64 protein-coding genes and 1 riboswitch (1 of these 65 running past the window's edge) are annotated in these 57,671 nt (G+C 36.5%); of the genes, 3 read left to right on the plus strand and 61 right to left on the minus strand.

All coding sequences use genetic code 11. The features are described from left to right. Window positions 1–13: 13 nt before the first annotated feature. From CWR48_RS08425 to prsW, 34 genes are all read right to left on the minus strand, one after another. Window positions 14–703 (minus strand): zinc metallopeptidase, encoded by a 690-nt coding sequence (locus CWR48_RS08425; protein ID WP_115772795.1) that lies wholly within the window; start codon window positions 701–703, stop codon window positions 14–16. Window positions 704–766: 63 nt separating this feature from the next. Continuing rightward, entirely contained in the window at window positions 767–1,033 is a 267-nt protein-coding gene (locus CWR48_RS08430) for a sporulation protein YpjB (RefSeq protein WP_245976768.1), read from the minus strand. A 66-nt stretch (window positions 1,034–1,099) separates the two neighbouring features. Beyond that, window positions 1,100–1,675 carry a lipoprotein heptaprenylglyceryl N-acetyltransferase LhaT gene (lhaT, locus tag CWR48_RS08435; RefSeq protein WP_115772796.1) on the minus strand — a complete coding sequence of 192 codons (576 nt, stop codon included), beginning with the start codon at window positions 1,673–1,675 and terminating at the stop codon, window positions 1,100–1,102. A gap of 144 nt (window positions 1,676–1,819) precedes the next feature. Continuing rightward, window positions 1,820–2,596, minus strand: a complete 777-nt coding sequence (locus CWR48_RS08440; RefSeq protein WP_115772797.1) for a menaquinol-cytochrome c reductase cytochrome b/c subunit — start codon at window positions 2,594–2,596, stop codon at window positions 1,820–1,822. Window positions 2,597–2,612: 16 nt separating this feature from the next. After that, the gene (gene qcrB, locus CWR48_RS08445) at window positions 2,613–3,287 is read right to left on the minus strand and encodes a menaquinol-cytochrome c reductase cytochrome b subunit (protein ID WP_115772798.1); all 675 of its coding nucleotides are present in this window, start codon (window positions 3,285–3,287) and stop codon (window positions 2,613–2,615) included. 6 nt (window positions 3,288–3,293) lie between these two features. Beyond that, on the minus strand, window positions 3,294–3,806 hold the full coding sequence (locus CWR48_RS08450; RefSeq protein ID WP_115772799.1) for a QcrA and Rieske domain-containing protein: 513 nt from the start codon (window positions 3,804–3,806) through the stop codon (window positions 3,294–3,296). Window positions 3,807–4,033: 227 nt separating this feature from the next. Beyond that, entirely contained in the window at window positions 4,034–4,480 is a 447-nt protein-coding gene (locus tag CWR48_RS08455; RefSeq protein ID WP_115772800.1) for a YpiF family protein, read from the minus strand. Between the two features lie 251 nt (window positions 4,481–4,731). After that, window positions 4,732–5,307, minus strand: coding sequence for a ReoY family proteolytic degradation factor (locus CWR48_RS08460; protein WP_115772801.1), 576 nt, complete (start codon window positions 5,305–5,307; stop codon window positions 4,732–4,734). A 42-nt stretch (window positions 5,308–5,349) separates the two neighbouring features. After that, window positions 5,350–6,612 carry a tetratricopeptide repeat protein gene (locus CWR48_RS08465; RefSeq protein ID WP_342772443.1) on the minus strand — a complete coding sequence of 421 codons (1,263 nt, stop codon included), beginning with the start codon at window positions 6,610–6,612 and terminating at the stop codon, window positions 5,350–5,352. 586 nt (window positions 6,613–7,198) lie between these two features. Continuing rightward, complete coding sequence (gene aroA, locus CWR48_RS08470) at window positions 7,199–8,488, minus strand: 3-phosphoshikimate 1-carboxyvinyltransferase (RefSeq protein WP_115772803.1); 1,290 nt, start codon at window positions 8,486–8,488, stop codon at window positions 7,199–7,201. Between the two features lie 91 nt (window positions 8,489–8,579). Continuing rightward, window positions 8,580–9,677: a prephenate dehydrogenase gene (locus tag CWR48_RS08475; RefSeq protein WP_115772804.1), complete on the minus strand. Its 1,098-nt coding sequence runs from the start codon at window positions 9,675–9,677 to the stop codon at window positions 8,580–8,582. Next, the gene (gene aroH, locus CWR48_RS08480) at window positions 9,674–10,048 is read right to left on the minus strand and encodes a chorismate mutase (RefSeq protein ID WP_115772805.1); all 375 of its coding nucleotides are present in this window, start codon (window positions 10,046–10,048) and stop codon (window positions 9,674–9,676) included. Before aroH ends, CWR48_RS08475 begins: the two co-directional genes overlap by 4 nt. Beyond that, on the minus strand, window positions 10,045–11,118 hold the full coding sequence (aroB, locus tag CWR48_RS08485) for a 3-dehydroquinate synthase (RefSeq protein ID WP_115772806.1): 1,074 nt from the start codon (window positions 11,116–11,118) through the stop codon (window positions 10,045–10,047). The genes aroH and aroB overlap by 4 nt, the downstream gene beginning before the upstream one ends. Next, window positions 11,118–12,287, minus strand: coding sequence for a chorismate synthase (aroC, locus tag CWR48_RS08490; RefSeq protein WP_115772807.1), 1,170 nt, complete (start codon window positions 12,285–12,287; stop codon window positions 11,118–11,120). The genes aroB and aroC overlap by 1 nt, the downstream gene beginning before the upstream one ends. Before the next feature lie 129 nt (window positions 12,288–12,416). Continuing rightward, window positions 12,417–13,190: a CheR family methyltransferase gene (locus tag CWR48_RS08495; protein ID WP_115772808.1), complete on the minus strand. Its 774-nt coding sequence runs from the start codon at window positions 13,188–13,190 to the stop codon at window positions 12,417–12,419. Between the two features lie 57 nt (window positions 13,191–13,247). After that, complete coding sequence (gene ndk / locus CWR48_RS08500) at window positions 13,248–13,694, minus strand: nucleoside-diphosphate kinase (RefSeq protein WP_115772809.1); 447 nt, start codon at window positions 13,692–13,694, stop codon at window positions 13,248–13,250. 76 nt (window positions 13,695–13,770) lie between these two features. Then, entirely contained in the window at window positions 13,771–14,742 is a 972-nt protein-coding gene (gene hepT, locus CWR48_RS08505; protein WP_115772810.1) for a heptaprenyl diphosphate synthase component II, read from the minus strand. Between the two features lie 82 nt (window positions 14,743–14,824). Further along, window positions 14,825–15,538, minus strand: coding sequence for a demethylmenaquinone methyltransferase (locus tag CWR48_RS08510; RefSeq protein WP_115772811.1), 714 nt, complete (start codon window positions 15,536–15,538; stop codon window positions 14,825–14,827). 3 nt (window positions 15,539–15,541) lie between these two features. Next, entirely contained in the window at window positions 15,542–16,336 is a 795-nt protein-coding gene (locus CWR48_RS08515) for a heptaprenyl diphosphate synthase component 1 (protein ID WP_170140727.1), read from the minus strand. 142 nt (window positions 16,337–16,478) lie between these two features. After that, window positions 16,479–16,703 (minus strand): trp RNA-binding attenuation protein MtrB, encoded by a 225-nt coding sequence (mtrB, locus tag CWR48_RS08520; RefSeq protein ID WP_115772813.1) that lies wholly within the window; start codon window positions 16,701–16,703, stop codon window positions 16,479–16,481. Window positions 16,704–16,862: 159 nt separating this feature from the next. Further along, window positions 16,863–17,135 carry an HU family DNA-binding protein gene (locus CWR48_RS08525; protein ID WP_114916642.1) on the minus strand — a complete coding sequence of 91 codons (273 nt, stop codon included), beginning with the start codon at window positions 17,133–17,135 and terminating at the stop codon, window positions 16,863–16,865. A gap of 664 nt (window positions 17,136–17,799) precedes the next feature. Further along, window positions 17,800–19,278 carry a stage IV sporulation protein A gene (gene spoIVA, locus CWR48_RS08530; protein WP_115772814.1) on the minus strand — a complete coding sequence of 493 codons (1,479 nt, stop codon included), beginning with the start codon at window positions 19,276–19,278 and terminating at the stop codon, window positions 17,800–17,802. Between the two features lie 309 nt (window positions 19,279–19,587). Next, window positions 19,588–20,310: a hypothetical protein gene (locus CWR48_RS08535; protein ID WP_115772815.1), complete on the minus strand. Its 723-nt coding sequence runs from the start codon at window positions 20,308–20,310 to the stop codon at window positions 19,588–19,590. Between the two features lie 21 nt (window positions 20,311–20,331). After that, a complete protein-coding gene (locus tag CWR48_RS08540; RefSeq protein ID WP_115772816.1) occupies window positions 20,332–20,529 on the minus strand; it encodes a DUF2768 domain-containing protein in 198 nt (65 codons plus the stop codon). 247 nt (window positions 20,530–20,776) lie between these two features. Beyond that, window positions 20,777–21,037, minus strand: coding sequence for a stage VI sporulation protein F (locus CWR48_RS08545; RefSeq protein ID WP_115772817.1), 261 nt, complete (start codon window positions 21,035–21,037; stop codon window positions 20,777–20,779). A 59-nt stretch (window positions 21,038–21,096) separates the two neighbouring features. Beyond that, window positions 21,097–22,134 (minus strand): NAD(P)H-dependent glycerol-3-phosphate dehydrogenase, encoded by a 1,038-nt coding sequence (locus tag CWR48_RS08550; RefSeq protein WP_115772818.1) that lies wholly within the window; start codon window positions 22,132–22,134, stop codon window positions 21,097–21,099. A 12-nt stretch (window positions 22,135–22,146) separates the two neighbouring features. After that, on the minus strand, window positions 22,147–23,457 hold the full coding sequence (gene der / locus CWR48_RS08555) for a ribosome biogenesis GTPase Der (protein ID WP_115772819.1): 1,311 nt from the start codon (window positions 23,455–23,457) through the stop codon (window positions 22,147–22,149). A 159-nt stretch (window positions 23,458–23,616) separates the two neighbouring features. Further along, a complete protein-coding gene (locus CWR48_RS08560) occupies window positions 23,617–24,225 on the minus strand; it encodes a YphA family membrane protein (RefSeq protein ID WP_147294878.1) in 609 nt (202 codons plus the stop codon). 98 nt (window positions 24,226–24,323) lie between these two features. Next, a complete protein-coding gene (gene rpsA, locus CWR48_RS08565; RefSeq protein ID WP_115772821.1) occupies window positions 24,324–25,457 on the minus strand; it encodes a 30S ribosomal protein S1 in 1,134 nt (377 codons plus the stop codon). A 126-nt stretch (window positions 25,458–25,583) separates the two neighbouring features. Beyond that, the gene (cmk, locus tag CWR48_RS08570) at window positions 25,584–26,267 is read right to left on the minus strand and encodes a (d)CMP kinase (RefSeq protein ID WP_115773068.1); all 684 of its coding nucleotides are present in this window, start codon (window positions 26,265–26,267) and stop codon (window positions 25,584–25,586) included. A gap of 147 nt (window positions 26,268–26,414) precedes the next feature. Further along, window positions 26,415–27,074: a flagellar brake protein gene (locus CWR48_RS08575; protein ID WP_115772822.1), complete on the minus strand. Its 660-nt coding sequence runs from the start codon at window positions 27,072–27,074 to the stop codon at window positions 26,415–26,417. A gap of 99 nt (window positions 27,075–27,173) precedes the next feature. Then, a complete protein-coding gene (gene ypeB / locus CWR48_RS08580; RefSeq protein ID WP_115772823.1) occupies window positions 27,174–28,526 on the minus strand; it encodes a germination protein YpeB in 1,353 nt (450 codons plus the stop codon). A 15-nt stretch (window positions 28,527–28,541) separates the two neighbouring features. Next, window positions 28,542–29,345, minus strand: a complete 804-nt coding sequence (gene sleB / locus CWR48_RS08585) for a spore cortex-lytic enzyme (RefSeq protein WP_245976777.1) — start codon at window positions 29,343–29,345, stop codon at window positions 28,542–28,544. A gap of 218 nt (window positions 29,346–29,563) precedes the next feature. Next, window positions 29,564–30,214 carry a glutamic-type intramembrane protease PrsW gene (gene prsW, locus CWR48_RS08590; RefSeq protein ID WP_115772825.1) on the minus strand — a complete coding sequence of 217 codons (651 nt, stop codon included), beginning with the start codon at window positions 30,212–30,214 and terminating at the stop codon, window positions 29,564–29,566. Window positions 30,215–30,296: 82 nt separating this feature from the next. Here prsW and CWR48_RS08595 point away from each other — a divergent pair, with 82 nt between their 5' ends. Further along, the gene (locus CWR48_RS08595; RefSeq protein WP_115772826.1) at window positions 30,297–31,268 is read left to right on the plus strand and encodes an asparaginase; all 972 of its coding nucleotides are present in this window, start codon (window positions 30,297–30,299) and stop codon (window positions 31,266–31,268) included. Window positions 31,269–31,462: 194 nt separating this feature from the next. Here CWR48_RS08595 and CWR48_RS08600 read toward each other — a convergent pair whose 3' ends face one another. The 6 genes from CWR48_RS08600 to CWR48_RS08625 all read right to left on the minus strand — a co-directional run bounded on the left by CWR48_RS08600 (window position 31,463) and on the right by CWR48_RS08625 (window position 37,720). Beyond that, a complete protein-coding gene (locus CWR48_RS08600) occupies window positions 31,463–32,743 on the minus strand; it encodes a Glu/Leu/Phe/Val family dehydrogenase (RefSeq protein ID WP_115772827.1) in 1,281 nt (426 codons plus the stop codon). A gap of 123 nt (window positions 32,744–32,866) precedes the next feature. Then, window positions 32,867–33,802 carry a D-alanine--D-alanine ligase gene (locus CWR48_RS08605; RefSeq protein WP_115773069.1) on the minus strand — a complete coding sequence of 312 codons (936 nt, stop codon included), beginning with the start codon at window positions 33,800–33,802 and terminating at the stop codon, window positions 32,867–32,869. A gap of 44 nt (window positions 33,803–33,846) precedes the next feature. Then, on the minus strand, window positions 33,847–34,425 hold the full coding sequence (locus CWR48_RS08610; RefSeq protein ID WP_115772828.1) for a genetic competence negative regulator: 579 nt from the start codon (window positions 34,423–34,425) through the stop codon (window positions 33,847–33,849). Between the two features lie 337 nt (window positions 34,426–34,762). Beyond that, window positions 34,763–35,047: a hypothetical protein gene (locus CWR48_RS08615; RefSeq protein ID WP_115772829.1), complete on the minus strand. Its 285-nt coding sequence runs from the start codon at window positions 35,045–35,047 to the stop codon at window positions 34,763–34,765. 62 nt (window positions 35,048–35,109) lie between these two features. Continuing rightward, the gene (locus CWR48_RS08620; RefSeq protein ID WP_115772830.1) at window positions 35,110–36,648 is read right to left on the minus strand and encodes a RecQ family ATP-dependent DNA helicase; all 1,539 of its coding nucleotides are present in this window, start codon (window positions 36,646–36,648) and stop codon (window positions 35,110–35,112) included. A gap of 10 nt (window positions 36,649–36,658) precedes the next feature. Continuing rightward, window positions 36,659–37,720, minus strand: coding sequence for a YpbB family protein (locus tag CWR48_RS08625; protein ID WP_115772831.1), 1,062 nt, complete (start codon window positions 37,718–37,720; stop codon window positions 36,659–36,661). Window positions 37,721–37,886: 166 nt separating this feature from the next. On the opposite strand from CWR48_RS08625, the gene CWR48_RS08630 reads away from it, so the two are divergent. Next, window positions 37,887–38,138, plus strand: a complete 252-nt coding sequence (locus CWR48_RS08630) for a ferredoxin (protein WP_115772832.1) — start codon at window positions 37,887–37,889, stop codon at window positions 38,136–38,138. Window positions 38,139–38,208: 70 nt separating this feature from the next. Here the strand turns inward: CWR48_RS08630 and CWR48_RS08635 are convergent, their stop codons facing one another. From CWR48_RS08635 to CWR48_RS08700, 14 genes are all read right to left on the minus strand, one after another. Continuing rightward, a complete protein-coding gene (locus CWR48_RS08635) occupies window positions 38,209–38,724 on the minus strand; it encodes an ECF transporter S component (protein ID WP_115772833.1) in 516 nt (171 codons plus the stop codon). 6 nt (window positions 38,725–38,730) lie between these two features. Beyond that, on the minus strand, window positions 38,731–39,159 hold the full coding sequence (locus CWR48_RS08640) for a DUF4430 domain-containing protein (protein WP_115772834.1): 429 nt from the start codon (window positions 39,157–39,159) through the stop codon (window positions 38,731–38,733). A gap of 205 nt (window positions 39,160–39,364) precedes the next feature. After that, window positions 39,365–39,545: riboswitch (cobalamin riboswitch) on the minus strand. 68 nt (window positions 39,546–39,613) lie between these two features. Next, window positions 39,614–41,404 carry an ATP-binding protein gene (locus tag CWR48_RS08645; protein WP_115772835.1) on the minus strand — a complete coding sequence of 597 codons (1,791 nt, stop codon included), beginning with the start codon at window positions 41,402–41,404 and terminating at the stop codon, window positions 39,614–39,616. Next, a complete protein-coding gene (locus CWR48_RS08650; protein ID WP_115772836.1) occupies window positions 41,404–42,120 on the minus strand; it encodes a response regulator transcription factor in 717 nt (238 codons plus the stop codon). The genes CWR48_RS08645 and CWR48_RS08650 overlap by 1 nt, the downstream gene beginning before the upstream one ends. A gap of 467 nt (window positions 42,121–42,587) precedes the next feature. Continuing rightward, window positions 42,588–43,772 (minus strand): c-type cytochrome biogenesis protein CcsB, encoded by a 1,185-nt coding sequence (gene ccsB, locus CWR48_RS08655; protein WP_170140737.1) that lies wholly within the window; start codon window positions 43,770–43,772, stop codon window positions 42,588–42,590. 45 nt (window positions 43,773–43,817) lie between these two features. Continuing rightward, window positions 43,818–45,464 carry a cytochrome c biogenesis protein ResB gene (resB, locus tag CWR48_RS08660; protein ID WP_115772838.1) on the minus strand — a complete coding sequence of 549 codons (1,647 nt, stop codon included), beginning with the start codon at window positions 45,462–45,464 and terminating at the stop codon, window positions 43,818–43,820. Between the two features lie 26 nt (window positions 45,465–45,490). Further along, window positions 45,491–46,063 carry a thiol-disulfide oxidoreductase ResA gene (gene resA / locus CWR48_RS08665; protein ID WP_115772839.1) on the minus strand — a complete coding sequence of 191 codons (573 nt, stop codon included), beginning with the start codon at window positions 46,061–46,063 and terminating at the stop codon, window positions 45,491–45,493. 58 nt (window positions 46,064–46,121) lie between these two features. Continuing rightward, window positions 46,122–46,862: a pseudouridine synthase gene (locus CWR48_RS08670; protein WP_115772840.1), complete on the minus strand. Its 741-nt coding sequence runs from the start codon at window positions 46,860–46,862 to the stop codon at window positions 46,122–46,124. A gap of 100 nt (window positions 46,863–46,962) precedes the next feature. Continuing rightward, window positions 46,963–47,493: a spore maturation protein gene (locus CWR48_RS08675; RefSeq protein WP_115772841.1), complete on the minus strand. Its 531-nt coding sequence runs from the start codon at window positions 47,491–47,493 to the stop codon at window positions 46,963–46,965. Beyond that, entirely contained in the window at window positions 47,493–48,080 is a 588-nt protein-coding gene (locus tag CWR48_RS08680) for a nucleoside recognition domain-containing protein (protein ID WP_115772842.1), read from the minus strand. Before CWR48_RS08680 ends, CWR48_RS08675 begins: the two co-directional genes overlap by 1 nt. After that, complete coding sequence (locus tag CWR48_RS08685; RefSeq protein WP_115772843.1) at window positions 48,074–49,159, minus strand: D-alanyl-D-alanine carboxypeptidase family protein; 1,086 nt, start codon at window positions 49,157–49,159, stop codon at window positions 48,074–48,076. Before CWR48_RS08685 ends, CWR48_RS08680 begins: the two co-directional genes overlap by 7 nt. A 141-nt stretch (window positions 49,160–49,300) precedes the next feature. Further along, window positions 49,301–50,164: a superoxide dismutase gene (locus tag CWR48_RS08690; protein WP_115772844.1), complete on the minus strand. Its 864-nt coding sequence runs from the start codon at window positions 50,162–50,164 to the stop codon at window positions 49,301–49,303. Between the two features lie 92 nt (window positions 50,165–50,256). After that, entirely contained in the window at window positions 50,257–50,862 is a 606-nt protein-coding gene (gene scpB, locus CWR48_RS08695) for an SMC-Scp complex subunit ScpB (protein WP_115772845.1), read from the minus strand. 2 nt (window positions 50,863–50,864) lie between these two features. Next, a complete protein-coding gene (locus CWR48_RS08700; RefSeq protein WP_115772846.1) occupies window positions 50,865–51,602 on the minus strand; it encodes a segregation/condensation protein A in 738 nt (245 codons plus the stop codon). A 147-nt stretch (window positions 51,603–51,749) separates the two neighbouring features. Between CWR48_RS08700 and CWR48_RS08705 the strand changes: the two genes are divergently transcribed. Further along, entirely contained in the window at window positions 51,750–51,848 is a 99-nt protein-coding gene (locus CWR48_RS08705) for a YjcZ family sporulation protein (protein ID WP_115772847.1), read from the plus strand. A 63-nt stretch (window positions 51,849–51,911) separates the two neighbouring features. On the opposite strand, the gene CWR48_RS08710 is transcribed toward CWR48_RS08705, so the two are convergent. From CWR48_RS08710 to CWR48_RS08740, 7 genes are all read right to left on the minus strand, one after another. Next, window positions 51,912–52,289, minus strand: a complete 378-nt coding sequence (locus CWR48_RS08710) for a GNAT family N-acetyltransferase (protein ID WP_115772848.1) — start codon at window positions 52,287–52,289, stop codon at window positions 51,912–51,914. A gap of 249 nt (window positions 52,290–52,538) precedes the next feature. Then, window positions 52,539–53,006, minus strand: coding sequence for a M50 family metallopeptidase (locus CWR48_RS08715; RefSeq protein ID WP_115772849.1), 468 nt, complete (start codon window positions 53,004–53,006; stop codon window positions 52,539–52,541). Window positions 53,007–53,043: 37 nt separating this feature from the next. Continuing rightward, the gene (locus CWR48_RS08720) at window positions 53,044–53,481 is read right to left on the minus strand and encodes a peptidylprolyl isomerase (protein WP_115772850.1); all 438 of its coding nucleotides are present in this window, start codon (window positions 53,479–53,481) and stop codon (window positions 53,044–53,046) included. A gap of 116 nt (window positions 53,482–53,597) precedes the next feature. Continuing rightward, window positions 53,598–54,905, minus strand: a complete 1,308-nt coding sequence (lysA, locus tag CWR48_RS08725) for a diaminopimelate decarboxylase (protein WP_115772851.1) — start codon at window positions 54,903–54,905, stop codon at window positions 53,598–53,600. Between the two features lie 279 nt (window positions 54,906–55,184). Then, entirely contained in the window at window positions 55,185–56,666 is a 1,482-nt protein-coding gene (locus tag CWR48_RS08730) for a spore germination protein (protein WP_115772852.1), read from the minus strand. Window positions 56,667–56,687: 21 nt separating this feature from the next. Next, window positions 56,688–57,116 carry a stage V sporulation protein AB gene (locus CWR48_RS08735; RefSeq protein ID WP_115772853.1) on the minus strand — a complete coding sequence of 143 codons (429 nt, stop codon included), beginning with the start codon at window positions 57,114–57,116 and terminating at the stop codon, window positions 56,688–56,690. Next, a protein-coding gene (locus CWR48_RS08740) for a stage V sporulation protein AA (RefSeq protein ID WP_115772854.1) crosses the window boundary here: on the minus strand, window positions 57,094–57,671 show its 3' portion. The gene runs 43 nt beyond the window's last position; 578 of the gene's 621 nt are visible here — the last part of the coding sequence; its start codon lies beyond the right edge, outside the window — the gene reads right to left on this strand; its stop codon occupies window positions 57,094–57,096. Before CWR48_RS08740 ends, CWR48_RS08735 begins: the two co-directional genes overlap by 23 nt.

Consider the following 57,671-nt stretch of genomic DNA (forward strand, 5'->3'; position numbering starts at 1 on the left):
AATGTCATCCCTTTTAATCATCATTTGATCCAACAAACATTAAGATAAATCGAACAAGTTCAGCTACTGCTGTTAATGCAGCTGCTACATATGTCATTGCTGCAGCATTTAAAACTTTTTTTGTTTCGCGCTCTTCGTTATTTCGAATCACACCGCTGGAAACTAATTGCCCCATTGCCCGATTAGAAGCATCGAATTCGACAGGTAATGTTACTAGCTGGAATAATACGGCAGCCGCCATAAAGATAATTCCTAGTAAAAACATTTGCGTCATTCCGAAAAGGAGACCAGCCAAGATAAAGACAAATGAAAGATTCGAACCAATATTTGCAACTGGTACTAGTGCACTTCTAAATCTTAGGAAAGCATACCCTTGCTGATCCTGGATTGCATGCCCTATTTCATGCGCTGCAACAGCAGAGGAAGCCATGGAACGACCATGGTAAATATCGCTTGAGAGACGCACAACTTTCTTTCTTGGATCATAATGGTCTGATAATAATCCTTTTGTTTCTTCAATATATACATCATATAGGCCATTATCATCAAGAATCCTCCGGGCTACTTCTGCACCAGTCATTTGTGAAGATGTTGCTTTTTTAGAGTACGTTTTATATGTGCTTTTCACTTTAGACTGTGCCCAAATTGGAATGATCATTAAAATCGCAATATAAATCAGATATCCGCCTAAACCACCAAACATGTACATTCCTCCATATAATTTTGAAAAGATTTATTAAGGTCAATTTTAGTCAAATTTCTGCTTTTAGTCAACCAATTTGTCGCCGCTTTGCTTTCTTTTTTGTTCTGCTTTATATTTTCTCCAACTTACGTACGATAATGTACTGATAATCGTTCCGCCGATAATTATCGTCGTATAAATAAATGCTGCCCACTCAGTGCTTTTTTCTGATACAGCGACGGTCTGTTCTGGATTTGCATCAACTGGAATGGCATGATTGAAGAAAATAACCATTATCACTATGAGTATGACGAGTGGTAAGAAAAGATTAAGCCATCTTCTATCTACCATAGAAATCACCTCACATAGTTCTTATTTTATTAATGTATGAGGGAGATTTCTCATTTATCACATGAACTAAACTTGTGGTTTATTCCGAACGGTTAGAAAATATGCAATAACAATAGATAAGATGCTCAACCAAAATGTAAAATAACCAATCTCATTCATATAATTTAAAAGCACGGAATAGATTGGCATCATTCCAAAGACATAATCAATCACCACATCATGCAATATCCAAATTGCGGCAACAACTATATGTCTCCGTTTTATTTTATAATGCGGAGCATACAGTAATCCTTGAATTGCCATTCCGGCATGCGACGCCATAAGCATATATCCCTGCCAGCTAAGCGAACCTTCGATAATTAATGTTAATAGGTTCATAACTACTGCCCATACACCATATTTAAATAATGTGGTGATTGCCAGGGCCTCTATGTACGGAACGTGTTTATCAAATAAAAAGAATAATAGAAACATGGTGAAAAAAAGGCTTGCGGTTGGACTATCTGGAACAAATGGGAGAAACATATCAGGGGTAATTGCCAATTGTCCCCCATACCATATATATCCATATATTGTCCCAAATAAATTAATGATGAATAAACAAAGTAAAAAACGTTTATCGAGTAGTATGTATCGGATCATCTTCGTAACCTACCTTAATTAAGTTTGCTCATGCGGGCCTTGAAAAAAAACACCTTCACCAATCGAGTGGCGAAGGTGTCTTTAAAATATCTAATTTATCCCGAATTAACTGGCTGTAAGCCCCCCACTTAATGAGGTCTCACTCTATTTAGCAGATTCATTTACTGTAATAATAAAGTCAACTAATTGATCTAGTTCTTCATCTGTCCCAGTAAATATTCCTGCTGGCATTGCGCCTGTTCCTTCTTTGGCAATTGTCGCAATTTCTTCTGCGCTATACTCTATTCCAACTAATGTTGGTGCTGCTGCAGATCCTTCTAATTCAGCACCGTGACAGGTCATACAGTTTGCTTCAAATGCAGCAAACCCTTCATGTTCCTTGTCGACGACAACCGAGCTTTCAGGAATTGGTTTATTCGCTTCTGCACGTTCTTGCCAATTAACATGTGATGCAGACGTGTATGTTAACCATACGATAGAAACCAATGCAAGCAACATCATACCCACAGCAACAGGACGTTGATGTGGTCTTCTTCCAGGACCATTGTCTAAGAATGGCGCTAAAAGAAGTGCCCCGAATGCTAGTCCAGGAAGTACAAGAATACCGAATAAAATAAAATCGCCACTGGCATATTTATATTTTAAAAGTTCATATAAGAACAGGAAGTACCAATCTGGCAATGGAATATAGGCTGCATCTGTAGGATCTGCCATCCCCTCTAATGGAGACGGATGTGCCAATGTTAATATCAAGAATCCAACTAAAAATACTGCACCTACTAACCATTCTTTTAATAAAAAGTTGGGCCAAAAAGCTTCTGTTCTACCAGGATATTCGGAATAGTCTTTCGGTATTTGTGATGTTTTCTCAGCGTTGATCCGAGAATCCCCAACAAATTTCATGTCTTTTCCTCTATGCATCGCTTTTCCCTCCTTTTTATAGTGGACCAGATATACCTTGTCTACGAATTAAGATAAAGTGTACTGCTAGTAGTGCAAATAATGCTGCTGGCAAGAAAAATACATGAATCGCAAAGAATCTAGTCAACGTTTGTGCACCAACAATCGATGCATCCCCTGCTAAGAGAGTCTTAAGTTCCGTACCTATGAATGGAACCTGCTCTGCAATTTCTAGACCAACCTGTGTTGCAAAATAGGCTTTATTATCCCATGGTAATAAATAACCTGTGAAACCTAAACCTAGCATTACGAAGAAGATTAATACCCCAACAATCCAGTTCAGTTCACGAGGTTTCTTATACGCCCCTTGGAAAAATACGCGTAAAGTATGTAATAATAACATAACGATAACAACACTTGCTCCCCAGTGATGCATGCCCCTAACGATTTGCCCGTGTGCAACTTCCGATTGTAAGTAATAAACAGACTTCCATGCGTTCTCAATATCTGGTACATAATACATTGTTAGGAACATTCCAGAAAGAATTTGAATTACTACCACGAAAAATGTTAAACCACCAAAACAATAGACAAATGCGGAAAAATTGTGGGCTGGATTAACATGTTCGGGTACTTCATGGTCTGCAATATCGCGCCAAATCGGCGTAATATCGATACGATCATCAATCCAATCATAAATTTTCTGTAGCATGAATAATTACGCCCCCTTTCTACTAATCGCATTTCCTAAAAACAAGATCCCATTTTCCACTTTTTGCTCATAAACAGCTAATGGTGCTAATGGAGGTGTGCCGGGTATATTCGTTCCATCCTTTTCATAGCGGCCACCATGACATGGACAGAAGAATTGATCAGGATATTGATCATTTCCTTCCCAAGATACAACGCAGCCCAGATGAGTACAAATCGGTGATAAAGCTACGATTTCATCGTTATCATCTTTGTACACCCATGCTGTTTTACTTGGTTTTGATTGATACCATCCGTCTACTTGTTCAATTGTCCAATCAACACGCTGCGGTTCTGTTGTAATATCATCAACAGAAATTCCTGCATTTGCATAATCACCAGCAGCTGTTTTCTTTAGAACTGGATCAATCGCCATGCGAATTGGAGAAACAAGTAATCCTGCTGCCATAAATCCACCTACGCCCATCAGTGAATAATTAAGAAACTGTCTCCGGGAAACCTGTTGTTTCTCTTTGCTCATGACTTTCCCCCCTCTTTACGTTAATCACGGATACTCAAATATTTCAGATTACTAGGACAATATCATGATAGCGCAATCTATTAATTCGGTCAATAAATATCCATTTTTTATACCTAATGTTTTGCCCCTACTGACCTGAAAAACCCCGTTACGAATAGGTTCTTTCATTTCGACTACTCTATTTAGCATTTCTTCGACTTAATTTTTGATAATGTTTGACTGCCTATCTACCAGTAAACCTGTATTAATTCAATTATTTGGTTTGTTTGATCACGGATCATCGCTTTCATTTCATTTGATTGCAGATTTCCTGATTTTACAGACGGCAACCAAAGCAAATGACCATGTACTTCTTTTTCGTTTTTCTTCCAATTTGCATCAAAGGTAAGTAGAAAAACATTGGTAAAGGGTTGTTCCTTTATATTCGCAATCCATGCATTTATGCGATTTATCTCTGATTGCGGGTCCACTGTTTTTAAATATGAATATGTAGGCATTAACATTACCCTGCCAGCTAATTCCTTCTCGATTTCGTTCGCAAATATGGTTAATACTTCGCTCTGAAATGCAAGCATTTCTAAGTCAATTTGAAACGGTATGATCGGTATGATAACCGTATCTATGTATTCCTTTGCATTTTGATATTGCTTTAAATCAGAACTTCTCCACTTCATGACATCGCTTCCTCCTTCTTTTCTAATAGCTGTTTTCGTAAATTTTGTTGCTTTTGGGCAGTTTTTTCAGAAAGGAAAACGCTAATTTGGTAAATTCATTTACCTATCCGCGTTTTCCTTTCTGAAATGTCACGCTAATGCGTGACAAGGCAAGCAACAGCTTGCCTAACTGCCTGAAAGCAAAGAGCAACAATCCTTGAGAAAAGAGCCTTTCTAATAAATAGTATCTCAATTAAGCAAAAAAAATCAACCTATTGCTTCTGCAATTTAGGTTGAATAAAGAAACCCTTCTCAAGCATGTGGAGCTGATTAGACAATGCGATGAATTTCTCCTGATTCATGTCATCGAGTGCCTGATCGATTTCTTTTCTTAAAGTATTTCGTTTATAATCAAAAACCGTTTTATCTAAAATTTGTTTGGCAAAGTCTTTTTCTTTTTTTGTTATAAAATAATCATCTGGTATAAATGGATTTTCCTCCATAACAGAAGCGTAATAAGCATTCTGATTAGAATTCCTGAAATTTAATTGGATATACAAATCATCTTGCTGGTTTAGGCGAATATCATGAAAGGATTTTTCTGCGTCTGTTGTTACTAGTTGGTTTTTATAGAAGCGAAATGGTACTTCATCGGAACAATGTGTTGTCATCACAATGCCTCGCGGACTAAATTTAACATCCAGTACAAAATGAACATTTGCTAGTAATTCCTTGTGATTTACTAAATAATTCAAAATCCAAACACTTTCACGTTTCTTTAATTGATAATGATTGAGGAACCATTGGATAAAGCTTTTTTTATCATGAATTGAAATAGGAGTATTCATCACTTCTTCCTCCTTTATATATTACTTGCTTTAAATACATGGTCAATTGTCATTTCTAGATAATTTTAATCGGTTTACAAATTCTTCGACTTCCACATCTAAAGGTTGTAATAGTAAGTAGGAATCAAAAATTGGAATTGCCTCCTCTGTCCTCCCTTCCTCGGTAAGAAAGTATCCATATTCCTTCACGAAATCACTATCTTGGCTTAAATTATTATATGCTTCTTGATAATGTTTTAATGCATGGTCATAGGATTCAATTTCATTATAAGCTCGGGCTAATTCCCATTCATATAAAGCGTCGTCCGCATCTTCCTTTTTAATTTCTAAAAGTAGATCGATTATCGCATTGTAATTCGTATTGTTTTTATATAATTCAATTAAAAACAGCACAGCTTCTTTATAATCAGAATCGAGTGCAACTGCGTTTCCAGCATATGTTTCACTTTGCTCATTCTCACCAAATTGATGTGCAAAGATCGCCGCTTGCAAAAATAACTCTTTATTGAAAGCATCAATCGCAATTCCTTTTTTTGAGATTGCATATGCTTCCTCTGGTCGCCCATCTTCCTCGTAAGCTTTTGCAAGCTGGTAATATACCGTATGATAATATGGATCAAGCTCGATAACATGCTCCCATGCTTTAATCGCAATATCTGTTCGATCTGCCTGGTATGCGGTAATACCGTATCGAAATAACCGTTCAGGATCTTCCCTATCATTCTCCTTAAAAAAGGTTAGTGCCTTCTCATATTCCCCAGCTGCTGCATATGCTTCGCCTAAACGATCATTAATTGAAACAGCGACAATTTCTTGGGCTTCAACCTTTTCATAATAAAGAATTGCCTTCTTGTATTCGCCAATAGAAAAGTATAACTCGGCAAGTGCAAAATTTATGATTTCTTCGTTTGGTTCCAATTGCTTTGCTTTAAGTAATTTCTGCTCAGCGACTTCAAACAAACCTTGTGCTTGATATAAGTCAGCTAATTGCAGTAATGCTTGCACATACAACTCGTCTTCTTCTTTGATTCCGACTAAAAAATTTATTGCGGATTCATCGTCATCTAATTCTATAAAGACTTCAGAAATGGTAAGCTTTAATTCACTTTCATCTGGATACATTTCCAGTAGCTCTGTTAGTAATTCCTTTGCCTCCTGTAAAAATCCCAATTGCAAATAAAGTTGTGCAATCGTAAATTTTTCATCATCAGATGCAATCTCTATATGTTTTTTTAGAAGCTTCATTCCCTTTTCGGCTTCATTATTTTCAAATAATTGTACAGCTTCCATAATGGTATCCATCATGAACATCCTTTCTAAATTGACGGGTACTTATGTTAATCTAATAACACTACTTAATTGTAATATACAATGTTAATAATGAAAAGCTATTGGTTTCTAATGATTAACTAAGTTTTAATAGATACGCTGTTTTTTAAACGTGTTGCACTTTAAAGTGATAATGTATTACTAGCAGTTGATGTAAATTGCGGACTAACTGAATTACAAATAGTATGTGCTAATCCGCCGTCCGAGTTCGCTACGGGCGGATGCTTTTCGCGGGCACGGCCTCAGCCTCCTCGGAAGAAAAGCACTTCCTACGGGGTTCTTCGGACTCGTGCTGTTCCCGCAGGAGTCACCGCCCTTCGCTCACCCGGACTGATATAGCTTTCTGATGTTAATATTAATGAATGCAATATAAAAATCATTAAACCATAACTCTATCTATAAATAGGTAGTTTAACTATAGAGTTTCCTGGGGGCTGCGGACCTCGGCAAAGAAATTCTGAATTAAAGTTATCAGCACTTTATCTAAATATTAATCAGCAAACGATACGAAACGGACGAATAGAAATAGAAGAACCTACTATTAAAGTAAGTTCTTCTATAATCAGATGGTAATATCCTTTAAATGTTCAAAAAAGTTAGGATAGGAAATATATATGGAAGAATCATCATCAAGAATAACGTCATCTTTTGTTATTAATGACGCGATTGCACCCATCATTGCAATTCGATGATCATTATAAGACTTTATTTCCCCACCCGTTAGCGCGGTTTTCCCATGAATGACCATTCCATCATCCGTTGCTTCAATGTTGGCACCAAGCGTCGTTAAAACGTCAACAACAGCGGCAATACGATCCGTCTCCTTCACGCGAAGTTCTTCTGCATCGTGAATTACGGTCGTTCCTTCAACTTGGGTCGCCAATAATGCAAGGATAGGAATCTCATCAATTAACCGTGGAATAATATCCCCTTCTATAACGGTACTGCTTAGCTCTGTATATGTAATCGTTATGTCACCAAATTCTTCGCCACCACTAACTTGCTGATTGGTGATTTGCAAATCAGCCCCCATTGCTTGAAGCACATCAATAATACCTGTGCGTGTTTTATTTAAGCCCACGTTCTTTAAGGTTAGTTTGCTTCCAGGAACAATTGCTCCCGCCACGAGAAAGAATGCAGCAGATGAAATATCCCCAGGCACATATACATTTGTTGCTGTTAATGTCTGGGTATTCGTGATTGTTGTCTCCCTACCATCAGTAGAAATTGCCGCACTAAATGCTTGCAACATGTTTTCCGTATGATTTCGGGTTGGGGTATTTTCAATTACTTTCGTTTCACCATTCGCAAATAAACCAGCTAATAATACAGCCGACTTAACTTGAGCGCTTTTAACTGGAAGGGTGTAGGTTATGCCTTGTAAGGCTTCTCCTCTAATGGAAAGTGGTAAATAACTTCCATCATTTCTTCCATCGATTATGGCATTCATTTCGGTTAATGGATTAATGACCCGATCCATCGGTCGTTTCGTCAACGAGGCATCACCATAAACAGTTGTAAAATATGGCAAGCCCGCAAGAATCCCTAGCATTAATCTTGTCGTTGTTCCCGAATTACCGAAATATAACGGCTCTACTGGTTCCTTTAATGCGCTTGTTCCCTTGCCTTCAATGATGATCGTTGATTCCTGTTTCACAATGGATACTCCCATTAATTGAAATGCTTTAACGGTGCGCATACAGTCTTCGCCATCTAAGAAATTAGATATTTTTGTCGTTCCATTTGCTATCGAACCGAGTATTACTGCACGATGGGAAATCGATTTATCTCCCGGAACTTCCAATTCTCCATGCATCGGTTTATCATACGGTGTTAAGGCACGCCTTGCCATTATGATCACTTCCTTTGTCGAATTAATTTGACGTTGTTTGTTGTTAGGAATATAAGCTTCTTGTAATCATTCATGACATGACAATCAAAAATTATAAAATGGTTGTGTCATAGCCATTATCTTGTAGGAAAGTCGAGCTTTTCGATTGGGCCTCTTTGGAGTAAAAGCTTAATCTCAAAACGCCAGTGATCCCTTCACGCATTTCCAGAATTTCAATGTTCTTTATGCTAATATGATGATCTGCAAGCAACTGTGCAACAGATGCAATGGCACCGGTTTGATCCTTAATGTCGACATATACATCATAGAACGATGCGATGCTCCCTTTTTCTTTACTCGGTAGACCATCTCGATAATGCTTTGCGTTTTTTAAATATAGAATCATATCATTCTTTTTATTGTTATCGACTAATCCTTTTAAGTCAATCATCTCATGAATCCACTCTTCCAAAAGGACAGACATCTTTTCACGATTGTGATAGAAAATGTCTTGCCACATTTCTGGATTACTTGAAGCAATTCTTGTTATATCGCGAAATCCACCTGCTGCAAGATTTGGGAGAAAAGTATGCGTGTCTTCCCATTTTCTCGCTTGATGAACTAGAGAAGAGGCAATCAGATGCGGAAAGTGGGACACCACACCCGTCATTTCATCATGTTCATCGGGACTTAGGATAACGAATTTACTTTTTGTATATTGTAATACGTTTTTTAATGTCTCTACCTTCTTATCCGTGCTGCGAATCGATGGTGTTAACACATAAATTGCATTTTCGAAAAGATGTGCTTTGGCAGCACTGATCCCTCTTTTATGAGAGCCTGCCATCGGGTGTCCACCGATAAAACAAATTTTTTCATTGGTTAATGTCGATGCCGCTTTAATTATAGAGCTTTTTACTGAAGCAACATCCGATACAATCATCTCTTTTTTCAATGGTAGTTCATTTAATACTCCGATTAATTGAATGGATTCGGATATTGGTGCCGCTAAAATAACGATATCTGCATCCTCTATAGCTTCCGGAAAAAATGTCGTAGTCCTGTGCACGATGCCGTTCAATCTGGCAAACTCTAATGAATCCTGATTAACATCATAGCCAATAATATAATTATCTTCTGATCTCATCATCCCTTTTGCCAAGGAACCACCAATTAAACCGAGTCCTGCAATTACAATTGTTTGCTTCAACGCATCTCACCCTTAATTAAATCTGGTCTTAACTTTGTCGCTTCATTATGAAAAATATGTTTGATTTCTTGCTGCGATTTGACTGTATTGACAACCATCATGATACGAATGCAGGCGGATAAACTGTTTTCAACATCGATTTCTGCCATACACATAACAGGCACATGCGTCCAACCTGGGATTTCTCGTAACGCCTTTGCGGGAAAGGTTGCTGTTAAGTCTTTTGTAACCGAAATAAACACGTGGGAAACATCGGATGGATCAATCGTATTCTTTTCTATCATTTCTTCCACTAATCGCTTCGTATTCGAAATCATCTGTTTTTCATCATTAGCAGTACAGGTTGTTGCTCCTCTAACACCACGACTCATTCGGTCACCAACTTTCTATTAAATGATTGTAAGGCATCAAGTATTTCCTGATCACTTAACTCTTTTACTAGTGGACTACCAATATCATCTAGTAGAACCATTTTGATTTTACTATTTACTGTCTTTTTATCGGATTTCATTTTATTCAATAGTGCATGTTCGTCGAATTGTTGAAGCTTAAGCGGGTAATTGTTTTCCTTTATCCATTCAAAAAGGGAATCATAAGCAATTTGTTTAGAGAATAAATTTTCACTAACTTGTAGCGCAAATAATAGACCAATTGCAACAGCCTCCCCGTGTGTAAGGGTACCATAACCATATTCTGCTTCCAGTGCATGGCCAAGTGTATGTCCAAGATTTAGATACATACGGACACCTGATTCCTTCTCATCCTCTTGGACAATTGTGGCTTTAATTTTAATTCCAAGAGAGAGATGGGCTTGTAGTTCTTCCGCTGTCACTTGCTGAATATCAGTTCTTAAGAGCGTATTGAAAAATTCCTGATCAGAAATAAGTGCTTCTTTCACAAGTTCAGCGTAGCCTGAGCGAATTTCACGAGCACTGAGAGACTGTAATGTTTCGACATCGTAAACCACTGCCCTCGGTGGATAAAAGCTGCCAATTAGATTTTTTCCAAGTTCATGGTTAATTGCTACTTTACCACCAACACTGCTATCATGCGCGAGGATCGTTGTCGGAACTTGAATATAATCGATTCCTCGCATATAGGTTGCAGCAACAAACCCAGCTAGGTCACCGACAACCCCTCCACCTAATGCAATAATCAGAGAATTCCGATCCAACCCAGCATTAATTGCATCTGTATGTACGCTATAAAAAGTTTCAATACTTTTGGTTTGTTCCCCAGATGGGAGAATCGTATGGAAAAGCTTCCCCTTAGTAAAATTACTCCTTAGATCATCGATGTATAACGGAGCTACAACCTCATCTGAAATGATTAAAATAGACGAATACGATTTCGTCAAAAATGATTGAAGCTGAAAGCGGATATTTTCACCAATAAAGATCTTATAAGAATGGGAACTGGCTGTGACGTCGATTTTATCCATTAGAAACACCTAATTTCTTCTCGGTAATCATCAATCGCTTTCTTAAGTGTTGGGAATTGATCGCTAGGAAATTGTTCCGTGATTGCTTTTGCTAATTCGAAAGCAACAACATGCTCCATCACGACAGATGCTGCTGGTACCGCACATGCATCAGAGCGTTCTACCGTTGCTTTGAATGGTTCCTTTGTATCAATATCAACGCTTTGAAGTGGCTTAAGCATTAATGTCGGAATTGGCTTCATAACACCTTTTACAACAATTGGCATTCCTGTCGTCATACCACCTTCAAAACCACCAAGACGATTGGAAGTTCGGTAATATCCCTTCGCTTCTTCCCAAGCAATTTCATCATGTACTTCACTACCATTTAATCTTGCAGCTTCAAAGCCAATCCCAAATTCAACCCCTTTGAAGGCATTAATACTAGTAACACTTCCTGCGATTCGTGCATCTAGTTTACGGTCATAATGGACATAGGAGCCAATTCCAGCAGGCATCCCTTCGACATATACTTCACATACACCACCGATGGAGTCGCCCACCTTTTTGGTTTGGTCGATTTTATCCATCATTGCTTGTTCTACGTTTTTATCTAATACCATTACCGGAGAATTCTGTGAAATATGGATACGTTCTTCCATCGTTAGTGAAGTTATTTCCTCTGCACGAATACCACCAATTTCTTTCACATAGCCACAAACTTCTATTCCTAGTTGTTTTAACATCGTTTTTGCAACCGCACCAGCTGCAACACGAGCAGCAGTCTCACGAGCGGAAGAACGTTCTAACACATTTCGCATGTCACGATGACCATATTTTAATGCGCCATTCAAATCTGCATGCCCAGGTCTCGGCTTCGTAATTACTCTTCGAACCTTTGCATCCTCATCAATCGGATCTTCACCCATTATATCTGTCCAGTGCTTAAAGTCATCATTATTGATTACGAGCGAAATTGGAGATCCTAATGTGTAGCCATGGCGAATGCCACTCGTAATTGCAACAAGATCCTTCTCAATCTGCATTCGTTTGCCACGACCATGGCCTTGCTGTCTTCTTAATAAAGAATCATTGATATCTTCTTTGACGATCGGCATTCTTGCTGGAACACCTTCAATAATCGTTGTTAGTTGTTTCCCGTGTGACTCCCCTGCTGTTAAGTAACGCAATTTACATTCTCCTTTTAAAGGTTTTTCTAATTACTATAGCATAACTCAAAACATTTTGGTGCAACTTTCTGAAAAAGGTCAATCTAATTATAGTTATTATAAGAATTATTCGTACATCTATGTAAAAACCTACACCTTTTGGTAGAAAAATGTATCAACAATGCTTAGATTATACATTGATGGTACAAAGATTTGCTCTGTACTGCCAACAAAGAGAACCCCAGTATCTGTTAACGCTTCGCTAAAGTTATGATAAATTAATTCTTTCGCATCATCTGTAAAATAAATTAATACATTCCGGCAAACAATAAGATCAACATTTCTTGGATACTTATCCGCTAATAAATTGTGTTTTTTAAATGTGATTGCTCTTTTTAGTATTGAATCAACTTGATAGTGTTGATTGATTTCATTGAAATATTTGAGTTTATAATGCTTTGGTACTTCTTTTAACGCTTGTTCCGCGTACATTCCTTGTTTCGCCTTCGAAAGGGCAACCTCATCTAAATCAGTAGCGATGATTTGATAGTTTACCATTGGAAAGTCTTCTTTCAGCATCATTGCTAGACTATATGGTTCCTCACCTGTTGAACATGCCGCACTCCAAATGGTGAGGGATTGTTTATTTTCCAATAGTTTTGGTAGTATCGTTTCTTTTAGTACGTCCCATCGCTTTGGATTACGGAAAAACTCAGATACATTGATTGTTAAACGATCGACAAATTCATCTAATAGTTCAGGATCCTTTGTTAATGCTTGATAGTAGGAATTAAAATCGGCATATCCCCGCTTATCTCTTAACGTCGTGATTCGCCGCTTCATCTGCGCTTCTTTATATAAACTTAAATCAACTCCTACTTTATGCTTTATCTTTTTAATAAATTCGACGTATTCATCTTCCATTCCCCTGCTCCTCTTCCCTAGCTTAAAAAGCCCCCGTCAGCAATAACGGGGGCAATATTAATATATCCAAGCACTAACTTGCTTCTCATAAGAAATAAGCTCGTTTTGCTTAAAAAATAAATTAATTTCTCTTTCTGCACTTTCTAATGAATCTGATCCATGAATAATGTTCTTGCCGACGATGACACCGAAATCACCACGAATTGTTCCAGGATTTGCTTCAGATGGGTTCGTCTTCCCAATCAGATTACGAGCGGTAGTAACGGCATCTTCCCCCTCCCAAACCATTGCAAAAACAGGTCCAGAAGTAATGAAGTCTACTAATTCCCCAAAGAAAGCCTTTTCTTTATGTTCGCCGTAATGCGTTTCAGCAAGTTCATTTGAAATTACCATTAGTTTTGCCCCAACTAGTTGAAAACCTTTTCTTTCAAAGCGGTTAATGATTTCTCCTACTAGATTACGCTGTACGCCATCTGGTTTAACCATGACAAATGTCTTTTCCACTTGAGCACCCCTTTTATTATGTATGAAAATTGTTCAACCCAGTAGATTTTATCAAATTTATTAGAAAATAACAATATTAGGATCTTCTTTTTCCAATATATGTTGCAATATCTACTAGTGTTTGTTTTGCTCGAGTGTCAGGAAATTCCATAATAGTCGATAATGCTTTCTCTAAATAACAGTCACTTAATCGGTATGCCCTCTGAATTGCATCCGTTTTTTTCAATTCTTCAATTAGGGAGTTCATTTCCTCAGGATTCACTTGATCCTTATCCTTAAATGTTTCCCTTAACCGTAAATTAAAAGAAGGTTCTTGCATCCCATAAAGTACTGGAAGTGTAATATTGCCTTGTAATAAATCATTACCAGCAGGCTTCCCTAGCACTTTCGAACTGGAAGTGAAATCTAGAATATCATCAATAATTTGATAGGACATACCAACATAGTAACCATATTGATATAATTTAGTAGCATCCTTCTTTGATATATCTGAGACAATTGCCCCTAATTTACAGCTAGTTGCGATCAGTAATGCTGTTTTTCGTTTGATTCTTCGTAAATAATCTCGTAGTGATTGATCAAAATTAAATTTATCTTCAATTTGCTCAATTTCACCTATACAAACCTCAACAATCGTTTTCGATAATAAACGGTGCACCTCGGGGTTTCTTAGCGTAGCAATTTCCTCGAGTGAACGGGCAAGTATATAATCACCTGTGTACATTGCGACACGGTTGCCATAAATTTTCTTAATTGTTGGCTTCCCACGACGTAGTTCTGCATTATCAACAACGTCATCATGTACCAGGGTTGCCATATGAATTAGCTCGAGTGTAACTGCAACGGTTTTAATGTTATCTAAGTCAAAGTTACCAAGCTGCCCAGATAGCAAAACAAAAATAGGGCGGATTCTCTTCCCCCCAGCGTTTAGTAATTCCGTTGATGCACTGCGCAAAATAGGATGTTCGGCTTGTATTATTTGATGTAATGTTTTTTCAATTGTGTTTAAGTCTTTTTTTAAAAATCCATATGTTTTAGGAAGTTTCATATAGGTCACCTTTATATACCTTAAGAAAATAAAATGCTAATTCACATTTCTAAAGGAATTTATGTCTATTTTTTCAATTACTTTACTGTTTATATCCCAAATGCATTGCAGCGACTCCACCAGTGTAGCTTTTAATTTGCACACGAGAAAATCCAGCATCCAAAAACATCTGCTTCAATTTCTGCTTATCTGGAAATTCTCTAGTAGATTCGTTTAACCATGCATATTCATTATAGCTTTTCGCAAATAATCTACCAAATAGTGGCATGATATATCGGAAATAGAAGAAATACAATTGTTTAAAGCCGAGCATCGTTGGTTGTGACGTTTCTAAACACACAACAATTCCATTTGGTTTAACAACACGATGAAGTTCTTTTAATACAGTCATGTAATCTGGAACATTGCGTAAACCGAAGCCAATCGTCACATAATCAAATGAATTATCTTCAAATGGTAGCTCCATCGCATTTCCGTGTATAAGTGTTAAATTCCTTAAATTAAAATCCTTTTTCTTCTGTTCTGCAATTGACAGCATGTTTTCACTGAAATCAAGCCCGATTACTTCACCATCACGACCAACTGCATCACTTAACGAGACAGACCAATCGCCAGTGCCACAGCAAACATCTAATGCTTTTGCACCTTTTTTGATTTGCATCTCTTTCATAACATCTTTTCGCCATGCCTTATGTTGTTGAAAAGAAATAATCGAATTCATTGAATCGTAATTAGAATAGATTGTTTCAAAAACATGATGTACACGTTCTTCTTTTGATTGCTTCTGTTCTTGCATTACTTACCCTTCTTCCGCAATAGAGATTTTCGCATATGTAACTTCGGCTAATTTCAACTGTACATGAAGTTGAAATGCTGTATGTTCTACAGGTAGGCCAACTAATAAGCTCTCTATTGTCTTCTTTTTATTCTCAATCATTGTATCGATTCTTATTTGGGAGGTTGCATTATTACGATCAGAATTAGCTATTTGCTTCATAATCGGTGTCGGATTCCCGTTTACAAGACTACTTTTTGCTTGAATTAATCGATTCATTAGTAACCATTCTCCCGAGATATTGTCTAAGGAATGATCTTTCACGTAATTAGCGACATGTAATATTAATAACGTATCAATTTGCTCGATTAAAAATAGATATTCATCCAATGTGGTTACTTCACGATAATATAGTTTCATTTTATTTTCGTTAATTTCCTTAATCGCAGTTGCCAATCGATGAATGAACTCGAAATCTTCAATTTCAGCAAGCAGTAAATAGTAGAGCCCACTATAATAATCCCCAGCCAGAACTGTTAATTGGTTTGCTATGGCCTCATCATGTGACTCCTTACTACTTGTTTCGACAGGTACTGTCTCATGTGTATCAAGCGCAATTTGCACCATCATAGTAGTAAGAATATAATGCTCTTTTTCATTAATCGATAAACCAGCAGTATTATTAATCAACGTCGATAAAATGAATAGCTTATCTTCATCTATTGTTGGTTGTTTTATATATTTCTCTAAGTATTTATGATGAATACTATCTTGTAATAGTTTCTTAAAATATGTTGTATCTATGTTAGATGTGTTCAAATGAATCACCTGATACCTTTCACCTATTCAATAACGCTAATTTATTATAGCATATTTCTGGCTCGTTCCAAATTATTCTATGCTGGAACAAGAAAACATGCAGTAGTATTGGATAATGCTCATCTAACACGGACTATAAATCTTAATCTGATGACATTTCTCCGTTACTAGTTTGAACGATTGCTTTCCCTCTTATTTTGACAGCTGACGTATGTTCTGTAAACTGTGCAATCATGATTTCACCTTTATCCAATTTTTCCGTATGGTGAAATTTAGTGTCCGTCCCTCTCGTTAAACCGATTACGTTCACACCATCTTCTAATGCTTTTACCACGAAAAAATCTGGATTTACATTTGAATTGTCCACTTTTTAACGACGCTCCTATCTACTTTTATACTAACTCTAACTATTATCATAATGTCTATGCAATTAATTTCAATCATTCTGTTTCGAAATAATGCTTATATAATACCAATAGAAAAAGGGTACGCATTTATACGTACCCTTTTATGGCCCTATGTAATATTATTTAACGATATCTTTAAGGGCTTTACCTGGTTTAAAAGCAGGAACTTTACTTGCTGGGATTTCGATTTCTTCACCAGTTTGTGGATTACGTCCTTTACGTGCTGAACGATCACGTACTTCAAAGTTACCGAATCCGATTAATTGTACTTTTTCACCATTTTTAAGTGAATCCATGACAGATTCAAAAACTGCATCAACTGCTTTTGAAGCATCTTTCTTAGAAAGTTCGCTCTTCTCAGCTACAGCATTTACTAAGTCTGTTTTATTCATGACATTCACCTCCTCCCAAAATTTAAAAACGACATTGGAACAAAAAATGAATTACAATCATTTGTTCACATAATTGCCTATTTTTATACGTCAACATCATCATAATGTAATGATGACAAGGCTTATATTAACTGAGTTTCCAACAAAATTCAACAATAAATATCCTTTTGGTGTAAATTTTAGTAAAAAAGTAGCAAAAAAGAACAAATTTAATTCTATTGTCCGCTACCATTCACTACCATTTTTGGAAGAATCCTACAGTAAATAGCCTTATATTACATATATACGACATCTACTGCTGATTTCCTGCTGTTAAATAAAAAAAATAGAAGAAAGGCGTAAGCACCCGTTTGATTTGTGTATGGATTGCTGTTCAACATTGCCCTTCTTGTCAAGGAAATTGAAATAGTAGATTTTATACTTTTCTATTCCATAACAAAAGCGCAAGCGGCCGTTTAAGCTGTGTACGAACTTTTCCTTACCTTTTGAGATAAGGAAACTCTTTGGGAGCGTAAGCGGTTGACTTAGATTACGGTGGTGAGGGAAGTCGCGCTACAGCTTTAGCGCTGGAGCTGGACGTGGCTATTCTCGGTAATTAGGTTATCCACAACATCCAAATTTTATAGTTTCCTAAGCAATAAGAAAAGCAGCTAATAATTAGCTGCTATAAAATAATTGCTATTAAACTACCCGAGCCTTCGTTAATAATTCTTTCGAGCGTGTCTTTTAGCTTATATCGCGCATTCTCTGGCATAAGTGCAATTTTAGCCTGTATTCCTTCTCTAACTATTGAGCTTAGTGATCTACCGAAAATCTCAGATTCCCAAATGGATAATGGGTCTTCTTCATAATCCTGCATTAGGTATCTTACAAGCTCTTCGCTTTGTTTTTCTGTACCGATGATTGGCGAGAAATCTGATTCTACTTCGACTTTGATCATATGAATGGATGGTGCAACAGCCTTTAATCTAACACCAAATCTGGATCCTTGGCGGATGATTTCCGGTTCATCTAAAATCATGTCCTCAAGTGTTGGTGCTGCAATACCGTATCCCGTTTGCTTCACCATATGAAGTGCGCTGGAAACTTGATCATATTCTCGTTTTGCATAAGCAAATTCTTGCATTAATTCCAAGAGATGATCTTTACCGCGAATCTCTTCACCGACAATTTCCTTCAATACTTGGTCATAAAGGTGGTCAGGTGCATGTAAATCAATTTCTGCAACCCCTTCCCCCATCTCCATACCAGCTAGATTTGCCTTTTCAATATAATCATAATCGGCGAAATTCCCAACGATATGGTCCACATCTCTCAGTCTCTTTATATCCTTTACCGTTGTTTGGATTGCTTCTTGATAGTTCGCTCTTAACCAGTGATTTTCTTTTAATACCATTACCCAGCTTGGAAGATTAACATTGACTTCAAGCACTGGAAATTCGTAAAGTGCCTCACGTAATACATTATAAACATCATGCTCTGTCATTGATTCAACACTCATAGAAATCACTGGAATATCATGCTCTTCAGCTAGTTGTTGTCGTAACAATTCAGTTTCTTGGCTAGATGGTCTAACAGAATTGATAACCATGATAAATGGTTTACCAACCTCTTTCAATTCTTCAATAACTTTTGATTCCGCATCTACATAATCCGCGCGAGGTATTTCCCCAAATGACCCGTCAGTAGTAAGAACGACACCAATTGTAGAATGCTCTTGAATTACTTTTCTCGTACCAATTTCTGCTGCATCGTGAAATGGAATGGGATCCTCATACCACGGAGTATTAATCATTCTTGGACCATTCTCATCCTCGAATCCTTTTGCACCTTCAACTGCATAACCAACACAATCAACGAGTCGAATATTAACATCGAGGCCTTCATCAACGTTAACCGACACAGCCTGATTTGGGATAAACTTTGGCTCAGTAGTCATGATGGTTTTTCCTGCTGCACTTTGTGGTAGCTCATCCTGTGCGCGTTCACGCTCACTCTCATCTTCAATATTCGGTAAAACAACAAGCTCCATAAATTTTTTTATAAAGGTTGATTTACCTGTTCGGACCGCCCCCACAATACCTAGATAAATATCCCCATTGGTCCGCTTTGAGATATCTTTAAAAATATCGATTTTCTCCAAAAGATCCCCTCCCGATCTCCGTACTTATCAAAAAATCTACGAATAATTGACACTACAAGTCTATGATGTTGTCCTATCATAATATGACTTAATATGTGTAAATTTATGAAACTTCATTTTCCAAAGGCGAATTATTCTTATCCAATTCCAATATGTGGCATGCTTGAGATTAAATAAAACCCTTGCAACATTATATGTTGCAAGGGTTTAAATATGATATGTTTTTAATTTTCTCCTGTTTGGGCTGTGTATCGAACGGATGTGACCGCTCTTGTCCCATGAATTGAAATAGAAAATTTTTATAAACTCTTATTCTACTAAAAAGACGGGTTCATCATTCACGACCGTATATGGTATGGAGTATGCAGGAACAAAAGGAGTATGATCTGCTAATAAATAACGAATATCATCACCTTCTAGGTATTCGTGTTGATACTCCCGTAGTGCCTGACTTAAATCAATCCGATAGTCCACTAATAGCTTTCCGCTAGCGTCCATTAATACTGGAAGATTTTCCTGCGAATATGGGCTACTAATCGTAGGCGAAGACTCTAACCCTAATGCTTCAAAATCAATTGAAAATACATTATCCGCAACCTTCTCTCCATATGGCGGATATTGATGTTCGTTTCGATAAATATCAAGCTGAACATTTATACTTCTTAGTGCTTCCGTTATTCGCAAATCGATTAGTTTCACCCTTGGGTCATCTTCTGGTGTAATTAGAACGTATTGGTATACACCACCATTTTCGTATGCGTTACTAGGAATCTCAGATAGTAAATTTCGCTCCTTCAATAAGCTGAAATCAATGATATATTTTTCAAAGATTGGTGTTTCATTTTCTTTCGTCTTCATTGGGACTAAACCATTTGTATCTTGTTTATATTGTTCCACAGCCAACTGAACCATTTCTAACTGGTCTTCATATGGGGTTTGATTTTCTTTTTTTTCACTATCTGGATATAAACAACCACTTAAAAAGACAGTTAATACCAAACAAGCAAAAACCTGTATAGATGTAAATCTCAATATAAGAGCCTCCTCATCTGTTTACCTCGTTGGACCAGTTAATACGATATATAATATAATTAAAGCCCCTAAAATTAAGCATATGTACGCTAAAAGTGATACAACTCCCGCTATCCATCCCTTTAATTTTAATCTACTAAGTAATATTAGACCGATTGCCAAAATTAAGAAAATCATACCTGCAAATGAAATATACATTTTGAGCATTGAAACCGACATCACTTCACCCCTGTTTACAAATCTGTAGCGCTTGCAAATTGTATTATATCATATGGGAGAATTTCCAAGTAATAAAAGGGAACTTACTTAATTAACAGATAATTCAAAAGAAAATCCGAGATGAAGGGGGCTAACCTCATCTCGGTTTGACTAAATAATATTCCATGCAGGCTCTATCCATGAATGCTTGTGCAATTTATTTTATGCAGTGGTACGGCTAAATGCATCCTCACTTGCCTAAGGATGATCATTTTTTAAATAATTGATTCAATGATTGCGCATCTGCTGGTATTTTGTTTTTCACAATAGATTGTACAATTTTATCTTCTTTTTCCTTTGATATAGGCTTATTCGCTAATTTTGCTAAATTACGAACTAAATTACGAACGGTGTTTTCATCCGAGAAATTGGCATTTTTAACAGAATCAGCAACCTTATAAATATCTTGCGGATTGATATTTGCATTCTGTTGAATTTTATCAAATAAACCTTTTTGGAAATTATTCACAGATTCTCCTCCTTGCTATGTTAAGTCAACATATTATATGCAAGAAGTACATTTTCGTGTTATTGAGAATAACGTTCCATTAGAAGCAAGGCAAGGTCGTCCATTTCTTCTCGCTTCGTGCGGTTCATTAGTTGATCGACGACATCTTTAGGTGCTTTCCCTTCAAAAAGAATTTGATGAATACCAGTTGTAATTGGCATTTCCACATCTTGCTCCTCCGCAAATTGATATGCGGCCTTCACGGTTCGAACACCTTCGACAACCATTCCCATTTGATTCAGTACATCATCTAGATTCAGGCCTTTACCTAATAAGTTGCCTGCTCGCCAGTTTCGACTATGCACACTTGTGCACGTTACAATTAAATCACCCACTCCAGATAGACCTAAAAAGCTTAACGGATTTGCACCGAGTTTCGTTCCTAAACGTGCAATTTCCGCTAATCCTCTTGTGATTAGTGCTGCTTTCGCATTGTCCCCATACCCGAGCCCATCGGAAATACCAGCACCTAAGGCAATAATATTTTTTAAAGCACCGCCAAGTTCGACCCCAATAATATCTGGACTTGTATATACACGGAATGTATCACTAATGAATAAACTCTGTGCAATATTAGCATTATGGCTATTTATAGATGATACTGTTACAGTTGTCGGATGCCTAAGTGCAACCTCTTCGGCATGACTTGGACCAGATAATACAACAATATCCTCTTCAGGGTATGCCTCTAATTCTTCACTAATCATTTCTGAGACGCGTTTAAGCGTAACTGGTTCAATCCCTTTTGCGGCATGAATTATCGTAACATTGTCTTTGAGTATACCATTAAGCGCCTTACATACCTCTCTAATCGCTTTTGTCGGTACAACGATGACAATTACTGAAACCCCGCTTAAGGCCGCTTCTAAACTGGCATATGCTTCGATTTGCTCGGGTAGTGTGACATCTAAATATTGATCATTTCGGTGTGTTTCGTTAATTATATCCACTTGATTTTCACGATGTGACCATAAACGTACTTCATGACCATTATCTGCTAATACAATGCTTAAAGCAGTTCCCCAGCTACCTGCACCTAATACTGCTACTTTTTCCAATACTTCCTCCTCCTATTGTCTCCTTCTTGCAAATATCTTAATTGGAGTCCCAATAAAACCAAATGCATCTCGTATTTTATTTTCCAAGAAACGGTTATAAGAAAAATGCATTAGTTCTGGATCGTTTACAAAGACAGCGAAACTAGGCGGTTTTACGGCTACTTGTGTCGCATACAACACTTTTAATCGTTTTCCTTTAACTGTCGGTGTCGGATTCATTGCAATTGCATCCATAATAACATCATTCAATACATTCGTTTGAATACGTTTTGCATGGCTCTCACTCGCAATTTTTATGACAGGGATTAACGTATGCAATCGTTTCTTTGTCATTGCAGATAGGAAGACGATTGGCGCATAATCTAAATATTGGAAATGTGCGCGTACTTTATCCTCGAATTTTTTCATTGCTTTCTCGTCGGATTCTATCGTATCCCATTTGTTAACGACAATGACAATTGCACGTCCTGCTTGATGTGCATATCCTGCAATTTTCTTATCCTGTTCAATAATTCCTGTTTCTGCGTCAATTAACACTAAAACAACATCGGAGCGTTCAATCGCTTTTAGCGCACGAAGCACACTATATTTCTCTGTGGTTTCATACACTTTACCACGTTTACGCATCCCTGCTGTATCTATAATGACAAAGTCTTGAGAATCTACTGTTAAATTGGTATCAATTGCATCTCTTGTTGTACCTTCGATATCACTAACAATGACACGTTCTTCATTAAGTAAAGCATTTACAAGTGAGGATTTCCCTACATTTGGTCTTCCAATTAAACTAAAATAAATGGTATCTTCATTTTCTTCAGCCATTTCTTTTTGAGGGAAATAACTAACAACCTGGTCTAACATATCACCAAGACCTAATCCATGCGAACCAGATATTGGGAATGGTTCGCCAAATCCTAGAGAATAATATTCATAAATGGTATCACGCATCTCTGGGTTGTCGATTTTATTGATACCAAGGACAACCGGTTTATTAGATTTAAATAATAGCTTCGTAACTTCCTCATCTGCAGCTGTAATACCTTCCTTTCCATTTAACAAAAAGATAATGACATCTGCTTCGTCAATGGCAATTTCCGCTTGATGACGCATTTTCAGAAGCAATGGTTCATCACCAATTTCAATTCCACCCGTATCGATTAAATTAAATGTATGATTCAGCCATTCAGCCTGTGCATAAATTCGATCTCTTGTAACACCTGGTATATCTTCTACAATCGATATCCTTTCACCTACTAAGCGATTAAATATCGTTGATTTTCCTACATTTGGTCTTCCTACAATTGCTACTACTGATTTCCTCATAAAAAGGAACTTCCTTTCTCATCTGCGATCTAGTTATATTAACTTTATTCATTCTAGCAAAAGAAGGTAATATTAACAATTGATTAATGGTTCACATTGGTAAAAAATTGCTCGTCCAGCACCTAATTTACTCCCAATTATGACAAAGGAATCGAAAAATCACTGATTTTGTAGTCGAAATCGTTCTCGAAGGTTTCGGATTGTGACTACAAGCACATTGCTTCCTCTGTGAGCAATAGAAATAAAACTAATAAATAAAATGGTACTTAATAAATGATCCAAAAATAAGGGTTCACCAATTATCTCCATAAATCCAAAAGGTATAACAGTCATTTGGTAGATCCATTCCCCAGCCAACATGCCTAGAATGCAAATACTTAATCTACTGTAAAAATTGTTTGCTAATATAGAAGATAACAAGCTAAATATAATCGTTATCAGTATCCCTTTTGGTAAGAACATTAAAATAGGGGATAGTATTTCCCAGAAGCGAAAACCCGCATAGCCGATCATTACAGTGAAGGCTGAGAAGGTATGGTAAAATAAATGCTTGTTACGAGTAAGTAATACGATTGAACCTAAGAGTAGAATAATCATGGATAGGGAGAATGTTAGTGTTACAATTTCCAAATAAACGTATGAGCCAATAATCGATAATAAGATCCAGGCAGCCAAGAAAGTTCTTAGCCGGTTTTTCTTCATAAAAAAAGTAGCTATAATCCATAGGGTCCAGCTAAACCAATAAAATAGTATGCCACTTGCCATCATAATCACCACCTGTCATTAGGCAGTATTGCTATATTTTTCCTAATCTATACAAAAATGGTCTTGTCCTCTGATAGACAAGACCATTCACGTATGAATCTTTATTTCTTAAACTTATCCAGTTTATCACCAATAATATCACTTAATTGGAAACCAGATTGTTCTTCATCTTTTTCATATTGTTTATATTCTTTCTCTGCTTGCGCTTGTTCAATTTCTTTAATACTTAATGAAATACGTTCGTCCTTCTCATTAACATCTAATACTTTCACACTTACTTGTTGCCCAACCTCTAGTACTTCTTGGGGTGTCCCAATATGACGATTCGCGATTTGTGAAATATGCACCAATCCTTCAACACCAGGTAATAATTCTACGAAAGCACCGAAATTCACAAGACGCTTTACCGTGCCTTCAAGAATTTCGCCAGCAGAAATACGTTCTTCAATATTTGACCATGGTCCTGGAAGAGTATTCTTGTGGGATAGGGAAATTCGTTCATTATCTCGATCGACAGATAATATTTCTACTTTAATCTTGTCCCCTTCAGAAACAACTTCCGATGCCTTCTCAACATGCTTGTGGGATAACTGAGAAATATGAACAAGTCCATCAATTCCACCAAGATCAACAAAAGCACCGAAATTCGTTAATCGTTGAACCGTTCCCTCTAGAATTTGACCTGCTTCTAATGATTGCAGAAGTGTATTCTTCTTGACATCTGTTTCAGCTTCGATTACGGCACGATGTGATAAGATAATGCGATTTTGCTCTTTGTTTAAATCAACAATTTTGACTGTTAATGTCTTCCCTTTATACTCACTAAAGTCTTCCACAAAGTATGTTTCAACTAATGAAGCCGGGATAAAGCCTCTAACACCAACATCAACTACAAGGCCACCTTTTACGACCTCTTTGATTTCCGTTTCAAAAACTTCACTATTAGCAAATTTTTGTTCTAATTCGCCCCAAGCAATATCAGCGTCAATTGCTTTTTTGGATAAGACAACCTCATTATCTTCTACTTTTTTAACTTTTAATGTAAGGATATCTCCTTCTTTTACAACGTCACTTGTTGCTTCAACATGTAGGCTGGATAATTCACTAATTGGTAAAATACCTTCTGTTTTATAGCCAATATCAACAAGAACTTGTTTATCTTCCAGTTTAACAACTGTTCCCTTAACCTCATCACCAACATTTACTTCAAGTAATTCTTTGTTTTCTTCACTCATGACGATAGCCTCCTAAGGATTGTCCAATATATAAATAAGCAAAATATAATTCATTCTTTCTATAACTTCTAATAATTACAATTATTTGTCAAGTAAAGTAATTTGTTTTTCCTTAATCTCATTTATTTATTCGTGTACAATTAGTTTTGATGCAGCATCTAGAATAAATTGAGCAACTTCATTTATTGACATTGCTGTCGTATCTACTTCGATTGCATTCTCGGCTTTCACTAATGGTGATGCATCTCTTTCGGAATCTATTCGATCCCTTTCTTCAATTTCCTTTATCAGCTGCTCCATACTGGATGGGATGCCTCTTCGTTTATTTTCTTCATATCTTCGCTTTGCTCTTTCTTCAACAGTTGCGATTAAATAGATCTTTACTTCTGCGTCTGGAAGTACACGTGTCCCAATATCCCTTCCATCCATGACAACGCCACGATGTGATGCTAATTGCTGTTGACGATTAACTAATTCCTCGCGAATTGCCGGTAGCTTTGCAACGTAGGAAACATTATTTGTCACATGCTGTGAACGCACATCAATCGTTACATCTTGCTCATCTAATAATACAATTTGATTCTTACCGTTTTTTTGCAATTCAATCTTCGTATGTAATAATAATTCAACTAACGCTGTTTCGTCCTCCAAATCAATATGATGATTTAATGCCTTTAATGTTAAGGCACGGTACATTGCACCAGTATCAATATAAATATAGGAAAGCTCTTCAGCTACGATTTTTGCAACCGTGCTTTTTCCAGCAGCGGCTGGTCCATCGATTGCAATTGCGATTTTCTTTGATTCCATTAATTCCATCCATCCCTCTCACATATGGTTAGAGAACTTGAGCTTAACCAAAGTCAGGCTACCTTCGTTTAATAAACTTTATATCACTACTATAAATAATAACACAGATAAAAAAATTTGGTCTATCCGATTTTCATTTAACTTCATTTAATGCATTTCTTTTTGTCTTGATTCACGCTGCTTCTGAAAGCAAAATCGAATAATCCCTTGCTGTGATAATTTATCGATGGCAATAAATTTAAAAGAAACAAGTTCGACACTACTTTTTAATGTTTTTATTATGACGACTTCTGCTTGTGTATTAATATATTGATACTTGTTGTCCTTCATTTGCAACGTTAACCATATATCAACAATATCGCCGATTGCTAGTTTATGGTCGTATGGTGCGATAATCGAGAGGCCGCCTCCACTGATATCGGATGTTACCGTTACAAATGGTGAAAAAGTTTTGTCGTTACTATGGACTGCAATATCGACGGTTGTTTCGATTCTTACAAATTCTCTACGTTGGATACGTTGAATATCTTCTTTTTTCGGATTCTCAATTGCAAGTGCAGGCACATTTAATTTGATTTTTGAAGTAATACTGCTAGTAAATTGATAAACTGCTTCATCCTCGCCGATATAAGCAACGCTAAAGTATTTTCTCTTAGGTATGAAGGCGGTTTTATTGGTTAATTCATTTATCGGATAATCGATAATAATTTGCTGTTCATTCATCTCAATAACTTTACAACGATATTTATCTTTTGTATTTGTTTTTGTATTTTTCAATTCTATATGGAGCACAGTACCTATCTTCATGCGCTAACCTCCGCATTAAATTTTTGATGCTTGTCAAAATGATACGATATACCTATTATTACAGAAAAATTAAAAAAGGGAAAGGCTTTTTGCCATCCCCTAGAGTCTGCTTTGATAATTCACTTCTGTGCCGCCTAATTTTTCAACTTTTTCTTCTACGCCATCCATGGCATTAATGAAAATCCGGTACGTTTCATTACCCAATACACCTAAGAATTCATGGGTCAGCACTTCTTCACCAAAGTCATTGTCAATAATTGCTAGGAAATGCTCTTGTATATCAACATTTGGATTCACATATTCCCTTGCTTCTGTTTCAGATATGGCGGGAGTTTCAATCTTTCTTTCTTTATGATTCATTAAATAATTCTTTGCAGTTAACCCAAGTATTTCACCATTATCTAGCGCAACCTTTAATTCAATCGCATCGGAATATACCCTAACACCGTCTTGATTGAAGAGGAAGGAATATGCACCAATGTTGCCATATTCACTGCTTTGGAATAATTCCATTGATTGGAATTCGAGATCATCTACGTATTTTTTTGCTTTCTTTGATCCTTCATTCAAGCTTATTTTTTTGTCATTGACAGGTCGATCTACTAATAATGTAATTGGATGCCCGCCTTGCTTTGTCAAATCCATATAGGCATTTTTTTTATCGTTATGGTACGAAGTAGAATATAGTGGGATATTTGCCCCATCACCACTTTCTGTAATCGTTATCCCTTTTTCATCTGTTGTATTAAACAATTTCTGGCTTATTTTTAATGCTTGTTGTTCGGATACATCATCACTCGTTAAGATTAATTCATAGCGATGATCTTCTAGTGAAGCGCCACCACCGATTAACGAATTATTGACATTCGTTTCGGAGAATCCCTCCACACTTTTCTCAACGGTTTTCAGTCCATCGATAATTGAATTATCGGTTTGTTCGTCTTCGTTTGCAATAGCGAGCTGCACGTCCATCCATCTTAAGTTATTATCCATTGCAATGTGTTGGACTTGTCTTAATTCATCTTTGATATCACCAGATTGTGTATATAGCTTCTCTAATGTTTGCATTTCTTCGTCTGTTAAAGGTTTGTCATCTAAGTTCCTAACTGCAGTTCGATAGGTAAAATCACCGATATTCGATAGTAGTTCCTCTGTTTTATTAAAAGGTAACAATCCTAATGGTAATTGACCTACATTTGATGAAGCTTCAGACGTTAGTCGCCATATTTCAACCATCTGTGGCGATAATCGTTTATCCGAATTCATGGCTAATACGGTACCTATCTCATCATGTAGCATGTCCATATGATAATTTAGCTCATGAAAGGCACGTTGATACGTGTTCTCTGCCTGGATAAGGATTTCATTCTTATCTTGATGTTCCTGATAACCCCAAAAGGCAGTTCCAGCAATTCCGAGCGCAAGTATTACTACTAGTATCCACCGAATCATATTCCTTCCACCTTTCTATTTGCAAAATATGTGTTTGCCAATTTGTTTAATCTGTGGTCTTGACCAAATCCAACCAGATGTAGCAGTATCGGGATTAAAATAGTACAATGCATTTGCAGATGGATCCCAACCGTTGATTGCATCGATTACTGCTTCTCTTGCCCGTTCATTAGGTGTTAGCCAAATCTGCCCATCAGCAACTGCTGTGAAGGCCCTAGGTTCGAAAATAACACCTGCAACCGTATTGGGGAATGACGCACTTTCTACCCGGTTAAGAATAACTGCCGCTACAGCAACTTGGCCTTCATACGGTTCTCCCCTTGCCTCACCATAAACCGCGTTTGCCATTAATTGAATATCATTTTGCGAGAAACCTTGTGGTACATTTACAGATGTCACATTTGTAGTGGGTGCTGTCTTGTTTGCTCCGGTCTCTTTTTTCGGGGTAGTCGTAGGAGCAGCTTGTTTTTCCTTTTCTACCCCACCATAATGAGTAAACTTGCGACCTTGAGCGATTTGTTCTTTTACAAAGGCTTCATCATATTTACTTGCCTTAACGAGTTTATCCTTTGTTGTTTGTCCTGCTAGCCCATCAATTTCCAATCCAAATTCATATTGGAAATTTCTTAAGCCCCAGTAGGTTCCCCAGCCGAAAACCCCGTCAATTTTGCCATTATAAAACCCTAAATATTGTAATCTAGCTTGTAATTCAATCACATCATCGCCTACTGCACCTTGTTGAATCACTTGCGGACTAAAGGCTTTAGATGTGTTTGGTTGATATATTGATCCAAAACCGATAACCAATAAACAGCCCATGATGAAAAGTAGGGACACCGTTTTATTCTTCATCTTGATTCCTCCTGCTTTTACATTGTCTTGTGCTATCTATTTTTTGAGTAATCGGCTATTTTATTCATTAATTGTAAAACTATTATTTAATTTATTGTGATTAGCAAGTACCTTGCTTAACTTATCGCTATTGACTAAAGTATATTCAGCATAAAAAACCCCTTGTATTGGATACAGGGGGCATATTACTTATTATTAATTGGTTGGTTGGCTAGCTTTGCACGGTGCAGGGCAATAAACCAGAGTAGAATCATAAATGGAATTAAATAATAGCTCCAGGTACTTACAAGCGATTTTAGGATATAGTTATAGATACCGTGCAAGATAAATGGAATGAAGAATGCTACAAATATATTCCATTTTGTATGATCATTTGTTAGCTTTGCTTTTCCAAAGTAATAACCCATAATCACACCGAAAAGTGCATGTGAAGAAACAGGGAAAAATGCTCTTAACAAAGCATATTCAATTCCATTTGTGAATAAGTATAATACATTCTCCAAGGAAGCAAATCCAAGGCTAATCGATACCGCATAGACAATCCCGTCGTAATGATCATCAAACTGTGAATGATTGTACATCACAAATAAAAAGATAAACCATTTGAAAAATTCCTCAAAAAAAGCAATAAAGATAAAAGATTGAATAAAGATATTATTGCTGATTTCTTCTACTTCCATTGCATATTGAATGAACATAATTGGAAATACTAATAATGCACCAAAGATAAACGCTCTAAAAATTAATGATAATGGCTCAGTAACACGGTCTTTTAAGTAGAAATAGGACATTAGCCCAATAATCGGAGCTAGTCCCGCAGATAATATGGCAAACATTCTAAACATACCTCTTTCCAATGCCGATGCATTTATCGTATCATTATGTGTATATAATGAAAATAGGGTAAAGGAGAGTTTAATGAAAAACATTTTAATTATTCATACCGGTGGAACAATCTCGATGCTAGAAGATAAAGATACAGGGGAAGTCAATACGACTGAAAAGCATCCATTATCAAATTTTACCGAGTATTTACAAGCCTATGCTAATATCGATGAACAAATTATATTTGACCTGCCATCCCCACAAATTACACCAAAACATATGCTGCAATTGGGGAAATATATTAATACGAAAATTGAGGCCTATGATGGAATCGTGATCACTCATGGGACAGATACATTAGAAGAAACGGCATATTTTCTAGATTTAATATTAGCGACAGAGAAGCCAATTATTGTAACTGGAGCGATGAGATCGAGTAACGAGATTGGTTCTGATGCACTTTATAACCTTATTAGCTCTGTTCGGGTTGCGGCAGAAGATGATACAAGGAATAAAGGGGTATTAGTCGTAATGAATGATGAGATACATACTGCAGAGTATGTTACGAAGACATCGACAAGCAATGTTGCAACATTTCAAAGTCCACAATACGGACCTATTGGTATTGTAACAAAGGATTCTATCATTTTTCAACATACGATTATAAACCATCCGACCATTGCAATTGAATCATTATCGAATCATCAGGTACTATTACTAAAAGCCTTTGCAGGGATGGATCAAACAATTATTAAAGCAATCCACTCTATACATCCTAATGGTGTCGTAATTGAAGCGCTTGGACAAGGAAATCTACCAAATGAAACGATCCCTGGAATTAGGAAAATGCTCGAGGACCATATACCAATTATTCTTGTGTCTCGATGTTATCAGGGAAATGTTCAGCCTACATATGGCTATGATGGCGGCGGAAAGCAATTAAAGGAAATGGGTGTGATCTTTTCAAATGGACTCACGGGTCAAAAAGCGAGAATTAAGCTATTAATCGCGCTGGAGAAATCAAAAGATTATCATCAAATAAGAGCAATATTCGAAAATGAGTAACAAAAGCTTAAAACTAGTTGAGCTGTGTAGGGTGGTGAGGAAGTCTCGCTACAGCTTTAGCGCTGGAGCTGGCCGTGGCTGTTCTCGGTAATTAAGTTATCCGTAGCGTCCAATTTTATATTTTCCTAAGCTATAAAAAATAAGGGGTCGCTGATCTATAATTAGATCAGCGACCCCTTATTCGAGTTATCTAGTTATACCCAACCACGAAAACGTGATGCTTCTGCCATTTTACGAACACCAATCATATATGCAGCTAATCGCATATCAACGCGTCTCGATTCTGCTAGATTATAAATAGAATTAAATGAGCGAATCATAATTTCATGTAGTTTTTCATCTATTTCCTTTTCAGACCAATAGTATCCTTGATTATTCTGTACCCATTCAAAATAGGAAACCGTTACTCCACCTGCAGATGCCAAAACGTCTGGTACTAGTAGTATGCCACGTTCGGTTAGAATCTTCGTTGCTCCCCTTGTTGTCGGACCATTTGCTGCTTCAACAATGATACTAGCTTTGATTTTTGGCGCATTTTCTTCGGTAATTTGATTTTCGACTGCCGCAGGAACAATAATATCACAGTCACACTCAAGTAATTCTTTATTGGAAATCGTATTATTAAATAGCTTTGTTACCGTTCCAAAGCTGTCTCTTCTATCGAGCAAATAATCAATATCAAGACCATCTGGATCATATAATGCCCCATATGCATCTGAAATCCCAACAACCTTTGCGCCTTCATCATGTAAAAATTTAGATAAATAGCTTCCAGCATTACCAAACCCTTGAACAATGACACGTGCGCCTTTTACGTCGAGTCCTTTTTTCTTCGCTGCTTCCTTCAGGACAATTGTAACTCCTTTTGCAGTTGCGGTTTCTCTTCCGTGTGAACCACCGAGCACAATTGGTTTTCCTGTAATAAAACCTGGACTGTTATACTCGTCCATTCTGCTATATTCATCCATCATCCATGCCATTATTTGCGAGTTCGTAAATACATCTGGTGCAGGAATATCCTTCGTTGGTCCTACAATTTGACTGACGGCTCGTACATAGCCACGACTTAATCCTTCTAATTCACGAAAAGACATTTGACGTGGATCACAAACGATACCACCTTTAGCCCCACCATATGGGAGATCGACAATTCCAGATTTTAAACTCATCCAAATGGATAGTGCTTTAATTTCATCTGCCGTTACATCCGGGTGGAAACGGATTCCACCTTTTGTAGGACCAACCGCATCGTTATGTTGTGCACGATAACCTGTAAATACTTTTATTGCCCCATCATCCATTCTAACTGGGATTCTTACGGCCATCATTCTTAAAGGTTCTTTTAATAGTTCATATAATTCATCAGGATAACCTAATTTTTCTAACGCTAGTTTAACCACTGCGCGTGTTGAAGTTAATACATCCATGTTTTCTTGTTTTTTATTTGCAGAATCAACTGCTTTGTCGGCAACCATGAACTTACCTCCTACAATTATCCAAATATATTTTAAATAATTTCCATTCAGAGTTAGTATACACCCTCTAAGTAAATTTGCAATAAAAAATGTTTCGACCACTTGAATCCTAGTGCTTAACGTTTATCCGTGATTTTTTAGTGATAGCGTAACAAATGTTTCAATCATATCTTCATAGCTTATATCAACCGCTTTTGCTGCGTCAGGAAATAAGCTTGTTGGTGTCATACCTGGTAGTGTATTCACTTCTAAAATAATTGGCAGATTGTTCTCTGAAAGGATAAAGTCCACCCGTGAATAGGTTTCACATCCAAGGGACTGGTGTGCAAGCACGGCATATTCTTGAATTTGTCTCTTTAAATGATCATCCATTTGCGCTGGTACAATGTGTTCGCTACCACCAGGCGCATACTTTGATTCATAGTCATAGAAAGCATTTTTAGGGATTATTTCGATAATCGGTAATGCCTCTTCATGGCCGATTTCTCCTAATACTGGTACCGTTAATTCCTTGCCTTTAATAAATTCTTCTACTAATACAGTGTCATCGCTCTCTATAGCGTTATTGACAGCTTTTTCTATTTCGTCTTTATTTTGAATGATGGAGAGTCCTAATGTGGATCCCTCTCGATTTGGCTTAATAACGAACGGTAGGTTAAATGTATTCTTAATTTCTTCAACCACTGCTTTTATTTCTTGCTTCTTTGTTAAACGGTACACATTGCTATTCGCCACAGGAATGTGATTCATTTCAAAAATCTTCTTTGCCTTCGCTTTGTCCATTGCGAGTGCCGATGCAAGTACACCAGATCCGACGTAAGGGATCTTTAACATATCTAATAAACCTTGGATTCTACCATCTTCCCCGTACTTACCATGTAAACCAATAAAGACTAAATCCACCTGTAAATTAATAATTTCGTCTAATTTCTCAGGGTTGAAATCAATCCCTACGACATCATGTCCTTTTTGTTTTAATGCTTGCAGAATTCCTTTTCCTGAAGCAAGTGAAACCTCTCGTTCACCCGAAATTCCACCATAAAGTACCGCTATTTTCATTCCGTTCTCACCCTCCATACTAATTCACCATTCATTGCATCCTGCTAATAAAATTTCTCCATAATTTGTTTCACTGCGTCTCGTTGGAAAATTTCTTTTCCATATTCAATTAAGCGAAAGGACGTAATAATACTTGGATATGCGTACTCAGACATAATCGCGATTATATCTTCTTTCTCATTATCTTTAAGATCTTCATCTTTAAATAACATATAATATCGATTATCCATATGATATACTTGACCACCATCTATTTCTAGATTTGATAAGTACGAAGAAACTTGAATTATATTCTCAAACTCTGGAAACGAGAAAATTAATTCTTTACTTTCATCCAAAGTAACCTTCATTTCAATAAAGTCCTCATCCCAGCTCATATCATCGTATTTCTGTGTGACAATAACATGCATTCCTTGTGCTTGCATTATATGCACTTGTACAAGGAGCATACCTTCAAGCTCAAAGCCTAACTCAGAACTCGCTTCATACATCATATCACTAAATAAATTACGGACACTTGATGCATCATCCCATAAATCGTTTGTAGTAAAACCTCGTTCAATTAAATCATCAAACGTTAAAAAAATGGTAAATTGATCATCGGACAATCGCTCAATACGCATAAGTATCCCCCTTTAAATGTGTCTCATTTACAGCATATATACTATTTTTTGTAATTTATACCTATTGTGAATCCATCCTTATAAATAGTAAAACAAAGGTTTTATATACTATATGCACTTCAAGAAATTGTTGAACATTACATTCACCGTTTTCCATAAATTAATTCCAAAATTTACTAGTACATCATTTGTAGCAAACCATGAATTTCGTAAAATATGGATTCAAGTATCAATTACAAGTATATTATGTCCGTATATTATAACCCTTTCCATTCTATTTGATAAGACTGAACTTATCGGTTTCACAGGATAGAAGAAATTGTTATTTTACAGCCAGTTAATTCGGGATAAAATAATAACCAACGATTAAAATCACAATAAGAACAATGACTACAAAAATAATACGGATAAATGGCCTACTTATCCTAAAGCGTGTTCGATTACTAATTGTATGTACTTCTTTTCTAGGGGGAAGATTTAAAATATCGATTTCCCGCTTCTTTGGTATTTCTTCTAAACTAGCGGAAAGCTCTTCCTTCACCTCTTTATTGCCCTCAATTTCCCCAACTAAATGACGCAGTTCTTCTGCTTGATCTTGCTTAATGTCTGCCTGTTTTTCCATTTTATCTACACCTCATCTTTAAGGAAGCGATTTTGATATTTAATGACGAACTACTTTCATTATTAGAGAGCATTCATTAGTAGTAACTTTCTCAATTTACTTTCCCAATCGGCCTCTTCGTTTACTGCCTTTTTCGTTTGAACGGGATTCCATTCAGACCACGAAAAACCACAATTACTACAACATTGATCATCTACCATGCTGTACGCAGGTTGAAAATTTTTATATAGGTTTTTACGTAAACAGCCCAACTCATGTATCCATTGCAATATTTCATTTAATTTCTGCTCTTTAATGGAAGTTCTATCTTTGATTAGCTGTTTAATTTCTTGATAGCTTTGCTTCCATTTTTCTTCTTGAAAGTTTATCCGATTATTTGCAATCATACCATGTTTTTCGAATTGAAAACGTAAAAATCGCCACTGAATTTCATTTAATTGAAATAAATTCGCAATTTCTACTTCATTATTTGGCAGTTCTTTTCGTTCAGAGACTAATCGAGATAAATACTTGTAAATAAAAGTTAAAATTTGTTCGGATGGCAGCTCGTTTTTAATCATATTTAAAGGAATAAAGAGATCTTTATTGGAAAATAGCAATAAACAAACACTGGATTTCCCATCTCTGCCTGCCCTGCCCACTTCTTGGATATAGGACTCTAATTGTAATGGTAAATGGTAATGAATAACGAAGCGAATATTTCCTTTATTAATTCCCATGCCAAATGCGCTCGTACAACAGATAATATCTAATTGATCATTCATAAATTGCTGTTGAATTGTAATTCGATCCATTTGCTCCATTCCACCATGATAAAATGCAATCTTCCGTTCTGGGAGTTTTTCCGAAAGCAGCTTTGCGATATTTTCCGTCGCTATTCTGCTTGAAAAATATATTAAGGTTGAGACATGATAAGTTTTTAAATGCTGTGTTAAATATTCCAGCTTTTCCTGATCATTGCTTACTTCCTCGATACAAAACGATAAATTACTGCGATCCATCGGATATACATGTTTGATCATCTTTGGCTTATTTAATAAATCAATAATATCCTGCTGGACAGTCGGTGTGGCAGTTGCACTTAAAGCTAGTGTTCTCGGATTATTTAATTTCTCGATAATCATATTCAATTTTAAATAATCCGGTCTAAACTCATGCCCCCATTGGGAGATACAATGGGCTTCATCAATGACAAATAAACTTATCTTTGTACGTTGTAATAAGCGAATAATCTCTTCTTGCTGTAATAATTCCGGAGAAATATAAATAAGCTTATAGGCATGTAAATTCTTATATACCTTCTTCCGTTCACTTGGATCCATGAAACTATTTAAAGCAACTACCTGTTTGATTTGGATTGCTTTTAGCTGCTTTACCTGATCAATCATTAAAGAAATCAATGGCGAAACTACAATTGTAACCCCATCTAAAAGCATTGCTGGTAACTGATAACAGATTGATTTTCCTGATCCCGTTGGCAGAATACCGAGTACATCTTTCCCTTGTAATACATCCTCGATGATTTCCTTTTGTCCTAATCGAAAGGAACTATAGTGGAAGTGTTTGTTCAATTCTTGCTCTAATGTCACTTGTTGGTTCATTCGTTTCTCCCTATTTTAATTGTTTATGCTGTAATGCTAGCACGAGGCGGATTTGAAAATAACTGATGCTATCGTTTACTTGCTGTTTAATGTCTCGAAGCTTAGAAGAACTTGTTTGCTTTACTGCATTTAAGATTTCCTGTTGCTCCGCTGGATTAACATAGTGATGCAAGGGGAAATTCGTTTCATATAAAGCAATTTCTATTAGATGATCATGAATCGTATTTATTTTTAAGTTACGGTTCCTCGCAATATTTTCAATTGTAACCCCTTGCTGCAAATGTTGATAGGTTTGGAATGCCGAATTGGATAATCGTGTTGTGCTTGTTAGATCATTTATGATGAACGTGAGAAATGGATAGTTATCTTTTTCATGATACAATGTCGAAAGCAATCGATGAACAAGATTAATAATGATTAATTGAATATCATCAACAGATTGACCATATTTCGCTGACAACTGGTCGATACTCATCCCATAGCTTTGATACCCTGTTAACCGATCGACAAATATTCCAGCTTCAACTTTAGAAAAATGGTGTAATATTTTTCGTAGTTCTTGAAAGATGATTGCTAGGAATTTGGCTTCCTCCCCCTTTAATCGACGATACACTGACTTTACCCAACCTACGATTAAGGGCTTGTCAATGACTGGGATAAAGGAAAAATAATCCATCTTACTATTCGTTAATGTTTGAATAAGCAGGACTAGACGATCTAAGAAAACATCCGTTATTTCGTGATAGGCTAGACCTTCATAAGATGTAAAAGGAAATGATACCTGTTTATTCGTCGCAATCCATTTAGACGTTTCTCGAGTTGTTTGATAGAATGTTTGCTCTGTATCGATTCTATGAAGGAGTCCTTTCAACTGAAGCTCATTCATCGTTTGATTAAAATGCTGTCTTGTCAAGGACTTATAGATGCCGAAATACCGCTCAAGCTGAAAGAGATGTGCATCTTGAACCGTCTGAATGGACCGCCTGCCTCGCAGCAAATGATAGATGCTTGAAGCGGTTCTTTCCATTTGGATTCGATTGCAGCATTCGAGTAGAATACTATGAAATATCAAGTGCCTACCTCCCTATTCTATATTATCTTTTTCTGTTGCTATGGAATCACCCCACTGAAGAAAGCCTCTTTTAATTGTAGTATTGAAATGATTGAAAATCAGCCTTAAAATGAATAGATAGCAGGTTAAATTTACGAGGATTGTTTTTGTGTAAGGAGGAAGTGTGATGGCGAAATTTGCAATCGTCGATATCGATTCATGTATTGCTTGCGGTGCATGTGGGGCAGCTGCTCCCAAAATATTTAACTATGATGATGAGGGACTCGCCTATGTAGTAATTGATGAGAATTCGGGAACAAGAAAAATCCCTGGGCGTCTAGTCGACGATCTATACGATGCATTTGAGGGATGTCCAACAGACTCCATCAAAATTTCAAATACCCCTTTTAACGCAAGCCCAATTAAAGTCAAAAACTAATATAGTATTAATTATACGGTATCTATAGGGTTTTAAAAAGACTTTACACTAAAAAAATACCAATTAGAATCTAATTGGTATTTCGAATTGAAAATCGGTTTGCTGCATATTTCTTCATTAAATGGAAAATGATTGGATAAAAAATAATCATAAATATTACATTGCCAATTGCATGACTAGTATCAAAAGGCAGCCCTGCCAGATAATATGGCCAGAAATGACCGGACACTTGATACGTTATAAGTGAGATAATAAATCCGTATAGATACCCACTTAAGAAGGCAAGCAACACAATAACAATGAAAGGAACCTTTTTAAGCGATTTACTTAAGAAACCACTTAATAATCCGATTAATCCCCAAGAAATAATTTGCCAGATTGTCCAAATTCCCATTCCTAACAACATATTAGATAAAATTGCCGTTAAAATTGCTAGAATAAAGGCCGCCAGTGGCCCAAGTAATATTCCGCAAATAATAATCAAAGATGTAACTGGTTGGACATTCGGAATAAATTGAAAGAAGACCCGGCCAACAATTGCTAGTGCCGCAAGAAGTGCCAGCAATGTTAATTTATACGTATTCAAATTACATTATTCCCAGGACTGTAAATCAAAGACGACTTTATCCCCTGGAACCAGTTCGTATTCCGCCGCTCCAACAGATGCCATTTCATCATTTACAAAGAACATCCAAGCTGTTTTCTCATCATCGCTAGCTGCAACTCGTTCGATTGACGTAATAAATGTTCCGTCAAATTCTGTTTCAATAAAGAAGTTTTCCTCCATGACATCCATAAGAATGTCACCTTCTTTAATTTCAATTTCTTTCTCGTCGACAAATTCTTCGCCTTCATTGATTGAGATCGTAATTCGAACAGAATTCTCCGCAACTTCTTCAGATTGTGATGTGTTATTCGTACTTACAGTCGTATTAGTATTTTCGTTTTCTTCCGCTGAACAACCAATTAATAAGCCTGCTACCATGAATAAAATTAAGATTGGGAACATACACTTTTTCATCTCAGTCACCCCTTTTTTAATATTTGTAATTTTAACTATACAAGGATGTTGAAGCATATAAATCATATTATGTAGTTTGGTGTGCTTACTTACGAAAAAAAGGCTATTTTCTCAACAAGAAAACAGCTTTTAACATACGAAATAAAGACAATGCACTAGCAATGCTTGCATTCGAATGTTTCTATTTGCTTATTCCTCGAAGCACTCGAAACAATTGAACATGGCAGGTCTACTGACTTATGATTTCAACCTACTTTAAGCCCTTCCCATATGAATGCCATACAGTGGTTATGCTTATTTCGTTAATCAATTACAGTTGCGAGGACAGTTCCAGATTTTCACTAGATTCCCTATTAAGTATCTGCACCAAAATTCAATATTTACGATTCAATTAAAATTACACCCGTATCATACCATATGTTGGTAGGTTTGAAAAGATTTCGAAGATCTATTCTTATCTTTCAATCACTTTCGGATGCTTTCTATAATCCTTTTGCGGAATGATAAAACTAAAGGTTGTTCCTTGATTTAGTTTACTCTGCACATTCAATAATCCATGGTGGGTATCGATAATGTTTTTAGCGATTGCAAGACCCAAACCGGTTCCCTTTTTCTGGTTATTTCTAGTTCTTGATTTATCTGCTTTGTAAAAGCGCTCAAAAACGAATGGTAAATCTTCTTCAGGAATCCCACTACCATTATCCTCGATTGCTACATACAGCTCTTCTTCTGTATTCTTGACATTAACATGAACGAATCCATTTTCATTTGTATGGCGAATGGCATTATCGATTAAGTTTGTGAATACCTGTTCGATTCGATCTGGATCAAAATAAGCACTCGGAATCGAAAAATTCTCTGACAAAGACAGCTTCAATTGATTATCATTAGCAAGTCCCTGAAATTTCTTCATTATTCGTTGCACAAAACTATCAAGATCTACGCTTTCAATATTGAGCTTGATATGACCTGCCTCCATTTGAGCGATGTCTAATAGCTCATTTACTAATCGATTCATCCGTAATGATTCCTCGTGAATGATTTTAGCAAGTTCATTTTTCTCCTCATTACTTTCAGCAATATCATCAACAATTGCTTCACTATAGCCTTGAAGTAAAGAAATAGGTGTACGCAGCTCATGAGAGACATTGGCAATAAAGTCTTTGCGTAAGATATCTAATCGTCTTTCCTCGGTCATATCACGGATAACTGCAACGGCCCCCCTTATGTAAGATTGATCATATAAAGGAGTCATTAACATTACATAATTTCTTCCTTGGAGATTGATCTCACGTAAGGCTTTTTTTTCATCATTTATCACTTCTTGTAATGCCTCATTCAATTCTTTTGGCAATGTTTGGTTTTTACGAGTAACTTTAATATTATTTTCAAAATACCAATTCTCGATAAATTTATCTGCAGGTGTATTCGTTACGATCATGTCCCCATTACGATTAAGGGTGACGACACCATCGGCCATCGAGCTTACAATACTAGATAATTGTTCTTTTTCTTGTCGCAATGCATTGATATGGAACTTAAGTTGCTGTCCCATACGATTAAATTCTTTTGCCAGATCACCGATTTCATCATTTGTTAAAATAGGAACCTTCGTATCGAATTCGCCTCGCGTTAAATTGGAAGCAGCCTCCCGCATTTTAATCAATGGAGATGATATTCTGGTTGATAGGAAAATGGCAAAAAAAGTAGTCAAGACAAGTGCGATACCACCTGCGAGTACAATTATTTTACTAGTCTCCGCTTCGGTTTGATTAATTACTTCTAATGACTGATAAACGAAAATTGCCCCATTATCTAATAGCGGTGTGCCAACAATGATAATTTCCATTTTATTTTCTGGTAGAATAATTTCTTTTTGAACCTCTTTCTTCGTCGATATGACGTCAGATAGTTCTTGTTCATTTTCAAACCATGCTCTATTAAATTCCTGTAGATCTCTTGCGCTAGTATTGGATACCCATAGTTCTCCATCCGGATACATAATGGCAACACGACTTGTGGGTGTTTTTATTAACTCTGTCGTTTCCTGGATATATTTTCTATCTGCCTGTTGATTCGCAATTAGTGAAATTTTTGAAGCAGTTTGCATCATGTCCTTCTCTGCTTCGCTTATATGATAGCTCTTAAAAAACTCTAACAAGAAAATAGATAAAATAAACAGTACAAAACTGACAAGAAGAAATATCGTTATTGCAAGCTTACCGACTACACTACGCCATATCATCACTCATCATCTACCTCAAATTTATAGCCTACCCCCCAGACGGTTACAATCATTTTAGCTGCGGTTTTCGATGCACTGCTTAATTTTTCCCTTAATCGTTTCACATGTGTATCGACGGTTCGTAGGTCACCAAAGAATTCATATTGCCAAACTTCTTTTAATAGATGCTCCCGTTTAAAAACCTTATCAGGGGATTTTGCTAAAAAGCAAAGTAATTCATACTCTTTTGGCGTTAATGTTACCTCCTGCCCATCGGCTGTTACGCGATGTGCATCATGGTCAATTGTTATATGTGGAAAAACAAGAATGTCCTTTGTTGCTACGTCTGTATCCTTAAATTTAGCAGTAGAAACTCTACGTAACAATGCTTTTATGCGTAATACAGCTTCCCTTGGGCTAAATGGTTTAACGATGTAGTCATCGGCACCAACTTCGAATCCTTGTACTCGATTCGCCTCTTCCCCTTTGGCGGTTAGCATAATAACTGGGGTTGCCTTCTCTTTTCTGAGCTCTTGGCAAACCTCTATTCCATCCATTTCTGGCATCATGATATCTAATAATATTACATCATACTCATCCGCTAGGGCTTTTTCTAAAGCGTCTTTTCCATTGTCGGCTTCTTCAACCGTGTATTCTTCTCTCTCTAAATACATTCGCATTAATCTACGAATTCTCTCTTCATCGTCAACGATTAAAATCTTTGTTTCCGAACCCATTTTTGTTCCCCCTAAATTCTACTATTAGTTAAAGTATAAACGATTTATGACAATTTGTATAAGAAAACAGGCGAAGCATCAATGATACCTCACCTGTAAATGCTTATGCACATTATATATAAAATGCTGACTAGTTTAGTGCTTGAGGCTCTCAGGCAGTCGCTCCAGAAATACACTACGCGCATCTTAGGGGAGCTGGTGAGCCTACTCACGCTATCGCGCTTCGTTGTCTCACCTAGGCTCTTCTTCCCGCAGAAGTCTCCGTGTATTTCTTCCGCTGGAATTGTTAATAGGCATCTAAAAAGAGTAACTTATCACTTACAATCGAAGTTGATTGAAGTATTAGAATGTAACCTTTTGTGTAAATAGCAACTACTGACCAGTTCTGAAATCATAATTATGACTAGTTCGTACTTTACATCAACTTCGTACTATCATCCTATACTTGCAAAAAGTAATCGTCTTTTCTATGCATATGAATGCAATCCTGCTAGGACTAGGTTAACGACAATTAGGTTGAACATGATGATACCGAATCCGATTACTGCTAGCCATGCTGATTTTTCACCATGCCATCCTCTTGAAAGTCGAAGGTGCAAATAGGCTGCGTAGAAGAACCAGGTTACTAATGCCCAAACTTCTTTCGGGTCCCAGCCCCAGAACCTTCCCCAGGCGATTTGCGCCCAGATTGCCGCAAAAATTAATCCTCCTAGAGTAAATACTGGGAAACCAATTGTCACAGAGCGATAGCCAATTTCATCTAGTAAGTCAGCTTTAACATTTTTAAAGAGCGGTTGAATCGCAGCACCTACTCTTTTTCTAATAATTAGACGAACAATGACAAACAGAATTGTTCCAGTAATGAGTGACCAAATAACTGTATTAAATTTGCGACCGGCATCTTGGCCCTGTAACCAGTTTGGTGTTTCAAACCAAGGCTCCATAACATTTTCCGTTATTAATGTACCCTCGTTTGGACCAGCAATTGCAGGTAATTTATATTCTGACTTTATCGTCTCTCCGCCTGACGGATATTCAAATGTAGCATTATAATTCATCATGCCGAATGCTGATGTAATCCCAATAAATCCAATAAATATAAATAATATATAGATAACAATTTCTAACCACATTGTTTTTTTACTCTTAACAGTCTGATCAATTTCTTTAATTAAATACATCAGTCCTGCGACAAAGCTAATAAATAATATCCCTTGCCCCAATGCAACTGTTGTTACATGAATATATAGCCAGTGGCTTTGTAATGAAGGCACAAGTGGTGCAACATCTGTTGGAAACATACTTGCATATGCAATAATAATCATTGAAATCGGTAATGCAAATAGTCCTAAAAAGCTTAATTTATAGTAGAAATAAATAATAATAAATGCAAAGACAGTACACATGCCAAGAAAGGTCATAAATTCAAACATATTACTTACCGGTGCATGTCCACTTGCAAACCATCTCGTTATAAAATAAACAATCTGTGCTGCAAAACCAATTATCGTTAACGTAATTGCAATTTTGGCTGACACTGTATGCTGTTTCTTATCTGTCCGCTTATCTCTTACCGTTGCCCCGAAGAATAATGTTGCAATTAAATAGAGTACAAATGCAGAATAAAGCGCCCCACTGCTGACACTGAGTATGTCCATTAATAAATCCCCCTTATGAAACCGATGTAAGAATGACTGTTATTTCTCATCTAATTCTTGTTGATCCTCGACCATTTTAATGTTCGTACCTTTAATGACTTTCTCAATATCTTTCTTTATTCCAAACCAATTTTTATTCGTGTGACCAGCCATTAATATACCATTTTCACTTGGATGGATCCAAATTCGCCGATGCTGCCAGTACATCCCCTGAATAACACCAATCATAAAGATTGCTGCCCCGATACCGAATAAAGGCAATGAACGATCATATTTCACGGTAAGTCCGCTTACATCATGCATTTCAAAGTCCTCTATACCAAGTTTATAGATATTTTCCCCAGTCGCATCTATATTTCTACCAATTCCAACAAAGCTAACTTCCGCAGTATCACTATTTGGTGGATAAATTAAAAACACATATGCTGGATTTCGCGGAAAATTAGTTTCAGATGCAGGAATTCCATTACTATCAAGATAATAATCTGGGTAATACTTATCAACAACAACACGGAAACCGCTATCTAAATTATATTCGGCTTCAGGTGCTGTTAAATCAACAGTGAACGTATCAAGTGCTGCCTCTTCCGTATCCGCTGTTTCATGAATTCTAAACGTCATCGAGGTAAATTCATTTAATTGATATCCAGATTGGTAAACCGTATATTTATCAAATTTAGCTGGATCATTCATTCGGACGGAGCCTTCGAGAATTGGATCAAGCTCCGCATCTGCTCCCGGAACTGTCTTATCACTTGTCTGATAGATTACAATATCCGTCTGAAAATTACTTGGAATCATGCCTTCCTCAGCAATTGCTGCTTCAAATCGTTTATCATCTTTACTATGAGTCTCTAAAATGAAATCCTTATTTTCAATATAATATTGGCCATCTGTTCCGGGTATGACAATTGGTTTTTGCCCCTCGCGGACCCAGACATACTCTTCCATATAAAAGAATGGAGTAACACGTAATATTGCGGCTACTAATATAATAATTAGACCAATATGATTTACATATGGACCCCATCTGGAAAATCTACCTTTCTCAGCTAGAATATGTCCATTCTCTTCTTTAATATTATAGCGTTGCTTCTTTAAATTATTTTTTACCGTTTCAATCTCTTCGTTTGATGCAACATCTGTTTCACTATATAAGCGTTGTCTACTTAGGAAGCTAATATGTTTCTGGGCCTTTTGGTGCCGCAATGCTTTAAATAATGGAACAAACCTGTCAAGACTACAAATGACTAAAGAAATCCCAATTAAAGCGATAATAACAAGATACCACCATGACGTATATAAATTATGAAAACCTAATTGATAAAAAATTAAACCGAATATTCCATACTGATCCTCGTAATAAACTGCTGGATCGCGAGATGGTGCATTTGCAGGTATGTATACTTCCTGTGGGAAAATCGTGCCGACCATTGAAGCAACTAAAGCAAGCACGATCAGCCAGACACCCACTTTAACGGATGAGAAGAAACTCCATATCTTATCAATAATCGATTTATTATAGGTTTGTGAGCGCCGAGCTGTCCCATCGTAGCGCATATTCAGTAATCTTTTCTCGTTATTTCCGTCTAGGTGTTGATTCCCCTCTATTGGTCTACCACATGCTTCACATAGGACAGTACCAACAGGATTTACATGTCCACATTCACATTTTATTTCTTTCATGTTTATCCCCCATTGCTAATTACACCCTAATTTGGTTGAATATCTTGTAAATACCCCTCGAGACGATCTAATGATAAGGCGCCATTGACAACTTCTTCTATCTTTCCTTCAGGATTAATGAAGAATGTACTAGGTATCGGTCCGATTTTATATAAGTCTCTTACAATACCAGTTCTATCGAAGGGTACAGGGAATGTCAAATCGTATTCATCAATGAATCGATCTACAGCTAATTCGGTACCATCCAAACTAACGGCCAGAATTTCAATTCCTTTATCTTGATATTCCGGATATAAAGACTCCATATAAGGCATTTCCGCTTTACATGGCTCACACCATGTTCCCCAGAAGTTTAGCATGACACCTTTCCCCTTAAAATCACTTAGTTGAACAGATTCTAATTCATTATTATTACTAATTTGTTGTAATTTGAAATCCGGTGCTGCGTCTCCTGCCCGGTAAATCGTATTATCCGCTTGCAAGTTAGAGACTAACGCAAATATAACTGCACCTAAAAGTACAACCAGAATAGAAGTTCTAAAGATTAACCGATTTCTTTTTTTTCTTTTCTTTTTATCTTTTATTTGATCCAAGCTCATTTGTTCTAGACCCTCCCCAAGCCATTATAGCACGCTTGTAAAGATTAAATTTTGTCTATTATTCAACAATTTCAGTTGCTAAATTCCGTATCTGTTTTACCTCTTTTAGTGTTAAGGCACGATATGCCCCAGGTTTCAAGCCTTTTAAAGTTAACATTCCATACTGTTCCCGTTTTAACTTCATTACTGGATAGCCTAATTGCTCCATCATTCTTCTCACGTGGCGATTTTTTCCTTCACGTAATTTAATTTCAATTATCATCGTGTTTTTCGTCTTATCAGAAGATAGAATATTATAGTCAGCTACTTTTAATAAATCGTTTTCCGCTTTTACACCTTTTCTTAACTTCTCTAATTCTGGTTTAGTTGGTATTCCTTTAAGTTTTGCAACGTATTTTTTTTCAACTTCATACTTAGGATGCATTAAATGATGCGCGAAATCGCCATCATTGGTAAGCAGTAATATCCCTGATGTATCATAATCCAATCTACCTATTGGAAAAACGCGTTCTGTCACGCCATCTAATAAATCGGTAACGACTTTTCTACCTTTATCATCACTCACACTTGAGATAACCCCGCGCGGCTTATACAACATATAATAAACATGTGCTTCTTTTTCTAATGGAACGTCATTCACCTCAATTTGATCGTTGTTAGACACCTTCGTACCTAATGTAACAACAACTTGTCCATTCACTTTTACTTTCCCATCTAAAATAAGCTGCTCTGCTTTTCTTCTTGAGGTAATGCCGCTTTGTGCGATTACTTTTTGCAATCTTTCTTGGTTGTCTGTCATATTATCACCATAATTTCTTTATTTTTTTCTTACATAATAATAGCGCTAACAGAGTGTTAACGCTACTCATTTGACTTATTTCATTATAAAAAGAAAGGCATCATCCAAATACCATTTTTACAATGAGGATTGATGTTATTATACCAACCAAATCGGCTAATAGTCCAACCTTTAGGGCATATTTCATTTTTTTAATGCCAACAGCACCAAAATAGACGGTTAAAATGTAAAGGGTCGTGTCCATACTTCCTTGCATTGTCGATGCTAGTCTTCCAATAAAGGAGTCTGGCCCATGCGTGCTAATTAACTCGGTAGTTATTCCAAGGGCAGCTGTCCCTGATATTGGCCGAACAAATGCAAGTGGAATAATTTCAGGAGGAACTCCAAAGGTCATTAATACTGGTGCGATCAAATTAATCATTGCATCGATTGCACCAGAACTTCTTAATATCGAAATCGATACAATCATTCCTACTAAAAAAGGAAGTAGAGAAAATGCCATTTTGACACCTTCTTTTCCTCCCTCAACGAATAATTCATATGTAGGAACCTTCTTCCAAGAAGCGACAGAGAGGACAATTAATAGAAAGCACGGAATCAGCCAAGTACTTACCGCTGTGATGATAGCCATTATTTCTTCCTCCTAATACTTTGGTAATAGAAAAGCCGATCAAGTAAAATGGCACTGATTAAAGATATAACCGTTGTAATAATTGTCGTTCCTATAATTTCTGTTGGGGAGACAGAATGATATTGCATCCGGATTGCAATTACAGTTGTTGGAATTAAGGTTAATCCAGATGTATTTAATGCTAGAAAAGTAATCATGGATCTCGATGCAGTATCTGTTCCGCTCAAATGTTTCATTTCTTCCATTGCTTTAAGCCCCATCGGTGTTGCTGCATTTCCCAGGCCAAATATATTTGCAGTAATATTCGATAAAATATAACCCATTGCCGGATGACCCTTTGGTATTTCTGGAAACAATTTGCTGACAACCGGCATTAAAGCTTTAGACAAAGCTTTCAGTATACCTGCAGATTCTGCTATTTTCATAATCCCTAGCCAAAAAACTAAGATACTTATTAGTCCAATCGATAACGTCACTGCATCATTTGCACTTTCAAATAATGCCTTGTTCACTTCATCCATTGTTCCGTTAAACATCGCATAAACAATTCCAACGATCGCCATAAATGCCCAAATTAAATTTACCATTTGCTTATACCTACTAATTTCTTATACATAGTTAAAACTGTCGATCCAATGTTGCCTTTCTTCTCCCTATGGATTGGCGTTTCAATCAATTGCTCGTCACCTATTTCGAAGACAGTTTTTCCTATGATATCCATATTTTCCCCGGGGTCAAGTAAGTAGGTTTTCTTCTTCAATGCCTGCTGTTCATCCTGTGTCAGTGGGTATTTGATTTCTTCTGTAACATATCCACTTACTTCCTCACTATTGTTGAGCTTGTATGTAACATCCCCTTCTTTACTAAGCGTTTCTAACTTATAATGGTCGAATCCCCATTCGTATAGATTGATATGATCCTGCCAGTCATCAGGAGCGTTTAAAGTTACAACAATTAAATCCATTCCGTCCTTTGAAGCTGATGAAACCAATGTTCGGCCTGTTTTTTTTGTAAAGCCAGTTTTCCCGCCATTTGTTGGCTCATACAGCTGTGTTAATAATTTATTTTTATTTACCCAGCTATAGGATCTGTTTTCAGAGCGATAGGAATTCGCGCCAGTAATCGTTCTAAATTGTTCATTTTGCATTGCATAACGCATGAGAATTGCCATGTCATACGCACTCGAATAATGGTTGTCCGAATCTAGACCATGAGGATTCTCGAAATTAGTATTGTTCATTCCCAGCCATTTCGCCTTCTCATTCATTAAGAAGACAAATCCTTCTTCACTAGCGCCAACATGTTCTGCTATCGAGACAGCAGCATCATTACCAGAGCGAAGCATTAAACCGTAGACCAAATCCTCTAGTTTCATTTTCTCTCCTTGTTCAAGGTAAATTGAAGATCCTTCCGTATAGATTGCTTCCCTGCTGGTCTTTGCTTTCTCGTCCATCTTTCCCGATTCAATTGCAATGAGTGCGGTCATGATTTTTGTAATACTGGCTATCGATGCTCGGTCATTGGCATTTTTTTCAAACAATACTCTACCAGTACTTTGCTCTATCAAAACAGCATTATTTGCCGAGACATTGGGTGCTGCTTGTCCAACAGTCGGGAAAATGCTGACAATAAATAATACTGTTAATATTGTGATAACGGTTCGCATAGTAGGTTTCCTCCCACAGATATGATGTCCATACATTTTATGCAGGATAATATCGGTTATGAATCATTTAGAAAAATAGACATGCACTGTGGGAAACCTAGCTAACAAGAAAAAATGAATATACTCCTATTTGACACTGATTTAATATAACTTCCATTTCAACTTACTTGCTTCTAAATAGCGATTATTCACATCTTCCCAGTTCACGATATTCCACCAATTTTTAATATACGATGCTTTATCTGTTTTGTACTGTAGATAATAAGCATGCTCCCACATATCAAGAACAAGTAACGGAATGGAGTCTGCAAGCTGGAATAATTGGTGCTTCTCAATGGATTGTATACCTAGTTTTCCACTTCTGGGATTCCAAAGTAAAACAGCCCAGCCAACACCTTCAACGGAACTGGCGACATTGGAAAATAAATCTCTAAACCTCTCCCATGATCCAAAGTCTTTCTCGAGTTGTTGCTTTAACTCTTTGATTGGATACTTGGTAGATTTAGGTGTCATATTGAACCAGAATATCGTGTGTAAATTATGACCGGAACCATTGTATGCCTGTTCCCGCAGCCAATGTTTAACAATACTCTTATCTTTTAGATTAAGATATAGTGCTTTTTCCGCTTTATTCAGTCCCTCAACATATGCCTTATGATGGATATCATGATGTAAACGCATAATTTCTTCACTTATATATGGTTCAAGTGCATCGTATGAATATGGAAGCGGTGGTAATTGGTGCTTTCCATATGGCACACTGTCCATTTGATAATAATTTACCAACGAATCTAGGATTCTCTGACCCTCTTGCTGTAAGCGTTGGAGTTCGTCCTCTGTTAGGATTTCCCTCCCATTAACCAAATAATGATTTACGTTCGTTTTCCAATTAGAAATAGCTTCTATCCAACTTTCACTTCCTGGAAGATTTGCAAGTTCTAATGTTTTCTTCGTTTCATCTGCCCATCTATTTAATTCTTTTAGATATGCTTGATTATTTTCCATGCCATCACCCCTTTAAATCATATGCCCAATACAAAAAAACGTGAAAAAATCCTTACAATTTTTAACATGTAAGGATTTTAAGCAACTAGATATTATTCGGTTTCTTGATCATCACTTAAATCAAGCTCATCTCCAAATCGTTCGAAAAATAAATCTGCCTCTTGTGTCATTTCTTCGGTATTTGCTGTTTCTGGAAGTACTGGTAGCTCGTCAAGTGATGTTAAACCAAAATAGGTAAGAAAGTCTTTACTCGTGCCATATAAAATCGGTTTGCCGACAGCATCTTTTCTTCCGAGCTCTTCGATTAAGGATCTGGCTAGCAATGTTTGAACCGCACGATCACTATTTACCCCACGGATTTCTTCCATTTCTGTTTTCGTAATTGGCTGACGATACGCGATGATTGCAAGCGTTTCTAGCGCAGCCTGTGACATTCGGCTTTGTTTTGGAATATCTAATAATTTTTTGAAGTAGTTGCTATGTTCCGGTTTTGTCGTTAAATGAAAGACATCGTGTGATTGCATGATCATCATTCCGCGATTGGCATGTTCATAATCATATTTTAATTCTTCGAGAATATGTATTACAGCTGATTCTTGAATTTCAATTATTTTACTTAACTGCTTGATTGCAATTCCTTCATCACCACTAGCAAATAATAATCCTTCAATGATTGCTTTTACTTCCCCAATTTCCAATATTATTCCTCCAAATAAAATACAAAAAGTGTATCAAAGTGTTTCTCTTGTTTACAGTAAACATTCTTGGTCTTCATTAATTCTAATAAAGCCATAAACGTAACGACAATATGTGTACGCGATGGGTATGGAAACAGCTGATCAAAAGGAGTTCCGTTCTGCTTACGCTTCACAACTTCAATAATTTCTTCCATTCTTGTTTGAATCGGAATCTCGGCACGTTCAATTTTTGTATCATGTGGTTCATTCCATTTCTTCCGTTCGAACATCTTTCCAAGCGCGCTTAGCATATCATAAACAGATACTTCGCCTTTAGTAACTGGTTGCTTCGTATCCACTAATGCATCAAATAATGTCGGTGGACGTGTGAAAATTTGATTTGCTTCAATTTCTTTTTCTTTTAATTTCTGTGCGGCTTCTTTAAATTTTCGATATTCAATCAATCGCCCTATTAATTCTTCTCGTGGATCATCCATATATTCTTCTGCTTCTTCATCGATATCTTGGTTTGGCAATAGCATTTGACTTTTAATAGCTACAAGCGTTGCTGCCATCACGAGATACTCACTCGCAATATTTAATTCTAGTTTTTGCATCGTATGAATAAACTCCATATATTGCTTCGTAATAACTGCCATTGGAATATCATAAATATCAATTTCTTGTTGATTAATTAAATGTAGTAGTAAATCAAGCGGACCCTCAAATACATCTAATTCAACCTGATAGGCTTGATTCACGTTTTTTTCTCTCCCCATACTTTAGTTAATTATCCAATTTTGTCACAAGTGCCTATACATCATCACCGCCACCATCATAAATTATTAACGTAAGCTAAATGTTACCACAAAACATTTATGTTAAGAAGAAAAAGGAGGAATTTCATTATGAGTGGTGGATATGGTGGATATGGTCATGGTGGAGGATTTGCGTTAATCGTTGTATTGTTCATTCTTTTAATAATTGTTGGGGCTGCTTGGCTATAGTACCCAGCTAAATAATTTTAATTGAACGGAAAAACCAGCCCAATAAATAATGGGGCTGGTTTTTCACTGTTCATCGATTTGATCACTAATATCTTCAGATTTATCATAGAAATCTTGTATTTCATCTGTCGCACTGACGGTATATTTATCCTGATATTGCTTTCTAATCTCATGTACCATTTGTTTACCAATCCCTAAATTACGATGTGACGGTGTAACCGAAAGATGTTGAATAATAACCTGTTTATCAACCTCTTTAATCTTCACGCCTATCGCACCTAATACATCCTCGTCTTTCCATAAGTAGAGATGCCAGCCATCATTAGTCTCATATTCTTTAATCGTTTGTAGCAATTTTTTCACGTCTTTTTTTTCTTGTGGCATAAAAGACAATAATCCCATTGCAATCTTTTCTAAATTTTTCTTATAACGAATTAGCATAGATACCCCTCTTAATTAGAAAACTTATCATCAGTAGTAATCATAGGTTTACAAAAACCTTTATACCTACTCGCAATTATGTAAAAAAGTGCTCACCCTTTGAAGCAGCTAAATAAAAGGATTCATTGTAATTGATAATAGCATAAAATATGAAAAGAGTATATAAGTATCTGTTCCAGCAAGACTTTTTATCTTACCAATGACAGTTGAGGCTAATATCATTATGTACGATATAATTGGAAAACATACCTAATATATATTAGGCGGATGTTTTTCCTTAATTAGCTTATAAAGTGTATATCCATCTGTATGTTTATCTTTATATTTAATAGGGATTAGGTTAGCGAACCCAAGCCATATATTGTACCAGAATAACAATTGTACATACTCATTTGATACCCAGTTAAGTGTTGCAAATAGTAGGAAAGCTATTATTCCATTTAAAATAGGACCTAAGCAACATATGCATATTAATTCCTTTCTATTAAAAGGAATCGCTCTACTGCTCACTGTAATACCATCTAAAAAATATATAACATTAATAGTAATTTGGATCTGTTCAAACGAGAAGCGAGTAAGTCGTTTTCCTCTTCCAATTGAAAGTTTAATAGAATCAGCATGTACCATCCTAGCTGCTAAAGCATGACCCATTTCATGGATTAGGGTGCTACATGGAACAACAATCAAAATCAAAAATATTAATAATGAAATATCCATCAATAACACCCTAAATGTAATTTATAAGCGTATTGAATTAAGCTTCAAATACTTTAACTTCTTTCATTACATCCCCATTTTGCATTGCTAAAGCTGTTTCTAATCCAGAAGTAACAATTCCGAATACCGTATGAACACCGTCTAAATGTGGTTGTGGCTCATGAACAATAAAGAATTGACTTGAACCAGTATCCTTCCCTGCATGTGCCATTGATAAGCTACCCGCAACGTGCTTGTGTGGATTGCCATCTGTTTCACATTTAATTGTTGTGCCACTGCCGCCCATACCAGTACCAGTAGGGTCTCCACCTTGACTTACGAAGCCAGGAATAACACGGTGGAATACTACTCCGTCGTAAAATCCACTATTTGCTAGCTTTTCAAAATTTGCTACTGTATTTGGAGCTTCATTTGGGAAAAATTCTAATTCGATTTTTTCACCATTCTCCATTATGATATATCCTTTTTTAGACATTATTGCATCTCCTCGTAATGTAAAATTTATGGAACCTTACTCATTCTACCATTTAATTATTTTATTTAAAAGAAATCTACTTTGGCGGGACTGTGATTTTCATTTATTCACTTAATTTATTCATATGATAAATCATTGCGAACAACATCTGCATATGTTTCTCTTTTCACTACGAGCTTGTCCGTTTGATTTTCAACAAATACTACTGCTGGATTTGCAAAACGATTATAATGACTAGCCATTGAATAACCGTATGCCCCCGTTGAGAATACAGCAAGTATGTCACCAGATTCAACTTCCGGTACCGGTAAATTCTTAATAAGCTGGTCACCGGATTCACAAGCTTTTCCTGCTACTGTTACATGATTGTTTGCCGGTTTATTTGCCCGATTAGCAATTACAGCATCATATTTTGCTTGATAAAGTGCAGGTCGAATATTATCCGCCATTCCACCATCAACAGAAATATACTTACGAACGCCCGGAATTTCTTTCATTGATCCAATCGTATATAGTGTGATGCCTGCCTCACCAACGATTGAACGGCCAGGCTCTAGCCAGATCTCTGGCATCGAAATGTCAAGTTTGCTTACATGATGCTCAACTGCTATAACAAGTTCCTTCACGTATTTTTCGTACGGTAGTGGTGCGTCTTCTGCAGTGTAACGTATACCAAATCCGCCACCCAGGTTCAATACACTTGGTGTATAGTCGTCGTTTTCTTTCCATTTAGCTAACGTTTTGAATAAGATATCTGTAGCGAGAATGAATCCCTCAGTTTCAAAAATTTGTGAGCCAATGTGACAATGCAATCCTTTTAAACAGATGGTCTCATGCTGAAATAATCGTTTAAATGCTGCATCTGCTTGACCATTTTCTAAATTAAATCCAAATTTAGAATCCTCATTTCCAGTCATAATATAGTCATGTGTATGTGACTCTACACCTGGTGTAACTCGCATTAATACATCCATTTTCTTGTTTTTTTCTTGAAGAATCTGTGTAAGCAAATCGATATCATGGAAGTTATCAATAACAATACAGCCGATATTATGGTCAATCGCCATTGTTAATTCTTCTACGCTTTTATTATTGCCATGTAAATGAATTCTATCTGTTGGAAAATCAGCTTGTAATGCCGTATATAATTCACCTTCGGAAACAACATCTAAATATAGATTCTCTTGTTTCGCAACTTGTAGCATTGCAATCGAGGAAAAAGCCTTACTAGCATAAGCAACCTTTGCCTGGACGCCTAATTCTTCGAAAGTATGCACAAAAGTCCGTGCTTTCTCACGAATCATCGCTACATCATATACATATAGTGGTGTACCGTATTTTTCTGCAAGTGTTATTGTATCTAATCCACCAATTTCTAGATGTCCATGTTGATTCACTTGAAATGGATGATGGTTGATTATCATAAATATCCCCTCAATTCTTTAATAATAGCTAATTTTTAAAAGATTATTGCTCTCCCTAAATAATGGGTAGGTTGACGCTTGCTTACTATCGAAAAGCATGTTTGTCCTTACGTCACAGTAGAAATATTGCAAAAATCGATACATTCGGGGACTTACCTACATTTATGTAATAAGAAAGTTTATTATCTTTCTTAACATCCAATAATATGATAAATGAAACGAAAACCTATGATAAATTACTTTACCACAGGAAAGTAAAAAACAAAAGAGCTAACAATATTAGCTCCTTTTAACCGGTTGTCTATACACATTTTTCGGATGTACAAAACTTGGTCTTGTATTTGTATATGGTACGGGAATTCTAAAAATAACGTGAAGCATCGCCTTTCCATTGAATGGAATAAATGGCCATAAATAAGGTACTTGGATCGATTTTAAATGAATGAGATATAACAGATGGGCTACGGTTCCAATTATAAATCCAGTTATTCCAAAAAGTCCAACAACAATCACTAATGAGAAGCTTACTAGCTTATTTGCAATGCTTAGTTCATAGCTTGGTGTCACATAGGAGCCAATTGCGCTAATCGATGCATAAAGAATAACCTCTGAGCTAAGAAATCCAACATCAATTGCAATTTGCCCAATTAACACCGCTGCAATTAAGCCCATTGAGGTTGATAATGGGGTTGGAGTATGAATTGCCGCCATTCGCAAAAACTCAACACCAAGACCAGCAAAAATGATTTGGATGAAAACAGGAATATTTCCAACTTCATTCGGTCCAATAAACGATAATTGCTTTGGAAGTAAGGTTGGATCCATTACTAACAACAGCCAAAACGGCAACAAATATAATGATGATAGAACAGCCAAAAAACGAATAAACCGAATAAAGGTACCTACAATTGGTGCTTGGCGATATTCTTCTGCATGCTGTAAATGGTGAAAGAAGGTGACAGGTAGAATCAAGACACTTGGCGATGTATCAACAATTACGATTACATGCCCTTCTAATAAATGGCTTGCCGCAACATCAGGTCTTTCCGTATAGCGCACAAGCGGATAATTATTCCATTTATTCTCAACAAAATATTCCTCAATCGTTTTATCGGTCATTGTTATCCCATCAATTTCGATAGAACTTAGCTTTTCCTTCACGGCTTCTACCAGTCCATCATCAGCAATATCTTGCAAGTAGCTAATGCAAACATCTGTTTTTGAGCGTTCGCCAATCTTCATCATCTCTAGACGTAATCGTTCATCACGTAATCTTCTTCGTGTTAATGCTGTATTTTGGATAATGTTTTCTGTATAGCCATCCCTTGATCCGCGAATTACCTTTTCGGTATCAGGTTCCTGTGGTGTTCTTCCCGGATAGCTTCGTACATCAACGACATAGGCGTATCTTTCCCCATCAATAAACACAACAATTAATCCTGAAAGAAGTTGATCAACGACCTCATCCATTGTTTCAATCTCCGATACTTGTTGATGTACGAGGCGATTATGTATGATTTCAGGGATTTTTTTTAGATTACTTTCGAAATCATTAATCTGGATTAATACTTTTAGAATTTCTTGAAAAATGATGGAATCACATAGCCCTGTAACATAATAGAGCTGTACCTTCTTTTTTAGAATAATAATTTCCCTAAATCCAACATCAAATGATCGGCCGATACCGAGATGTTCCTTCATATATTCTTGATTATCATTAATTTTAACTGAAATTGGATGCTTTGTATTTGCAACCCCCATCATGTTCACCACGCTTTCTAACTATTTAACAAAAATGGTCCACTGAAATAAGGAGCCGATTATCTTTCCGAAGACGATTGCCATTAATAATATCAATAAATGCCTTTCCATTCTTATTCGTTTGGAAACGACGGGAAAAACATTTAATACTTCTGTCAATGCAGCTGCAAGTAGCCCATTAAATATCCCATGGAATAACCCCCAAAGGACTAAAGTAATAATCGGTTGATTTAATCTAATGTCAGCAAATGATAAATAGCTGCCCATCAGTAAGCCAAAAATTACACAGGCCCCATACATTTTTACTAATTTCTCTGTATTCGTTAATTGAATTAATCTTGGTATAATCCCTAGTACCGTAATAAATGCGACGAACCCTCCACCAACAGCAAGACCTCCACTAAATCCAATGATTACTTGGAATAAATTAACTAGAAGGGTTTGTATCATTTACTTTATTTTCGTAATGATTCAAATAGCTATCGAGGTCTTGTTGATATTTAAATATTTCTACTTCCAGTGGACTTGGTTCTTCATTAAATCGTTTATTAAACCAATGATTAAAAAACAATAGCGTGCCAATACCTAAGCCTAATGAATATGGGATTTGAATCCAAAGTGGGTACTCATTCTGTTCGCCTGTTAGTAAGTAATGTAGCCGCTGTTGTACCTCTTGCATGCTTACGTCATAATGGAAATTCATAATTGTCATTGCCGTTCCGATAAATAAAATTATCCATACGACAGATACAATTAACATATTGATTGGTTTCCTTTTTGTAATTACTCGAATTATCGATTGCGAAGGACCGATTAGCTGAATTTCAATTGTATTAAATGCATTTGTTAAATGATCGATAATTAAAAAACTGTCAATAATAACAATATTTTTATCCTTTTTAGTAATACGATAGATGGGTGTGTTTTTAAGCTTATCATTTAATATAGTATCTGTTGAGCTAACATAGGCAATATGCTTCAATCGAACTTCCTGCATTTCAGTAA

Source organism: Oceanobacillus arenosus (genome assembly GCF_003369575.1).
Taxonomy (GTDB): Bacteria; Bacillota; Bacilli; order Bacillales; family Amphibacillaceae; genus Oceanobacillus; species Oceanobacillus arenosus.

Excerpts from the sequence above, each read along its gene's own strand:
- CWR48_RS08650 (WP_115772836.1), bottom strand. The coding sequence starts at position 42,120 with ATGGGTTCGGAAACAAAGATTTTAATCGTTGACGATGAAGAGAGAATT.
- CWR48_RS08525 (WP_114916642.1), bottom strand. The coding sequence starts at position 17,135 with ATGAATAAAACAGACTTAGTAAATGCTGTAGCTGAGAAGAGCGAACTT.
- hepT (WP_115772810.1), bottom strand. The coding sequence starts at position 14,742 with ATGAAACTTCCTAAAACATATGGATTTTTAAAAAAAGACTTAAACACA.
- der (WP_115772819.1), bottom strand. The coding sequence starts at position 23,457 with ATGAGGAAATCAGTAGTAGCAATTGTAGGAAGACCAAATGTAGGAAAA.
- prsW (WP_115772825.1), bottom strand. The coding sequence starts at position 30,214 with ATGTTTGCCATATTATCTGCGGGACTAGCTCCGATTATTGGGCTAATG.
- aroB (WP_115772806.1), bottom strand. The coding sequence starts at position 11,118 with ATGGATAAAATCGACGTCACAGCCAGTTCCCATTCTTATAAGATCTTT.
- resA (WP_115772839.1), bottom strand. The coding sequence starts at position 46,063 with ATGAGCTTGGATCAAATAAAAGATAAAAAGAAAAGAAAAAAAAGAAAT.
- ypeB (WP_115772823.1), bottom strand. The coding sequence starts at position 28,526 with ATGATTCGGTGGATACTAGTAGTAATACTTGCGCTCGGAATTGCTGGA.
- CWR48_RS08605 (WP_115773069.1), bottom strand. The coding sequence starts at position 33,802 with ATGAAAATAGCGGTACTTTATGGTGGAATTTCGGGTGAACGAGAGGTT.
- CWR48_RS08705 (WP_115772847.1), top strand. The coding sequence starts at position 51,750 with ATGAGTGGTGGATATGGTGGATATGGTCATGGTGGAGGATTTGCGTTA.
- CWR48_RS08630 (WP_115772832.1), top strand. The coding sequence starts at position 37,887 with ATGGCGAAATTTGCAATCGTCGATATCGATTCATGTATTGCTTGCGGT.
- CWR48_RS08430 (WP_245976768.1), bottom strand. The coding sequence starts at position 1,033 with ATGGTAGATAGAAGATGGCTTAATCTTTTCTTACCACTCGTCATACTC.
- CWR48_RS08615 (WP_115772829.1), bottom strand. The coding sequence starts at position 35,047 with ATGGAAAAACAGGCAGACATTAAGCAAGATCAAGCAGAAGAACTGCGT.
- aroA (WP_115772803.1), bottom strand. The coding sequence starts at position 8,488 with ATGGCAAGGCGTGCCTTAACACCGTATGATAAACCGATGCATGGAGAA.
- CWR48_RS08675 (WP_115772841.1), bottom strand. The coding sequence starts at position 47,493 with ATGGCTATCATCACAGCGGTAAGTACTTGGCTGATTCCGTGCTTTCTA.
- CWR48_RS08685 (WP_115772843.1), bottom strand. The coding sequence starts at position 49,159 with ATGCGAACCGTTATCACAATATTAACAGTATTATTTATTGTCAGCATT.
- CWR48_RS08455 (WP_115772800.1), bottom strand. The coding sequence starts at position 4,480 with ATGAAGTGGAGAAGTTCTGATTTAAAGCAATATCAAAATGCAAAGGAA.
- CWR48_RS08720 (WP_115772850.1), bottom strand. The coding sequence starts at position 53,481 with ATGTCTAAAAAAGGATATATCATAATGGAGAATGGTGAAAAAATCGAA.
- CWR48_RS08450 (WP_115772799.1), bottom strand. The coding sequence starts at position 3,806 with ATGAGCAAAGAGAAACAACAGGTTTCCCGGAGACAGTTTCTTAATTAT.
- lysA (WP_115772851.1), bottom strand. The coding sequence starts at position 54,905 with ATGATAATCAACCATCATCCATTTCAAGTGAATCAACATGGACATCTA.
- CWR48_RS08710 (WP_115772848.1), bottom strand. The coding sequence starts at position 52,289 with ATGCTAATTCGTTATAAGAAAAATTTAGAAAAGATTGCAATGGGATTA.
- CWR48_RS08645 (WP_115772835.1), bottom strand. The coding sequence starts at position 41,404 with ATGATATGGCGTAGTGTAGTCGGTAAGCTTGCAATAACGATATTTCTT.
- CWR48_RS08640 (WP_115772834.1), bottom strand. The coding sequence starts at position 39,159 with ATGAAAAAGTGTATGTTCCCAATCTTAATTTTATTCATGGTAGCAGGC.
- CWR48_RS08440 (WP_115772797.1), bottom strand. The coding sequence starts at position 2,596 with ATGCATAGAGGAAAAGACATGAAATTTGTTGGGGATTCTCGGATCAAC.
- CWR48_RS08735 (WP_115772853.1), bottom strand. The coding sequence starts at position 57,116 with ATGATACAAACCCTTCTAGTTAATTTATTCCAAGTAATCATTGGATTT.
- CWR48_RS08680 (WP_115772842.1), bottom strand. The coding sequence starts at position 48,080 with ATGGTAAATTTAATTTGGGCATTTATGGCGATCGTTGGAATTGTTTAT.
- CWR48_RS08575 (WP_115772822.1), bottom strand. The coding sequence starts at position 27,074 with ATGAAGATAGGTACTGTGCTCCATATAGAATTGAAAAATACAAAAACA.
- CWR48_RS08690 (WP_115772844.1), bottom strand. The coding sequence starts at position 50,164 with ATGGAAAATAATCAAGCATATCTAAAAGAATTAAATAGATGGGCAGAT.
- CWR48_RS08600 (WP_115772827.1), bottom strand. The coding sequence starts at position 32,743 with ATGGTTGCCGACAAAGCAGTTGATTCTGCAAATAAAAAACAAGAAAAC.
- CWR48_RS08670 (WP_115772840.1), bottom strand. The coding sequence starts at position 46,862 with ATGACAGACAACCAAGAAAGATTGCAAAAAGTAATCGCACAAAGCGGC.
- sleB (WP_245976777.1), bottom strand. The coding sequence starts at position 29,345 with ATGGGCTGTTTATTGGTTATCGGTTTTGGATCAATATATCAACCAAAC.
- lhaT (WP_115772796.1), bottom strand. The coding sequence starts at position 1,675 with ATGATCCGATACATACTACTCGATAAACGTTTTTTACTTTGTTTATTC.
- CWR48_RS08730 (WP_115772852.1), bottom strand. The coding sequence starts at position 56,666 with ATGGGGGTTGCAAATACAAAGCATCCAATTTCAGTTAAAATTAATGAT.
- cmk (WP_115773068.1), bottom strand. The coding sequence starts at position 26,267 with ATGGAATCAAAGAAAATCGCAATTGCAATCGATGGACCAGCCGCTGCT.
- CWR48_RS08495 (WP_115772808.1), bottom strand. The coding sequence starts at position 13,190 with ATGGAAGATGAATACGTCGAATTTATTAAAAAGATAAAGCATAAAGTA.
- CWR48_RS08540 (WP_115772816.1), bottom strand. The coding sequence starts at position 20,529 with ATGTCGGTTTCAATGCTCAAAATGTATATTTCATTTGCAGGTATGATT.
- CWR48_RS08510 (WP_115772811.1), bottom strand. The coding sequence starts at position 15,538 with ATGCAAGAACAGAAGCAATCAAAAGAAGAACGTGTACATCATGTTTTT.
- CWR48_RS08465 (WP_342772443.1), bottom strand. The coding sequence starts at position 6,612 with ATGATGGATACCATTATGGAAGCTGTACAATTATTTGAAAATAATGAA.
- CWR48_RS08610 (WP_115772828.1), bottom strand. The coding sequence starts at position 34,425 with ATGCGTATTGAGCGATTGTCCGATGATCAATTTACCATTTTTTTAACG.
- CWR48_RS08715 (WP_115772849.1), bottom strand. The coding sequence starts at position 53,006 with ATGGATATTTCATTATTAATATTTTTGATTTTGATTGTTGTTCCATGT.
- aroH (WP_115772805.1), bottom strand. The coding sequence starts at position 10,048 with ATGAGTCGTGGTGTTAGAGGAGCAACAACCTGTACTGCTAATGATGAA.
- CWR48_RS08425 (WP_115772795.1), bottom strand. The coding sequence starts at position 703 with ATGTTTGGTGGTTTAGGCGGATATCTGATTTATATTGCGATTTTAATG.
- rpsA (WP_115772821.1), bottom strand. The coding sequence starts at position 25,457 with ATGAGTGAAGAAAACAAAGAATTACTTGAAGTAAATGTTGGTGATGAG.
- CWR48_RS08595 (WP_115772826.1), top strand. The coding sequence starts at position 30,297 with ATGAAAAACATTTTAATTATTCATACCGGTGGAACAATCTCGATGCTA.
- CWR48_RS08460 (WP_115772801.1), bottom strand. The coding sequence starts at position 5,307 with ATGAATACTCCTATTTCAATTCATGATAAAAAAAGCTTTATCCAATGG.
- CWR48_RS08620 (WP_115772830.1), bottom strand. The coding sequence starts at position 36,648 with ATGAACCAACAAGTGACATTAGAGCAAGAATTGAACAAACACTTCCAC.
- resB (WP_115772838.1), bottom strand. The coding sequence starts at position 45,464 with ATGAAAGAAATAAAATGTGAATGTGGACATGTAAATCCTGTTGGTACT.
- qcrB (WP_115772798.1), bottom strand. The coding sequence starts at position 3,287 with ATGCTACAGAAAATTTATGATTGGATTGATGATCGTATCGATATTACG.
- CWR48_RS08560 (WP_147294878.1), bottom strand. The coding sequence starts at position 24,225 with ATGATGGCAAGTGGCATACTATTTTATTGGTTTAGCTGGACCCTATGG.